33 protein-coding genes and 7 pseudogenes are annotated in these 49,160 nt (G+C 60.7%); 17 read left to right on the top strand and 23 right to left on the bottom strand.

Annotation, left to right across the window (positions count from 1 at the left end):
• Positions 1–1,565: beta strand repeat-containing protein (locus tag DFR48_RS22365; RefSeq protein WP_280956439.1), on the bottom strand; the 1,565-nt coding region annotated here is incomplete at its 3' end.
• Positions 1,566–2,370: 805 nt separating this feature from the next.
• Here DFR48_RS22365 and DFR48_RS19600 point away from each other — a divergent pair.
• Positions 2,371–2,582, top strand: a pseudogene (locus DFR48_RS19600) (IS3 family transposase); the annotation flags it as partial.
• A 303-nt stretch (positions 2,583–2,885) separates the two neighbouring features.
• On the opposite strand, the pseudogene DFR48_RS19590 reads toward DFR48_RS19600, so the two are convergent.
• Positions 2,886–3,873, bottom strand: a pseudogene (locus DFR48_RS19590) (IS3 family transposase).
• A gap of 79 nt (positions 3,874–3,952) precedes the next feature.
• A complete protein-coding gene (locus tag DFR48_RS19585; protein WP_114364907.1) occupies positions 3,953–4,975 on the bottom strand; it encodes a helix-turn-helix domain-containing protein in 1,023 nt (340 codons plus the stop codon).
• 322 nt (positions 4,976–5,297) lie between these two features.
• Here DFR48_RS19585 and DFR48_RS19580 point away from each other — a divergent pair, with 322 nt between their 5' ends.
• From DFR48_RS19580 to DFR48_RS19565, 4 genes and pseudogenes are all read left to right on the top strand, one after another.
• Positions 5,298–10,427, top strand: a complete 5,130-nt coding sequence (locus DFR48_RS19580) for a beta strand repeat-containing protein (protein WP_114364906.1) — start codon at positions 5,298–5,300, stop codon at positions 10,425–10,427.
• Between the two features lie 17 nt (positions 10,428–10,444).
• Positions 10,445–12,184 (top strand): ShlB/FhaC/HecB family hemolysin secretion/activation protein, encoded by a 1,740-nt coding sequence (locus DFR48_RS19575; protein ID WP_210206022.1) that lies wholly within the window; start codon positions 10,445–10,447, stop codon positions 12,182–12,184.
• Positions 12,185–12,286: 102 nt separating this feature from the next.
• Positions 12,287–12,883, top strand: a complete 597-nt coding sequence (locus tag DFR48_RS19570) for an invasion associated locus B family protein (RefSeq protein WP_114364905.1) — start codon at positions 12,287–12,289, stop codon at positions 12,881–12,883.
• Between the two features lie 164 nt (positions 12,884–13,047).
• Positions 13,048–13,800, top strand: a pseudogene (locus DFR48_RS19565) (IS6 family transposase).
• A 113-nt stretch (positions 13,801–13,913) separates the two neighbouring features.
• Here DFR48_RS19565 and DFR48_RS19560 read toward each other — a convergent pair.
• From DFR48_RS19560 to DFR48_RS19545, 4 genes are all read right to left on the bottom strand, one after another.
• Positions 13,914–14,759 carry a fumarylacetoacetate hydrolase family protein gene (locus tag DFR48_RS19560; protein ID WP_114364904.1) on the bottom strand — a complete coding sequence of 282 codons (846 nt, stop codon included), beginning with the start codon at positions 14,757–14,759 and terminating at the stop codon, positions 13,914–13,916.
• A gap of 94 nt (positions 14,760–14,853) precedes the next feature.
• A complete protein-coding gene (gene mhpA / locus DFR48_RS19555) occupies positions 14,854–16,431 on the bottom strand; it encodes a bifunctional 3-(3-hydroxy-phenyl)propionate/3-hydroxycinnamic acid hydroxylase MhpA (RefSeq protein WP_245415668.1) in 1,578 nt (525 codons plus the stop codon).
• A 37-nt stretch (positions 16,432–16,468) separates the two neighbouring features.
• Positions 16,469–17,362, bottom strand: a complete 894-nt coding sequence (locus tag DFR48_RS19550; protein WP_114364902.1) for a VOC family protein — start codon at positions 17,360–17,362, stop codon at positions 16,469–16,471.
• Positions 17,362–18,420: an amidohydrolase family protein gene (locus tag DFR48_RS19545; RefSeq protein ID WP_114364901.1), complete on the bottom strand. Its 1,059-nt coding sequence runs from the start codon at positions 18,418–18,420 to the stop codon at positions 17,362–17,364. Before DFR48_RS19545 ends, DFR48_RS19550 begins: the two co-directional genes overlap by 1 nt.
• 125 nt (positions 18,421–18,545) lie before the next feature.
• Between DFR48_RS19545 and DFR48_RS19540 the strand changes: the two genes are divergently transcribed.
• Positions 18,546–19,235, top strand: coding sequence for a GntR family transcriptional regulator (locus tag DFR48_RS19540; RefSeq protein ID WP_114364900.1), 690 nt, complete (start codon positions 18,546–18,548; stop codon positions 19,233–19,235).
• Positions 19,236–19,314: 79 nt separating this feature from the next.
• Here the strand turns inward: DFR48_RS19540 and DFR48_RS19535 are convergent.
• The 6 genes and pseudogenes from DFR48_RS19535 to DFR48_RS19510 form a co-directional block, all read right to left on the bottom strand.
• Positions 19,315–20,115 (bottom strand): annotated as a pseudogene (locus DFR48_RS19535) (aldehyde dehydrogenase family protein); the annotation flags it as partial.
• Positions 20,116–20,125: 10 nt separating this feature from the next.
• Complete coding sequence (locus DFR48_RS19530; RefSeq protein WP_114364898.1) at positions 20,126–20,560, bottom strand: GlcG/HbpS family heme-binding protein; 435 nt, start codon at positions 20,558–20,560, stop codon at positions 20,126–20,128.
• Positions 20,561–20,617: 57 nt separating this feature from the next.
• Positions 20,618–21,280 (bottom strand): glutathione S-transferase family protein, encoded by a 663-nt coding sequence (locus tag DFR48_RS19525; protein WP_114364897.1) that lies wholly within the window; start codon positions 21,278–21,280, stop codon positions 20,618–20,620.
• A gap of 179 nt (positions 21,281–21,459) precedes the next feature.
• The gene (locus DFR48_RS19520) at positions 21,460–22,947 is read right to left on the bottom strand and encodes a carotenoid oxygenase family protein (RefSeq protein ID WP_114364896.1); all 1,488 of its coding nucleotides are present in this window, start codon (positions 22,945–22,947) and stop codon (positions 21,460–21,462) included.
• 48 nt (positions 22,948–22,995) lie between these two features.
• On the bottom strand, positions 22,996–24,132 hold the full coding sequence (locus tag DFR48_RS19515; protein WP_210206021.1) for an MFS transporter: 1,137 nt from the start codon (positions 24,130–24,132) through the stop codon (positions 22,996–22,998).
• Positions 24,133–24,299: 167 nt separating this feature from the next.
• On the bottom strand, positions 24,300–25,391 hold the full coding sequence (locus DFR48_RS19510) for a hypothetical protein (protein ID WP_114364894.1): 1,092 nt from the start codon (positions 25,389–25,391) through the stop codon (positions 24,300–24,302).
• 179 nt (positions 25,392–25,570) lie between these two features.
• Here DFR48_RS19510 and DFR48_RS19505 point away from each other — a divergent pair, with 179 nt between their 5' ends.
• Both DFR48_RS19505 and DFR48_RS22290 read left to right on the top strand, forming a co-directional pair.
• Entirely contained in the window at positions 25,571–26,476 is a 906-nt protein-coding gene (locus DFR48_RS19505) for a LysR family transcriptional regulator (protein ID WP_114364893.1), read from the top strand.
• A 124-nt stretch (positions 26,477–26,600) separates the two neighbouring features.
• Positions 26,601–26,796 (top strand): annotated as a pseudogene (locus DFR48_RS22290) (IS110 family transposase); the annotation flags it as partial.
• Here DFR48_RS22290 and DFR48_RS19500 read toward each other — a convergent pair.
• Positions 26,793–27,321, bottom strand: a pseudogene (locus DFR48_RS19500) (ISAs1 family transposase); the annotation flags it as partial. The pseudogenes DFR48_RS22290 and DFR48_RS19500 overlap by 4 nt on opposite strands.
• Positions 27,322–27,510: 189 nt before the next feature.
• Here DFR48_RS19500 and DFR48_RS19495 point away from each other — a divergent pair.
• The 7 genes and pseudogenes from DFR48_RS19495 to DFR48_RS19465 all read left to right on the top strand — a co-directional run bounded on the left by DFR48_RS19495 (position 27,511) and on the right by DFR48_RS19465 (position 35,180).
• A complete protein-coding gene (locus DFR48_RS19495) occupies positions 27,511–28,467 on the top strand; it encodes an aldose epimerase family protein (RefSeq protein ID WP_210206020.1) in 957 nt (318 codons plus the stop codon).
• A 427-nt stretch (positions 28,468–28,894) separates the two neighbouring features.
• Positions 28,895–30,034, top strand: a complete 1,140-nt coding sequence (locus DFR48_RS19490; RefSeq protein WP_114364891.1) for an ROK family transcriptional regulator — start codon at positions 28,895–28,897, stop codon at positions 30,032–30,034.
• Positions 30,031–30,798, top strand: coding sequence for an ATP-binding cassette domain-containing protein (locus DFR48_RS19485; protein ID WP_114364890.1), 768 nt, complete (start codon positions 30,031–30,033; stop codon positions 30,796–30,798). Before DFR48_RS19490 ends, DFR48_RS19485 begins: the two co-directional genes overlap by 4 nt.
• A gap of 36 nt (positions 30,799–30,834) precedes the next feature.
• Positions 30,835–31,875, top strand: coding sequence for a sugar ABC transporter substrate-binding protein (locus DFR48_RS19480; protein WP_114364889.1), 1,041 nt, complete (start codon positions 30,835–30,837; stop codon positions 31,873–31,875).
• Positions 31,876–31,939: 64 nt separating this feature from the next.
• On the top strand, positions 31,940–32,935 hold the full coding sequence (locus DFR48_RS19475; RefSeq protein ID WP_114364888.1) for an ABC transporter permease: 996 nt from the start codon (positions 31,940–31,942) through the stop codon (positions 32,933–32,935).
• Positions 32,932–33,702 carry an SDR family oxidoreductase gene (locus tag DFR48_RS19470; protein ID WP_114364887.1) on the top strand — a complete coding sequence of 257 codons (771 nt, stop codon included), beginning with the start codon at positions 32,932–32,934 and terminating at the stop codon, positions 33,700–33,702. The genes DFR48_RS19475 and DFR48_RS19470 overlap by 4 nt, the downstream gene beginning before the upstream one ends.
• Before the next feature lie 273 nt (positions 33,703–33,975).
• Positions 33,976–35,180, top strand: a pseudogene (locus tag DFR48_RS19465) (IS256 family transposase).
• A gap of 68 nt (positions 35,181–35,248) precedes the next feature.
• Here the strand turns inward: DFR48_RS19465 and DFR48_RS19460 are convergent.
• The 7 genes from DFR48_RS19460 to DFR48_RS19430 form a co-directional block, all read right to left on the bottom strand.
• A complete protein-coding gene (locus tag DFR48_RS19460; protein WP_114364886.1) occupies positions 35,249–36,745 on the bottom strand; it encodes an amidase in 1,497 nt (498 codons plus the stop codon).
• A gap of 13 nt (positions 36,746–36,758) precedes the next feature.
• Positions 36,759–37,580 carry a sulfite exporter TauE/SafE family protein gene (locus DFR48_RS19455; protein ID WP_114364885.1) on the bottom strand — a complete coding sequence of 274 codons (822 nt, stop codon included), beginning with the start codon at positions 37,578–37,580 and terminating at the stop codon, positions 36,759–36,761.
• Positions 37,581–37,583: 3 nt separating this feature from the next.
• Positions 37,584–38,966 carry a M20 family metallopeptidase gene (locus tag DFR48_RS19450; RefSeq protein ID WP_114364917.1) on the bottom strand — a complete coding sequence of 461 codons (1,383 nt, stop codon included), beginning with the start codon at positions 38,964–38,966 and terminating at the stop codon, positions 37,584–37,586.
• Between the two features lie 9 nt (positions 38,967–38,975).
• A complete protein-coding gene (locus tag DFR48_RS19445) occupies positions 38,976–40,631 on the bottom strand; it encodes a dipeptide ABC transporter ATP-binding protein (RefSeq protein ID WP_114364884.1) in 1,656 nt (551 codons plus the stop codon).
• Positions 40,631–41,533 carry an ABC transporter permease gene (locus DFR48_RS19440; protein ID WP_114364883.1) on the bottom strand — a complete coding sequence of 301 codons (903 nt, stop codon included), beginning with the start codon at positions 41,531–41,533 and terminating at the stop codon, positions 40,631–40,633. Before DFR48_RS19440 ends, DFR48_RS19445 begins: the two co-directional genes overlap by 1 nt.
• A gap of 1 nt (position 41,534) precedes the next feature.
• Positions 41,535–42,452, bottom strand: coding sequence for an ABC transporter permease (locus DFR48_RS19435; protein ID WP_114364882.1), 918 nt, complete (start codon positions 42,450–42,452; stop codon positions 41,535–41,537).
• Between the two features lie 117 nt (positions 42,453–42,569).
• A complete protein-coding gene (locus tag DFR48_RS19430; RefSeq protein WP_114364881.1) occupies positions 42,570–44,087 on the bottom strand; it encodes an ABC transporter substrate-binding protein in 1,518 nt (505 codons plus the stop codon).
• 174 nt (positions 44,088–44,261) lie between these two features.
• Here DFR48_RS19430 and DFR48_RS19425 point away from each other — a divergent pair, with 174 nt between their 5' ends.
• Complete coding sequence (locus tag DFR48_RS19425; RefSeq protein WP_114364880.1) at positions 44,262–44,954, top strand: GntR family transcriptional regulator; 693 nt, start codon at positions 44,262–44,264, stop codon at positions 44,952–44,954.
• A 38-nt stretch (positions 44,955–44,992) separates the two neighbouring features.
• Here the strand turns inward: DFR48_RS19425 and DFR48_RS19420 are convergent, their stop codons facing one another.
• Together DFR48_RS19420 and DFR48_RS19415 are read right to left on the bottom strand one after the other, a co-directional pair.
• Positions 44,993–47,311, bottom strand: coding sequence for a transketolase-like TK C-terminal-containing protein (locus DFR48_RS19420; protein ID WP_114364916.1), 2,319 nt, complete (start codon positions 47,309–47,311; stop codon positions 44,993–44,995).
• Between the two features lie 200 nt (positions 47,312–47,511).
• Positions 47,512–48,525: a 1-aminocyclopropane-1-carboxylate deaminase gene (locus DFR48_RS19415; protein WP_114364879.1), complete on the bottom strand. Its 1,014-nt coding sequence runs from the start codon at positions 48,523–48,525 to the stop codon at positions 47,512–47,514.
• 159 nt (positions 48,526–48,684) lie between these two features.
• Here DFR48_RS19415 and DFR48_RS19410 point away from each other — a divergent pair, with 159 nt between their 5' ends.
• A complete protein-coding gene (locus DFR48_RS19410) occupies positions 48,685–49,149 on the top strand; it encodes an Lrp/AsnC family transcriptional regulator (RefSeq protein ID WP_114364878.1) in 465 nt (154 codons plus the stop codon).
• Positions 49,150–49,160 lie beyond the last annotated feature (11 nt).

Below are 49,160 nucleotides of genomic sequence, written 5' to 3'. Positions count from 1 at the left end.
GACCCGCTGACGAAGGTGTCGTCGTACTGCGTCCCCGCGATACGTTCGATGCTGATGTACGTGTCGCCGGCCGCATCACCGGTATAGACGCCCGTCTTCAGGTTGATCGTGACGGCCGCCGTGGCGGTCGAGTAGCTCGCAATGTCCCAGCCATCCCCACCGTCGAGAACGTCGGCTCCGGCACCGCCGATCAGCGTGTCATTGCCGTTGCCGCCCATAATGACGTTGTCGCCGGCATTGCCGGTCAATGTGGCACTAACCGTTCCGGTATATGTCAGGCGTTCGACGTTCGCGTAGTTCGCCATCGAATAGGTCGTAAGCGAGGTCCGGATCTCGTCATCGCCGCCACCCGCTGCTTCCGCGATCGTCGCGCCCTGGTTGCCGATGATGTAGACGTCGTCACCAGCCCCACCTTTAAGCCAGGTGCCGGTTGCCGAGGACGTGAGGGTATCGCCGTAATCCGAGCCGACGACGCGTTCGATCTGATAGAATCGATCCCCTTGTGCATCGCCACCCGTTCCGGTCCCCGTCACGAGGTTGACGTTCACAGCCGCCCCGGACGTCGAGTAATCGACAGTGTCCCCGCCCCCGCCACCGTCAAAAAGGACCGCCTCAGACCCGCTGACGAAGGTGTCGTCGTACTGCGTCCCCGCGATACGTTCGATGCTGATGTACGTGTCGCCGGCCGCATCACCGGTATAGACGCCCGTCTTCAGGTTGATCGTGACGGCCGCCGTGGCGTTCGAGTAGCTCGCAATGTCCCAGCCATCCCCACCGTCGAGAACATCAGCCCCGGCACCACCGATCAGCGTGTCATTGCCGGCGCCGCCCGTAATGACGTTGTTGCCGGCATTGCCGGTCAATGTGGCACTAACCGTTCCGGTATATGTCAGGCGTTCGACGTTCGCGTAGTTCGCCATCGAATAGGTGGCAAGCGAGGTCCGGATTTCGTCATCGCCGCCACCCGCTGCTTCCACGATCCTCACGCCCTGGTTGCCAATGACGTAGACATCGTCACCAGCCCCACCTTCAAGTGTGCCGGTTGCCGAGGACGTGAGAGTATCGCCGTAATCCGAGCCGACGACACCTTCGATCTGGTAGAATCGATCCCCTTGTGCATCGCCACCCGTTCCGGTCCCCGTCACGAGGTTGACGTTCACAGCCGCCCCGGACGTCGAGTAATCGACAGTGTCCCCGCCCCCGCCACCGTCAAAAAGGACCGCCTCAGACCCGCTGACGAAGGTGTCGTCGTACTGCGTCCCCGCGATACGTTCGATGCTGATGTACGTATCTCCGGCCGCATCGCCGGTATAGACGCCCGTCTTCAGGTTGATCGTGACGGCCGATGTGGCGTTCGAGTAGCTCGCAATGTCCCAGCCATCCCCACCGTCGAGAACGTCGGCTCCGGCACCGCCGATCAGCGTGTCATTGCCGGCGCCGCCATAAAGCTCATCGTTGCCGGCGCCACCGCTCAGACTGTCGTCCGCGCCAAGACCGTACAACTGGTCGGCGCCCGACGTCCCGGTCAAGGTGTCTGCAGCTGACGTTCCTGTAACGACTGCCATCGGATTCTCCTTCGATTGATGTCCAGAATTGAGAAAACACCTACTCGCTGCGAAACACTCATTGAGTGTGATCGCGGATCGGATTTGAAAAGCAAGACGTGACCGAGCACTGGCTCGCCGAAATCAACAACGATACCCTGCAGAAGCAGTTCTCGAGGTCTTCGTCGATTTTCGTGTCGGTCGAGATGCAGCGGGGTGCCTCGGTGGAATTCGGTAACGGATCGCATGAGAAGACTGGCAATCTCCAACGCAAAGCAGAAGCCAATGCAAACCCTCTCCGGTACCCAAGCGAATATGCCTTAAGGTTGTACCAACAAGATGCATGTGCGCAAGTACCAAAAGTCGCGGACGAGACTTTTTTCAACTTAATGGAGAACTAATATACGGAGGATCTGTATTGTGAAGGCAAGTCTCCCGCTGGAAACCGCTTCCGATCTTCGGCAGTAATCGACGGACAGGACCAGTACATTTCTGACGCGATTGAGGCAGAAGGGACGACTTTCGCCGAACAATGAGTCGCTCGGTGAACTGCTCGCCCTCTCGACAGGACAGGCGGGCTTTCTGCCTCTGACTTAGATCCCGAAGACAGTACGCCCGGGGAACAACCCGAATTTGGGGCGAAGGTCGCACCAACTCTACTTCCTCCGCAGACGAAATTGGGGGGCGCCGGGATCAACCCGAGGCTCTCACATCTGAGGAAAGACATCTAATTGCCATAGAAGGAGGAAGGGATCCTTCCTGCCTGGCGACCAAGACCCCCATCGGAGTTATTCGCCGGCCCTCTATCTCGCCGCCGCCGAGGTGAATATCCGTTCGCAAGCGGAAAGCGTGGCGACAGGCCGTGCGAATGCGTGCTCCTATCCTGGAGAAGGAGAAGGCACCGTGATCGCTGGATTTCGTCCACGATCAATTCGATTGTGGCGCACCCTTCCGCGTCCTTAATGCTGTGGACGATGCGACGCGCGAGTGCCTGGCCGCGATCCCGACACGTCGACCTCCGGACGCCGCGCTGCCCGCGCATAAGGTGGACGCATCATGGAACCGGTTCAGCATACGATATCGACCGTCGCACGGTATTGGCAGAAACGCTCTCCCGCTACCATCACTACAGTGTTAAGCGCTGCATGCGACTTCTTCTTCGGAAGGTCCAAAAGGTCCGCTATTGCTCCCTTCACGAAAAGCTCGACCTGACCTCGTTCTTCGCACGGGTGAACCTCGATTGAGGTCACCAGGGAGCGGATTTCGCAAGCCATCTGCATCGAGTCGTTCGATTGCAACCCGTGAACCGCGCCGGGTTTGCCGGAGGCTGTTTGGTTTAAGTTATGCAGCCATGGCTGGTTCGTCCAGCATGGCGTAATACTTCTCCTCGGCTTCGGCCGGCGGGATGTTGCCGATGGGCTCCAGAAGCCGTCGATGGTTGAACCAGTCGACCCATTCCAGGGTGGCGAATTCAACCGCTTCGAAGCTGCGCCACGGTCCGCGCCGATGGATGACCTCGGCCTTGTAAAGGCCGTTGATCGTTTCGGCGAGGGCGTTGTCGTAACTGTTGCCGACACTTCCGACGGACGGCTCGATGCCTGCCTCGGCCAGTCGCTCCGAATACTTGATCGACACGTATTGAACGCCCCTGTCCGAGTGGTGAATGAGGCCGTTGCCATGAGCGGGCCGCCGCTCATGAAGCGCCTGTTCCAAAGCATCTAGGACGAAGCCTACATGCGCCGTCCGGCTCACCCGCCAGCCGACAATCCGGCGCGCGAAGGCGTTGATGACGAAGGCTACGTAGACGAAGCCTTGCCAGGTGGCCACATAGGTGAAATCCGAAACCCAGAGCCTGTCCGGCGCAGGAGCCTTGAACTGGCGGTTCACCCGATCGAGCGGGCTCGCAGCCGTCTTGTCCGGGATCGTCGTGCGGATCGGCTTGCCCCGGATGATACCCCGAAGTCCCATCGATCGCATGAGCCGGGCGACGGTGCAGCGGGCTATATCGAAGCCCTCCCGCTTTAATTGCCGCCAGACCTTGCGCACGCCGTAGACGCGGAAGTTCGCTTCGAAGACGCGGCGTATCTCGATCTTCAATGCAATGTCGCTGCGGGCGCGGACCGACAACGCTTGGGAGCCCAGGCCGGGAACCATCGTCCACTTCCGCCTTCTTCACTCATTCATTGAGCGTCTGCGCCGTGCAGCCGATCTTGGCGGCGATCGAGGAAACCGCTGCCCATCGCGAGGAATATTCGCCTTGGTGATCCAAAACCATCCGCACCGCTCGGGCGCGGACTTCAGGTGAAAATTTGTTCGTTGTCTTGCTCATATCGGCCCCACTTTCTCAGAAGTTGGAGCCTCCGGCAAACCCGGCGCGGTTCTTAGAAATGCTTGTCTCTTGTGTCGCGTTATAAGGCCTCTGCCTTTGTTTTCCGTATTTCGGCGGGCGTCATTCCGGTCCAGTTCTGAAACGCCTTGAAAAAGGAGTTTGGCTCCCGGTATCCAAGCAGTATGGAGATTTCCTCGTTGCGCAATCCCTCACCCAAAAGGTAGTGCATTGCGAGCGACTTGCGGGTTTCTTGCAGAAGTGAGCTGAAGGTCTGGTTTTCCTCGCTCAGCCGCCGCTGAATGCTGCGCGTGCCGAGATTGAGACGCAAGGCCACATCCTCAATCGAGGTTTCTCCGTTTGGCAATATGTCCTGGAGTATCAGCTTTATCTGGGCGGAGAGCGACATATCCTTGACGCGTAATTGCAGGCGCTTCTGCAAATACGTTTCCATGGAAGCGAGAATATCGCTGTTTGCTGTCAATAGCAGATGGTCCAAATCAGCCTTGTCCAGAATGAGCGCGGCGACCTGCTCCTCCGTTGGCTCAACACCCACATGTTCGATTACTGCATCATTGATCAGCCGCTTTCCCCTGACTTGCATGGCAAGCGGAACGATGTGCCGATTGGAAAATCTGCGACAGCATTCAAGAAGCTGCAAAAGCGTGGTCAGCTCAACCCATTCATGCAATTCAAAGTCGCGAGCGGCATGTGTCAGATATAGTTCGCACCGGTCGCCTGACTGCTGAATACGCAGATGAGTGGGGCCGAGAAGAACGCCATAACGGGCAAAATTTGTAATGCCGGCGCCTACCGTTTTGCTGGCCGAAAACGCCAGCAAAACACCGGTCAGTGGTGTGGACGCCATCGCGCGGGCAATTATCAGCGGCAAGGTCTGCATGTCGCACAACTTTTCAAGTGTGTCGAAAAGCGCGCCATATTGCTCTGCCGTAAGAGTTGCGCCATCGCTCTGCAATGCTTCGAGGGAGAGCCCCGCCTGGCGCGCGATTTCGACAGAATCAATGCCAAATAACTCCCCCATCTGCAGCGCTGCCGCCTCGATAGGGAAGACCTGCTGTTCCTGTTTTCCGCCTAACATAATCATGACCCCCAAATATCGTCGCCGCCATATATGTGTGCAGTTCAAAATGGAAGAGGCGTTTTCATTTGTCGCGAATTAATAGACGATTGGCATGAACGGATTGTGTTTTTTTGATTGATTCTGTTGCATTTTTTAACAACGAAGGTGCGAATGTCCGATTCGGCGCGGCCTTCATGGTGCGGCGTTTTTTTTAAGATCGAGAGAGTTTTGGGGCAAGTGGCGCAGGCGCATCTGCGCCGACCGGTTTTGCAGAATGGGTGGGGTCTCGTCCGTTTGTATATTCCTGCTTTTGGAACTGTCTGCATTTTTTTAGGCGGGGCTTGTTATGTATTGCCATGAAAACGTTTGCGATTTTGCAAAACACAAAGCGCGCCTTGCAGGCGCTCTGCTTGCCTCGACGGCGTTGGCGGTCAATCCGCTTGCAGCCTTTGCCGGTGATGTTCTGCCAACGGGTGGGACGGTTGCAGCCGGTTCTGTGAATGCGTCCACGTCCGGCACCACGATGACGGTCACGCAAAGCTCGGACCAGGCGATTGTCAACTGGAACGGCTTTTCCATCGGGCAGGGCTATACGGTCAATTTCGTCCAGCCGGACAGTTCTTCCGCTATTCTCAATCGTGTGACCGGCTCCACGACCTCGACGATTGCCGGTTCGCTGACGGCGAACGGTCAGGTTTATCTCATCAACCCGAACGGCATTGCGATTACCTCAACGGGTTCGGTGAAAGTCGGTGGCGGCTTTGTCGCTTCCACGCTGGATATCTCGGATGAAGACTTCCTCAATGGCAATTTGAAGTTTCAGGGTGATGGCGCGTCCGCCGGTGTTTCCAACGAAGGCGTGATCACCATTGGTCGCGGCGGCTATGCAGCGCTTCTTGGCGGCACGGTGAAGAATTCCGGCACGATTGCAGTTCCCGTGGGCAAGGTCGGTCTTGGTTCGGGCGAACAGGCAACGCTTGATCTTTCCGGCGATGGCTTCCTGCAGGTGGCAGTTCCCACAGCCGATGGCGCGGAAAGCGATGGCGCTCTCGTTGAGAATTCCGGCTCGATCTCGGCAAGCGGCGGTCTGGTGGTGATGAAGGTGGCAACAGCCAAGTCAGCCGCCCGTCAGGCGATCAATATGTCTGGTGTTGTCGAAGCGGATTCCGTTTCCGGCTCGGATGGCGAGATCGTCATTGGCGGTGGCGACGGCGGTACGGTCAAGGTTTCCGGCAAGGTGACGGCCAAGTCATCGACGGGCAAAGGTGGCAAGATCAAGGTCACCGGCAAGGCAATCAAGCTTGCAAGTGCTGAAATTGATGCGTCGGGTGCAACAGGCGGCGGTTCGATCAATATCGGCGGCTTGAAGCACGGCGCGGACGGGTTGCAGACGGCGGAGACCGCGAGCCTTGACGCAAATACAGTCATTCGTGCGGATGCGACACAAAGCGGCAATGGCGGCAATGTCGTTGTCTGGTCTGATCTTCTGACGACCTATAACGGTACGATCTCGGCCGTTGGTGCTGGCACTGGCACAGGTGGAGATGCGGAAGTCTCGGGCAAGGCAACGCTTGTCTATACCGGTTACACCAATCTCTATGGTCCCGGTGGTTATGGCACGCTTTTGCTTGATCCATATAACATCACGATCTCCAGTGGCACGGCGTCGAACTCTTCGGGCACTACGGCCACGGGCAATGACAGCGTGATCAATGTCAGCACGCTGACGAACGCTCTTGCCAGCGCCAATGTGGAAATCACCACCAATTCCGGCGGCAGCCAGACGGGCAATATCACGGTAGCAAGCGATATCAGCTGGTCGGCGGGTACAACGCTGACGCTGACGGCGGCCAACAATATCTATGTGAATGCCAATATCACGGCGACAGGCGCAAGCGCGGGTCTGGTGCTGACCTATGGCGGGTCGGATTATTCCATCGCGTCGGGCTCTTCGATCACGCTTTCCGGCGCAAGCGCCTCGCTTGCCATCAATGGTCAGGCCTATACGCTCATTCATTCGATGATGGCGCTGGACGCAATCGATAACGGTCTTTCTGGCTATTACGCATTGGCGGAAGATCTGGATGTGACGGCGACCTATTACTCCGTCCTGGTTGGGACCGGCCCCGATCCCTTCACAGGCACATTTGCAGGCCTCGGCAACACGATTTCCAACCTGACGATCAGTGCATCCGGGACAAACAATGTCGGCCTGTTCGGCTCTTCCACAGGCACAATTCGTGACATTGGTCTGGTGAATGCGTCTATCACCGGGGCCTCGTATGTCGGCGCTCTGGTAGGATATAATAACTCCGGCACGATCAGCAATTCCTATGCCAGTGGTGGTGTGAGCGGTGTTGGCGCCGTCGGCGGTCTGGTAGGGTATAATAATTCCGGCACGATCAGCAATTCCTATGTGACCGGCAGCGTGACCGGCGCGGGCAGTAATATCGGCGGGCTCGCAGGAAGAAGTACAGGCACGATTAGCTATTCGTATTCTTCCGCCAACGTGACTGGCAATCAATACGAATATAACGACCCCGATCTGGGAGCTGTCACTCAGGGCAGCATGTATGTCGGCGGGCTGGTTGGGGATAATCGTGGAGTTCTTAGTTATTCCTATGCGACCGGTAGTGTGACGGCGAATGGCGGTACTGCAATCGGCGGATTGGCTGGACAAAATTTAGGCAATGCGATCAGCTATTCTTATGCGTCAGGCAGCGTGACGGGTACTAACACCGTTGGTGGACTGGTGGGGTATAATTACTTAGCCACAGTCAACTATTCCTATGCAACAGGCAGCGTGACGGGTACTGGCACCGTTGGCGGGCTTGTCGGCGGCACCTACGGTGCTATCAGTTATTCGTATGCCACAGGCAGCGTAAGCGGCAGCAGCAATTTCGGTGGTCTGATTGGTCTTTGGCAGGCAGGCACATTGACCGCGCTTTACTGGGATACTGATACGTCTGGCACGACGACGGGTATTGGTTTAGGCAGCACTACCGGTTACACGGGTTTGACATCCGCCCAGGCTCGCGTTGCCTCCAATTATTCCGGCTGGGATTTCTCGACCGTCTGGTATCAGACGGGCGATATGCGGCCGATCCTCAGATCGGAAGCAGCAACTGCGGTTAATGGCGTCATTACCGTTTCCAATCTGCATCAGCTGGCGCTGATGGGGACTGATCTGACGGCCAGCTACCAGCTGACGGCCGATCTCGACGCCAGCATCACCGCTTCCACCGCCACAAGCAGCGGCATATGGGGTGCCACAGGATGGCAGTCTGTTGGCGACAATAGCACCGCCTTTTCCGGAACGTTTGACGGCAACGGCCACACGATCACTGGCCTTACGATCAACGCATCATCGACCGATGATGTCGGCCTGTTCGGTGTTTCTTCTGGCACAATCACCAATATCGGGCTGGTGAATGTTGATGTAGCCGGGAGGAGCTATGTCGGCGGGCTGACGGGGGGGAATGCCGGCACGATCAGCAACGCCTATGTGACCGGCAGCGTGAGCGGTAGCGGCACCGGCGAATTTGTCGGCGGGCTGGTGGGGTATGGCAGTGGTCCCAGTACGGTGAGCACTTCCTATTCGACCGCGAATGTGAGCGGTGGCGCTGCTGTCGGCGGGCTGATGGGTCTCAATCGTGGTGGGATCAGTAATTCCTATTCGACCGGCAGCGTGACTGGCAGCGGCTTTGGTGTCGGTGGGCTGCTGGGGTATAGCGATGGCGGCACAATCAACAATTCCTATGCAACCGGCAGCGTGAACAGCAGCAACTTTTACGTCGGTGGTCTGGTGGGATACAGCATCGGCACAGTGAGCAATTCTTATGCGACAGGCAGTGTGAACGGTGGCAGCAATTATGTCGGCGGGCTGTTGGGATCTAGTATTGGCACGGTTAGCAATTCCTATGCAACCGGCAGTGTGAGCGGTAGCTATCAAGTTGGCGGCTTGATTGGATATAGTTCTGGCGGCACCATCAGTAATTCCTACGCGACCGGCAGCGTGACTGGCACCGGCAATACTGTTGGCGGGCTGCTGGGGTATAGCGATGGCAGCAGCATCAGCAATTCCTATGCGACTGGCAGTGTGCACGGTAGCTATCATGTTGGCGGCTTGGTTGGGTATAGTTCTAACGGCGTAATTGGCTATTCCTATGCAACTGGCAGCGTGAGCGGCATTTCCTATGTTGGTGGTCTGATTGGTAGCAATAACGGCACAGGTACGCTAACTGCACTTTACTGGGATACGGATAGGTCTGGCACAACAACAGGTGTTGGTTTGGGCAGTGCGACGGGCGTTACAGGCCTGACGACATCCCAGTTTCAGAATACGGACGGTTTTTATACGCTGGCTTCTGCCGCTGGCTGGGACTTTGAGAACGTTTGGGCGCCGCCAAGCGATGGCTATTATCCTGAGCTTTACGCAATGTCGACGGTCGCTTGGGTCAGCGATGTGGCGGCCTCCTCCACTTACGGTGACAGCACGGCGACAGTCGGCTCGGTGACATCTCATGGCGGTCCGTCGTCCTATGTTTGGGGGAGAGCTGGCGATAGCCTGACGCTGACGGGCGGCACCTATGCAGTCAGCTCCAACACATCTGCAGGCTCGCATAGCTCCAGGCTGACGACGTCGACCTCTTCCGCCACAAGCACCAATGGCCTCAGCTATCGGGTGATCTATTACGGCGGCGCCAATAATCTGACAGTCGCTCAGCGGGCGATCACCGTTGCGGCCAATGCTGCATCGAGCACCTATGGCAATACGGCAAGCCTGACCTATTCGGTAACCTCCGGCAGCCTCGTCAATGGCGACAGCCTGTCCGGTTCGCTGGCCAGCACGGGCGCATCGTCAACGGCCAATGTCGGGACCTATTCGGTCACGCAGGGCACATTGGACAACTCCAACTATGCGATCACCTATGTCGGGAATACTCTGACCGTTGGTCAGCGGGCGATCACCGTTGCGGCAGATAACGTAACGATCACTGATGGCGATAGGGCAAGCCTGACCTGGCAGCTCACTTCCGGCAGCCTCGTCAATGGCGACAGCCTGTCCGGTTCGCTGGCCAGTGACGGTACATCTGGCGGTGTCGGGACCTATTCGATCACGCAGGGCACGCTTGCCGCCAGCGGCAACTATGCCTTGACCTATGCGGCAGGCATTTTGACAGTGAACGCAGCCAGCGGTGGCGGCGGCACAACAATCGTTCCCTCGACACCTCTTGCAGGCACGTTCGGCCAGTCATCTTCCCCGTTCGGCTTCTCAGGTGCAGGCTCAACCGGTCTTGGCGGTACATCTGGCGTGGCGCAAATCGTCAGCTATAGCGGCGGTTCTCAGGGTAGCGCAGGTCAGTCCTCCGGCAGCGGGTCTTCCGGTTCGGTCATGACGGTGGAAGATCCGGAACTTTCCGGTGCTGTCTGCCAGCTTGGTGACGGTTCGGCTGTCGCCTGCAGCGTAAACTGAGTTTGAGGGAAACGATCATGCGTAAATTGTTGAACATCTCCGTTTCCGCTCTCACTCTGGGCCTTGCAATGTCTGCATCTTCCGGATTGGCTCACGCCCAGACGGCAAGCCAGCTGACCGAGAAGTCCTATGCGCCGCCCGTCATCAAGGCGGTCAAGGGCGGGCTTGCGCTTCCCGGCTCGACCGGCGTTGAAGCACCTGCCGGGGCCGAGCGGCTGCATGTCACGCCGTCCGGCCTTGTCGTCGACGGTAGTCTGCCAGGCATGGAGACTGATACTGCCGCCGTTGAAGGCACGATTGCTGGCAAGACGGTCACGGGTGCCGATCTCTTTAAAGCGGCAAGCGATCTGGAAGCCGCTTACGTGCGGGCGGGCTACCTGCTCGTGCGCGTGTCCTTGCCGCCGCAGACGTTGAAGAATGGCCAGCCGTTAAAGCTCGTCGTGACTGATGGCTATGTCGAGGCAATCGATGCATCAGCGCTTTCGGGCAAGGCGAGAACGCGTGTGGAAGCGGTTCTGGCCCCGCTTGCCGGCTCAAAAGGCCTGACGAAGCGTGAGCTTGAACGCCGTCTGCTGCTTGCAGGCGACACACCCGGCGTCATGCTCAAATCCACGTTGAAGGCCGGATCCAAACCGGGTGCGACGATCATCGTTGTCGATGGCCGCTATGATGCTGTCACTGTCAGTTCTTCGGTTGACAATTCGCTTTCCAGTTCCATGGGATCAATCGTGGCCAGCACGGGCTTCGACTTCAACAACCTGCTTGGTCTTGGCGAGGCATTTTATCTGCGCCTGAACGGCTATCCGGGCTTTGGTTCGGACAATATCGTCAGCGCCGATCCGCGCAACCGCCAGATCGTTGCAGGCCTGACCATGCCGATTGGTACGGACGGATTGTGGGCAGGCCTTGAGGCTGTGGACAGCCGCACGCATCCAACCTCCAGCCTTGGCTATACGATGGCTGACCATTATCAGCGCCTGTCTTCAAAGCTTGGCTATAACTGGGTGCGCTCGCGCGATTTCAACACGGCGTCCATCATCGCCTTCGATATTGCTGACGAGAAGCAGCAGATCGTCATGTCGGGCACGAAGACGGATTATAACGAAGACCGTCTGCGCGTCCTGCGGCTCACGCAATCAGCAGACTATTTCTACAGTTTCGGCGGTCATGTGTCGGGCGATATCACGGCTTCCTTCGGCATGAATGCACTTGGCGCGCGTACGGCAACGTCGGCGCTTCCGATGTCGCGTGATGGCGCAAGCCCGTCATTCAGCAAGCTGGAAGCAAGCCTGCGCTATACTCAGCCCTTTGCCGATGGCCGTGTGCAATGGTTGATTGCCGCACATGGGCAAACCTCGTTTGGTGATGCGCTGGCCGCGTCCGAGCAGATGGGGCTTGGCGGCATGAGCTGGTTGTCGGCCTTTGACAGCGGCGCTGTTCAGGGCGATGCCGGCTTTGCGGTTCGCTCCGAATTGTCCTTCCCGCAGATCTTCACGCCTTTTGCCTCGAAGGAAGATATCGGCGCGGTTGCCGCTCCTTATGTCTTTGGCGCAGCCGGTGTGGCCAAACTGGAAAATCCGACTTCGGTTGAAACAGCTGTTACACGCGCGATCTCCTTTGGTGCAGGTCTGCGTCTGGCGCTGTCTCAACAGGCCAGTTCAAATGCGGCCAACCTTACGCTTGAATATGCCCATGGCGCAGCCAACGGGATGAGCGCGAAGAACCGCATCAATGTGCGCTTCTCAGTCAGCTTCTGACTTTTGCTTCCATATACCCACCCGCCACAGCCTTGCAGCGGGTGGGCCTGTTTCAACAGCCTTGCCAAACCGGACCGGTGCGGCAACTTACCGGACCATAACATGACCCTGATTGCCCGCTCTTCTCTTTTCCGTGTCGCATTGCTTTCAGGCCTCGCACTTGGCGCGCCACTTGCGAGCCTTGCCGCTGACAGCAAACCCGCTGCTGTTCCGGCAGAACCGGCCGTCACCACGGCCTCATATGGCAACTGGGTCTTACGCTGCGTCAATCTTCCGGCTGGAAAAGACGGACAGGCCGCAGCAATACCGGTGACGAGCTGCGAAGTTTCCGAAACGGTTCAGGTTCAGGGGCAGGCCCAGCCGGTGGCCCAAATCGCTCTTGGCCGCATCCCCGGCGACAAGACACTCATTCTGACAGCCGTTCTGCCATCCAACATCGCCATTCCCGGCATGGTTCACATCTCCGGCAATGGCAAGACGGGCGCTGACGAAGAAGGCGCAATCGACATGAGCTGGAACCGCTGTGCGGGCGGGGCCTGCTTTGCCACCGCCAAGCCGGATGCCTCCGCCATCAAAACCTTGCGCTCCGGCAAGGATGGCCACATCCGCTTAACCGACGCATCCGGTCGCGTCATCTCTATCCCCCTCTCATGGAACGGCCTCGATCAGGCACTCACAGCGCTCGATAAGCAGGGGTGAGGAGTGCAACAGGGCCGACGCGGCGGCTCGCGTCTCGATGCCCACGAGGACTACATCGTCGGCATGTTCGAAGAGGCAAAGGGGGCTTGTCGCAAATTTTCGGGCTTAACGGCATGTTGATCATAGACATGGAATTTGCGCTCCGAAAGTTGCGGAGCGAGCCCATGATTCTGAATGCTATTGCCGAGAAGCTGAAGCGCCAATCAAAGGATGACTTCAAAGGCAGGCATTTTGAGGCTTGGCTGATTGTACAGGCGGTTGCCTGGTACTTGCGCTACCCGCTCAGTTATCGTGACCTGGAAGAGATGTTTCGCGAGCGGGGCTTTGAGGTCGATCATAGCACGGTCAACCGCTGGGTATTGGCTTAGGCGCCGATGATCGAAAGACGGTTGCGGCAGTTTCGGCGACCCCATTGCGGCTCAGTTCGGATCGATGAGACCTATGTCAAGATCCGCGGCAAATGGCGCTATCTGTACCGAGCCATCGATAAACACGGCAATCCGGTGGATTTCCTGTTGACCGCTAAGCGCGATCTCGACGCCGCCAAGCGGTTCTTCCGCAAGATGCTCAAAGACGACCCCTTGTTGTCTCCGAACAGGATCGGGACGGACGGGGCCAACACCTTCCCATCAACGATCAAAACGTCGGTTGATGATGGGCTTCTCCATCCGGACCCCGTCCACTATGTCACCAAGCACCTCCAGCAAGGCATCGAAAGTGACCACTTCCGGGTAAAGAACAACATGCCAAAGATCGGTGGCTTCCACTCCTTCAACACGGCGCGGCGAACCATCGCGGGTTTCGAGGCGATGCTTTGGCTACGGAAGGGGTTGGGCTTTTCCGGAGGCTGGACCATCGACGATCAAAACGATTTACTTGCGCGCCTCTTCGGACTGCAAAAGGTTAACAAAGCATGAAAATGAGGATGCACAGGAGATAATCGCGCACTGCGAAAATGTTTGCGACAAGCCCCTTGAAGTTCTCATCCGTCTTCGCGGACCGGCCGCTTGTGGCCAGCCGCATCTGCCGGTCAGGCCTCCTGGCCGATCGGGTTCCTCAGAATGCCGAGCTTGTCGATCTCGACCTCGACAATGTCTCCGGGCTTCATCCACAGCGGCGGATTGCGCTTGGCGCCGACCCCGCCGGGCGTGCCGGTGGCGATCACGTCGCCGGCTTCGAGCCGGGTGAAGGACGAGCAGTATTCGATAATGCGCGCCACGTCGAAGATCATCATGCCGAAGGTCGCGTCCTGGACGACCTCGCCGTTGAGGCGGGTCTGGATCCGCAGGGGATCGAGATCGCCGAGCTCGTCCGGCGTCATCATCCAGGGACCGAAGGCACCGGTGTCGGGGAAATTCTTGCCCGGCGTGAACTGATGGGTATGGCGCTGAAAATCCCGGACGCTGCCATCATTGTAAATCGAATAGCCGGCCACGTGCTCCAGCGCGTTGTCACGGCTGATATAGCGGCCGGGCTTGGAAATGATGACCGCCAGTTCGCCTTCGTAATCGAGATCGCTCGACACCTTCGGCCGAACGATCGGCGCGAGATGGCCGGTCTGGCTGTTGGCATAACGGGCGAAGATCGTCGGATTCTCAACGACGCTACGGCCTGTCTCCTGCCGGTGCATCTCATAGTTCAGGCCGACGCAGAGGATCTTGTCCGGGTTCGGAATGACGGCCAGCCACTCGACCTCGGAAATCGGAAAGATCGCCGCACCGGCCTTCGCCTCGGCGACACCCGCGAAACCGGCGGCAACAGCCTGTTTGAGGTCCGGATAGGTTGCCTTCATGGCCGCGCCGACATCGTGGAATGTCTCGCCTTCGACGATGCCCCAGGTTACGCGTCCCGCGATCTTGACGGTGGAAAGTTTCATGCTCTGTCTCTCCTTGCATGCGGGCCGTCTTTCAAGCCCGCGGTCCTGTTCCTGTCGCGAAGCCGCGGGTCGCGGCTTCGGCGCCTAATTTTCCTCAGCCGAGCTTGCGCTTCAGCTCTCCAAGCTCGGCCGCCAGCTCCGCTTGTGTGCGGGCGGTGGCGAAGACGTAATGGTCCGGCCGCACCAGTGCGGCGCGCGTCTCGTTGCGATCAAACCATCGGGCAAGCACATCGTCCTTTTCGGTTAGTGCGTCGGGCGACATGCCGTCAGAGCCGGGTGGAACGATGGTCGCAACGCTGATGCCGATTTCCGCTGCCGACGCCGAGACATCCTGCACCTCGATGTCGCTCCTGCCGTCGACGATCAGCCGCCAGCCGGCGCCGGTCAGCTTGTCCAGGAGCTGGTCTCCCTCCGCCTGTCGAATTTCGGGCTGGGGAAACAAAGTGCCCCGGGCCGGGCAGGCCGCGTTGGCAAGCAGCCCCTCGTGCAGCGGTGGAACGATCTCCTGCCGGGTGATCGTTGGTGGAGTGCCTCCTCCCTCGGCCAGAATGCGCGCGTCGCGCGCGTCCGCCTCGGCAGGGTCACGGATACAGATCATCTCGCCGATCGCCTTGATCTTGCCGGTCAGTTCGATCACGTGGCGCTTGCGCTCGACGCCGTAGGTGTCGAGCAACGCATCGGACGACGTGCCATTGATCACGCGGTCAAGTTTCCAGACAAGGTTGGTGACATCGCGCAGGCCCTGGCACATGCCCTGGCCGATGAACGGCGGCTGCTGGTGCGCGGCATCGCCGGCGATGAAGACTCGTCCGTCGCGCCATTTTTCGGCGACGAGGGCATGGAAACGGTAGGCCGCGGCGCGCCAGAGCGAGCCGTCCTCCGGCGTCAGCCAGGGAGACAGAAGCGCCCAGACATTTTCCGGCTTCTCCATCTCACGCGGGTTTTCACCCGGCAGCAGCATGATCTCCCAACGGCGGTGGTTCTTCGGCCCCATCACGAAGCTGGTCGGCCGCGACGGATCGCAGAACTGCGCCGAGGTCTGCGGCAGCTTGGCAAGGCCAGCGTCATTCACCTTGACGTCGATGACCAGCCAGGGCTCGTCAAAGATCAGGTCCTCCAGGCGGATACCGACGATCTGGCGAACCGTGCTGGAAGCTCCGTCGCAACCGACGAGATAATCGGCCGTGACCGACCGGACGCGGCCATCGGCCGACTTGAGTTCGGCCGAAACGCCGTCGGCATCGTGCGTCAGGCCGATAAGCTCCACGCCGAGATCGACATCGACGCAATCCAACCCTTCGGCATGGCGCCGCATCGCTGCTTCGACCGGCGGCTGGGTGAAAACCATGCTCGGCGTGTAACCAAGAGGATAAGGCGCCGGCACCATGTCGATGCGCCGGATCAGCTGACCCCTGGCGCCAAAGTGCTGCGAGGCGGTGAACGGCGCGACATGGGGCATGACCTCTTCAGCGATGCCCATATTGTCCAGATGGCGCAGGATTTCGTGGTCGAGAGCGATCGCACGCGGCTTGTCGTAGATGTCGGCAAGCCGGTCGATGACCAGCGTGCGGTGGCCAAGCTTGCCCAGAAGGCCTGCTGCAACGGCGCCGGCGGGACCGAAGCCCACAACCAGGACTGTGTAATGATCGCTATTTGCTTTGTCGTTCGTCACGGAAAACTGCCTGCTCAAAACTGTCGTGGTGATTGGTTCATGGACCGGCGAAAGAGACGGATACCTGCGCCTTCTTGCAGGCATCGCTCTTTGGCGGCGCGATGCCCCAGTGATCGGTGCGTCCGGGCGGCCAGACCCATTCGGACGGCCCGCGGAAACGGTAATTCTCGTCGACCTGCAGGACCTCGGCGGTGTATTCGATGACGACGCCGGTCGGATCGACAAAATAGGCAAAGACATTGTCGCCCGGACCATGCCGGCCAACGCCCCAGCCGATCGGATAACCGGCATCCTTCACGTGGCCCGAGCCGCGCATGACGGATTCGAGGTCCGGCATCTGGAAGGCGATATGGTTCAGGCCGTTGACGTCGGCTTCGGCAAGCACGATCGAATGGTGGTCGCTGTTGCAGCAGAGAAAGGCCATCATCTTCGACCGGTCGGTCAGGCGGAAGCCGAGAGCGGAGCGGTAAAGGGCGGTCAGCACTTCGATATCGCTGGAATTGATGTTCACATGCGCCAGCCGCAGCGGGACGTTGGGGACGATCCGTTCCGCTTTCGTTTTGTCGCCGAAGACAAATTCGAGCGTCGAGCCCTGCGGTTCACGGACCACGAAACGCTCGCCGCCGGCCGGGGAATCGGCGGGGCCAAGGGTGCGCAGCAACGTACAGCCGGCGGCCACCAGAGCCTTTTCCAGCGCGGTGAGTGCCTCACGCGACCGGGCGCGAAAGGTGATCTTGCGCAAGAGGGGCGCGTCGCCCGGCTTCAGTTCCAGCACGTGGTGATCGCTGCCGGTGGCTGCCAGAAAGACCTTGCCCTGCTCCCGGGCGACCTCTTCAAGGCCCCAGACGCGGGTGTAGAAATCGACGGATCCTTCCAGATCCGGCGTGGACAGTTCCACGCTTCTCAGTCCGGCGAGTGGAAAGTCGGACATCACGCGGCCTCCTCAATGTTCAGAAATGCAGCGGCGTTGGCAAAGGCCAGCCGATCACGTGAGCCCGCATCCTCGAATGCGGCCTCGATGCGGGCAAGCGGCGCACGCTCATGAAAGTTGAACGGATAATCCGTGCCGATCAAAATCCGGTCATCGCCGAAGATCGTCGAAAGATGGCGCAGGGTCGGCTCGTCATAGACCAGTGAATCGACATAAAGCCGTCGGGCCTGATCATAGGGATCCGCCTGCAGGGCGTCAGCCAGAGCCGGGAAGATCTTCCAGCCTTCCCTGAGACGCGGCAGGAGGCTCGCCAGCGTTCCGCCGCCATGGCTGAAGGCGATGCGCAGCTTCGGCAGCTTCAACAGCAGATTGGACGTGATGCAGGACGCCGCCGCAAGTCCGATATCCGTCGGATAGGCAAGCACCTGTTGCAGCTGTCCGGGGCCGACGAGGCGATCCATGCCGGCCGGTCGCACCGCGTGCACGAAGACGGCCGCGCCAAGCCTTTCTGCTTCCTCGAAGAAGGGCAGGAAACGCGGGTCGCCGATCGGCACGCCATTGACGTTGCTGCCGATCTCGACGCCGGCGAAGCCGAGCGTTTCCATGGCCCGCCGGAGCTCGGCGATGGCGAGGTCGAGTGACTGGAGGGGAACCGCCGCCAGGCCCGCAAAGCGGCCCCTGCCCTCATCCACCATGCCGGCGATTACGTCATTGATATAGCGAAGCAGATCATCGGCCGGCTGAGGATCCATCCAGTAGCTGAACAGTTCCGGCATCGGCGAAAGCGCCTGCACACCGATGCCGGCCGTATCCATGTCGGCAATCCGGCGCTTGACCGACCAGCAGGCGTCACTGACGGTCCGGTAATTCTTTCCGTCAACGATCATGGTGCGATGGCAGCCATCGGCCGGCTGCATGGAGGGCCATGACTTCGGGACGGCGTCTCCGGCGAAGCGGGGAAAGTCATGAGGAACGACATGCGCATGAACGTCAACGCCGCAGCACGCGCAGCTGCGACCGAAGGCAAATTTCCTGTTTTGACGCGCATTGCCAGCCACAGCGGTTCCTCCCTTGGCACGCCTGGAATAAAATACAAAATAAGCTCTGTAAATATGAAATTTATAAATTTTCTAATTCTGGCGATTGATGTATATGAAATCGGAGTCAACCGCACGAGACGGACATGCACCAGGATACGATAGAGAAATCCGCAGAAACCCCGGCTACCCGGGCAACAGGCATCTATGAACGCCTCAGGGCCGACATCCTGTCTGCGGAACTCGAGCCCGGCCGCAAGCTGCAGCTGCGCTTCCTGACGGAGCATTATGGCTCCGGCCAGACGCCGATCCGCGAGGCACTGAACCGCTTGGCGAGCGAGGAGTTGGTGATCGGCAAGGAGCAGCGCGGCTTCTTCGTCAAGCCGATCAGCCTGGACGAATTGCAGGAACTGACGAAGACGCGTTGCTGGGTCGAGGGCATCGCACTGAGTGAGTCCATACAACGGGCGACAGCGGACTGGGAAGAAGCACTGCTGATCGCCCATCACCGCCTAGACCGGACGCCGCGCTCACTCGATCCGGAAACATTCAAGGACAATCCCGAATGGGAGCGACATCACCGCCGCTTTCACGCGCTGCTCATCGGCAATTGCGGTTCGAAGCCGTTGATCGGATTTTGCGAGCAGCTGGCGGACCGGCTCTACCGCTACCGGGCTCTGTCGATCCGCAAGGCATTCCGGGTCCGTAAGGTCAGTGACGAACATGCCCAGATTTTCAAGGCCGCCATCGAGAGGCGGACGGAAGACGCGGTCGCCCTCCTGCAGAACCACTATCGCCGGACGGCCGACATCATCCGCGCCGACCTCGGCGAATAAGGCCGGCGGGGTTAGCCGCCGGCCCTGTCGATCAGAACGGGTAGTGCTGCCCGGAATCCTCGATCGTCACCCAGCGCAGGTCGGTGAATTCCGCAATGCCCGCCTTGCCGCCGAGTTCGAGCAGCGACGGCTTCAGGTGCTCGCCGGCGAGCCGGCCGATAATCCGTCCGACGCGCGAGGAACCGGTGAATTTTACATGGTGCACGCGCGGATCGGCGATCAGCGCTTCGACGATCTCCGCCGCCTCTTCCGGCCTGTTGCTGACGACGTTGAGAACGCCTTCAGGCATGCCGGCCTCGGCGAAGCATTCGCCGATCAGCCGATGCGTCGCCGGGCACAGTTCCGAAGCCTTGAGGACGACCGTGTTGCCGCAGGCGATCGGCACGGCTACGGCGCGGGTTCCTAGAATGACCGGCGCGTTCCACGGCGCGATCCCGAGGCACACGCCCTTCGGCTTCAGCACGCCCATGGCCAGCGTGTTCGGCTTGTCGGACGGTATGATCTCGCCGCCAATCTGGGTGACGAGCGACGCCGCCTCGCGGATCATGCCGGCGGCGAGCTTGACGTTGAAGCCGGCCCAAAGGCCAGTTGCTCCCGTCTCGGAAATCATGGCGGCGATAAAGTCACCGACCTTTGCCTCCATGATGTCGGCGGCCTTCATCAAGAGCGTGCGTCGTTCCCCCGGCCCCGTCTTGGACCAGGCCTCGAAGGCCTTCGCGGCCGAGGCGACTGCGCGGCCGACATCGGCAACGCTCGCCGCCGCCGCCGTGGTCTCCACCTCGCCCGTGACTGGATCCAGACGGTCATAGCTCCGTCCGCTCTCGGCGGGCGTGTCCTTGCCGTTGATCAGCAATTCGATCTTCGTGTCACAATCCTCCATCCTTTTATCGTTATTTCGGAACGCCGGTCGCCGCCGCAAAGCCTGCCGCCTCGATGCCGGCAACGGCGCAGATTTCGTCATTGCCGCCGATGTCGCCGGATATCCCGACAGCACCGACAACGGTGCAGCTGTCATCCTGTATCAGCACGCCGCCCGGTGAAGGCACCATCCGCCCGCCGCTGACGGTGGACAGAACCCCGATGAATGTCGGGTTCTTCTCCGCCCGCTCCGTCAGTTCGCGCGACCCGAAACCCATGCCGAGCGATCCCCAGGCCTTGCCGTAGGCGATATCGAAACGGACGATGCCGGCCCCATCCTCGCGTTTGTAGGCAACCAGATGGCCGCCGGCGTCGAGGACCGCGACGGCCAATGGCGCGAAATTTTCCGCCCGCGCCTTTTCAAGCGCAGCGTCGATGATTGTGGTGGCTTTGGATAGGGACAACATGATTTTTTCAAACTCCATGAACGGAAATGGACATTCGACCGGCGCAAGCAAGCGGGGTCAGAGAAACATTGCGAAGATATCCCGCGAACTTGGTGGCCTCGGAACACGGAACCGGACGCTGGCGAGGTCGATCGCGCCGGGCCGCGCAAGGCAGCTCTCCAGCCAGCGTTTCATCGCCGGCCAGGGGGAAATGTCGATGCCGGCGATTGGGATGAAGTGCATGACGGCGGCGACATTGATGTCGGCCACCGTCAAACGGTCGCCGAGGATGAATTCGCGGTCTTTGAGATGCCCATCCAGAACCGACCAGGGCCGGGCCAGCTTCTTCATGGTGATCGCCTCTTCCTCCCCGTCCGGTGTGCATGGATCGAAAAGATATCGGACCGCCGACGTCAACAGAAGCGGCTTTTCGACCTCGGTCGCCACCCACAGCGACCACTGCGTCATCAGGGCGTCTTCCTGGGGCGTTTGCGGTCCGAGCAGGCCGCCATACCGGCGCGCCAGATAGAGATTGATGGCCAGCGATTCGAACAGCACGAAGTCGCCATCGATGAGCGTCGGACATTTGCCGTTCGGATTGAGGGCGAGGAATTCCGGGGGTTTGGCATCGCCCGGCCGGAAGGCGAGCGGCTCGCGCCCATGCTCGATGCCGATTTCGTTGAGCATCCAGCTACAGCGGTTGGCGCGGGTTTTCGTCACGTCGCCGTAAAGCGTGATCATGTCGGTCGTTCCTTTGGAGTGGCTTGCGGGGATTGGGCAATGTTCCGCCCATCACGGTCGTCTTTTTCGACAGAAGGCGCCGGCCGGGGTCCGGAGGTCGGGCCCGACCTCAGCCGACGCACGTGCCGCGGGAGGAGGAAAAGTCGCTGCCTGCGGCAACGCCGCAGAACGTTTGTCGACTAGAGGCCGCGGTCTGATCCCAGCGCGCTGCCCGGCACCCAGATGCCGTGGAAGCCCTCATGCACACGGCAGGGGAACTTCACCACCGCCACAGGCCCTTGCGACAGCCTGCGGGCGTCGAGGATGACGAGATCGGTGCGGTTTTCCTTTCGTCGACCGACCATGGTCATCAAGAAGCCGTCGCCCTCCTCCGCATCCGGACTGCGCGGTACGAAGCACGGCTCTTCCGGCGAGGCATCGGGGCCGGCATAGAAGAGTTCGATCTTGCCTGTCTGTTCGTCGAAATGGCCAAGGCAGGTGAAGGGCGGGCCCTTCGGTCCCGGTTCCAGCATCGGCCAGCTTGCCGGATGGTTGGTGCCGAACCAGTGATGGCGCGTGCGTCGCATCGAGAAGCGGTTGTCGACCACCGGCATTTCGCCGATGTGATCGATGAAGCGCTCGATCTTGACCTCGCTGCCCTGGCTGGAAAGGTCGACGATCCAGCGCTCTCCGAACGGCGGCAGCTCGTGGGCATTGGGATTGTGAATATCGGGGAACTGACTGAGCCAGCCCGATTCCGTCACGAAATGGTCGAGTACCAGACGGCTGCCGTCGTCCCAGGCGTTGAAGGTATGGGTCTGCATGGCGATCTTTGGGGCCGTGAACCAGCGGATGGCCTTTACCCCCTGGTCGCGCGGAATAACGGCGATGTAGGTGCTCTTGTGATTGTCCCAGTGCCAATACGCCTCGCCCTTTTCCACCCGGTCCCATTCACAGACCATCGGGCAGATGACGAAGGCGATGTAGTTGCGCGAGACCATGAAGTCGTGGACCATTGAGCAGTAGGGCGCCTTGAAGCGCTCCGTGCGGGTAAACTGGCCCTCCTTGTCGATGGAGTAGACTTCGATTTCGTCGCTAGCGACGCCTTCGCAGTTGTAGGCGAAAGCCACACATTCGCCGGTCACGGGGTCGATCTTGGGATGGGCGGTGAAGGTACGGCTTTTCAGCTGGCCGCCGAAATCCGTCTCGCCTCGGGTCGTCAGATCATTCGGATCAAGCTCGTAGGGACGCCCTGCTTCCTTCAAGGCATAGAGCTTACCGTGATGCCAGAGCACCGAAGTATTGGCTGTATTGGAATCCTCGCCGGCGACTTCCGGGCTGTCGGTGAAGGGATTGCGGTAAGCGCCGAACAATGCGCGGCGCGCCGAGCGTTCGAGCTCGAACTTGCGAGTGCGAACATATTTCATCGTCAGGTCCGCATGGCCGTTCTGGAAGCGGACCATGTGGACCATGCCGTCGCCATTGAGGAAGATATCCTTGCCGTGCAACGGCGGATAGGCGTGGTCGGCGCTGTTGCGGATATAGATGCCTTCAAGTTCGGACGGTATACGGCCGATCACCTCGAGGTCATGCACTTCGCCTTCGATGCGGACCGGGGCCGCATAGCCGTTGAAGACGATGTCGTTCGGAAACTGCAGGCCGGGCCTTAGATTCGTGTGCTGGTTCATGTGAAGCTCCAATATTTGACATTTCTCAAGTTTTGGGAGGATTTGAAATCAGGTGGCGACCACGGCCACTTGTTCGGGCCGACGCGCAATGTCGCGGCGAGTCAACAGCATGAAAGTCACGGCCACGATGGCGAAACCGGTGACGGCCCAGCCGAGACCTGGATACCCGACAGCGGCGACGATAAAACCGCCGAGAGCTGGCCCGGCGGCGGAGCCGATCATCATCATGGCAGGCGTTGCAGCGACGGCGCGTCCGGTCTCATCCACACTGCTCAGAAGACCGAACATGAAGGTATGGCTGAAGATCACCAGCGCGACGTAGAGCGTCGCCGGAACGGCGAAGAAGGCGAAAGTTGTGGCGCCCGTGACCGAGAGAGCGAACACCGCCTGGAGGATCGGGCCGACAATGCCGACATTGACCGGGGCAAACTTCTTCTGCAGCAGGGCAGCCAGAATGCCCGGCAGCAGGTTGACGAAACCGGTGACGATCAGGACGCTCTGAACGGCATTTTCGCCAAAATTGCGCATGTCACCGATCCGCTCCACGAAGGCAAAAACCATGGCCTGATTGAGCGCGATGCAGACGATAGTGCCGATCGTCAGCCAGGCGGCTTTAGGGAGTGGCTTCTTTACGATCACCACCCGCTTGCCCGACACCAACACTTCAGCCCGCGGCACATCGGGGAAGAACAGAAGCGCCATGATGGCACCAAACGTCATGGTGATGGCAAAAGCTCGGAAGATTGTCTGTCCGCCGTAGGCAGCAATGATGCCCGGCAGAACCGCAAACATGATGACGGCCAGAACGCCCATCGCCACATTGGCAATACCAAACAGGCGATGCGGGTTGGCCGACCGCCCCATGGCCCCGTGGGTCACCGAAAGAGCCGCGCCAACGCCGAGGCCGGCGACGGCATGCAGAAGCATGAAGCCGGCGAGACTGTCCGGTGACACCGGCAGCCAGGAAGCGGCAAGGAATGCACAAGCGGCGACGCAATAGCCAAGACAGGCGAAGATGCGATGCTTCAGCCGCGTGAACATCGGCGCGAACATGATGCTCGAGACGACCACTGCGGCGAGGAAGGCGGTGACCGTCAGCCCGGCCTGCGGCGCTGCAAGTCCGTAGAATTTCATCAGGCTGCCGATCCAAAGCGGCAAGGCCGCCAGATCGATCATGCCAGCCATGTGTCCGATGCTCAGGGTCGCTTGTCCGCCCCAGCTGTTCAGTTTCGTCATTGGTTCCTCCCGGAACGCTCATCGTTCCCGTTGTCATCGCGCCGTCTCCAGTTCCCACGGCGCGGATGCCTGCATTGGTGGCCGCGGCTCCAGGGACCCGCGGCCGTGTCGAACCGTCAGAAGCTCATCGTCAGAGTGCCGACGATGGCCTGGTTCCAGCGGTCTCCTTCCAGCCCCTGGTGGCGTGTGTAGGAAACCTCGAACCGGTTGCCGCGGCCGAAAGTCTTGGAAATGCCGGCACCGAAAACGGCATAGGTCGGATCATCGACGACGCCGTCGAGATCGTTGACGAATTCCTGCTCGATGCCGAGAAGGAGATTGGGCGACCAGCCGCCGGGCGGAACTTCCTTTTCCAGCCGCAGATGCGCCCAGACGGTGCCGTAGTCCTCGGTTGGACCGACCACGCCGGACGACACCACTCCAAAGCTGTTGGCGGTCGACTCGAGGAAGGCGCGCTGAAACTCAACCCCGAGTACCGGATGGAAAACCCAGCCTTCCGGTATGATCGCGATGTCGTCGCTGCGATACTGGCCGATCAGCTCTGCCTGTGTGTAGAGATGATCGTCGCCCTGCTTGTGCTCCATGACCAGGCCGGGGCCGACATTGACCTTCACGTCGGTCTCACCCCAGGAATATTCGGCACGCGCAGCGATACCCCAGTGTTCGCTGAACTCATTGAGGAAGTCGGCGCGGATGCCGCCTGCGGGTCGCTTGATCGATCCAGAACCCTCGATGTCGAGATCGGTGTATTCGAAAAAGCCTCCCAAGGCCCACATGGTGTCGGGATTGGGAAAACGCAGATACCGCAGATCGACACGGCCCGTGCCGCCATCGAGCTCGACGGGATAATTGGCGCCGTTCGAAAACGTGCCCGTCGCACGGAGATGGATTGCGGACTGGCCGTCCGGAAGCCCGAAAATGAAGCTCAACGGAATGACCGTGTCCGTTGTGCCGTCCTTGTAGTGACTGTTCGGCAGCCCGGACGCCTCTGCGGCGCCGATCGTGACACGGGCCTGGCCGGTGCGCCACTGGACGGTGCCGAACTGGTCACTCTCGAAATACGACCGCAGCAGACCCGCTTTTCCCAGATTGGTCAGCGCTTGAACCGATACCGGCGGCTGGAAGCCTCCCTCGACGGCATCCGCGCCCAATGCATCTGTTGCGACAAACGAAACGGCGGCAGCAGCCGCCCAGTGCGAAATTCTCATATCCCCTCCCAATTATTGATCTCGGAGAGCCGGTCGGCGGGTCTTCGAGATGTCACGGCACGCTCCTCCAGTGCCGGTGACGACAGGGAAAAATTAGCGTCTGTCAAAAAAATGAAAATCAGATAGTATTCATCCGATGTATCGATGCCATCAATATATGGTCCGGGAGGTAGGTGCGGATGCGTCTGGATCGGTTTGACTTAAATCTTCTGGTCGCTCTGGATGCTCTTTTGGAGGAGCGCAGCGTGACGCGCGCCAGCCAACGCCTGTGCATCGGTCAATCGGCGACCAGTGCGGCATTGGCCCGCCTCAGGGACTACTTCGGCGATCCGCTTCTGGTGCAGGTTGGTCGGCGTATGGAGCTGACGCCCCTGGCGCAAAGTCTGATCGGCCCCATAAGAGACGCCCTGATGCGGGCTCGTGCTGCCATCTCAATTCGGCCGGCCTTCGAACCTGCGTCAATTTCGAGGACTTTCTCGATTGCCGCCTCAGACTACATGATCCATGTCTTGCTGGCCGACGCCGTTCGGCGATTGGCGGCAAGTGCGCCCGGAATGCGACTCGACATCCGGCGGACGCCCTTCGATGTGCTTGAGGCTTTCGAGCGGGGAACGATCGACGTGCTGATTATGCCAGAGCAGTACGCCAGCCGCTTGGCGCATCCGCAGGTCGAGTTGTTGCGCGACGAGCATGTCTGCATGATGTGTGCTGAAAGCGCCCGCGGCATCACCGAGCTCACAATGGAGGAATATCTGAGCCGGGGTCATGTCTCCGTGCGGCTGGGAAACGAGGCGAGCCTGTCTTTCGAAGAGTGGTTCTTGCCGCGTTATGGAAAGCAGAGGCGTTTGGAATGCACCATAGACCAATTCAGCATCGGACCGCTCATGGTCATCGGCACGGAGAGAATCCTCACCACGCATCGCCGTCTCGCCGAGAAGATGGCAAAGCGCTTTCCCGTCACTCTCTTTCCGGCGCCCTTTGAGATGAAACCGCTTTGCGAAGTGATGGTCTGGCCGCGCTATTTGGATGACGACCCCGCACACCGATGGCTAAGGGAAGCCATCCAGTCAGCCGCGTCTGTCTGAAAGCGGGTTAATTGGAGAATACGGGCTTGAGGCGGAAAGGGCTTGATGAGGTGGACGGCCTCCTGCCCCGGCGCGTGAAGTGCCATGATGCGGTTGTGAGGAGCCGCGATTAGGAGAGCCGTCCATGACGGAAATTATCACAGTCGGAATCGACATAGCCAAGAACGTTTTTTCAGGTTCACGGCGTTGGCGCACAATGTGACATGGTGTTACGCCGGAAGCTTCGCCGCTGCGAGGTCTCAGAGCTCTTCGAACGTCTGCCACCGTGTCTGATTGGTATCGAAGCCTGCGCGATAGCGCATCATTGGGCACGTCATCTGAGCTGGCAGCCGACGGCATCGCTGGTGACGAGCGCGCCTTTGAGTTCCAGCCTCTCCAACAGCAGAGGGATGGCCTTGATCTCCCCACCCTTGCTGCCGATGGGCTCCTGGCCGAGCACGAGGCACTGGCGGCTGGCCCAAGCGGAGACCAGATGCAGCGGATGGGCATCCCCAGACCGCGCCCGCCGCGAGGTCTTGCCGTCGATGGCGACGATCTCCGGATCGCCATCACGAAGGCCCTCCACCCAGGCCGTGAAGCAGGCGCCGAAGAGGTCGGCCGGCAGCGCATTCATGATATCGTTGAGCGTGTCATGCGACGGCACACCGCGCGCGAAGGGCATGAAACGCCTCAGGAAATCGATCTTCTCTTGCGCCCACCCCTCGGATCTCGACGAAGTCCCCGGCTCCCGCCAGCGTGCCGCACAGCACGATCAGCAGCACCTCCGCGAGCGGGTAGATCACCTTCCAGGACTGACGCGGATCCCGAAGGGCGGAGAAGTGGTCAAGCAGGGAGATAGTGGCCATGGAAACCTCGCGATTCGAGGTCTCCTATGAATCACGGAAAACACCGTGCCGGAATCCCGACGAGCTTCAAGTGATTGCCCTGGGGTGCGAAGCAGTTCTATTGCAGAACCAGAAATCGTCAGGCATAAGGCGACGGAACGTCCGGCGATGGGACGGATCACCACATCAATTGAAAGCGGAATGCACGCAATGACAAATGGCGCGACGCTGGTGCTCGAAGGGTCCGAAGGCCTGCGAGCGGAATTTTCCCGCTGCGGCGCGCGCCTTCTGCGCCTCGATATTCCCGTCCGCGACGGAGGCAGCGCGCAAGTGGTGATCGGCAGCGCCCTGGACGCCTCCCAGCCTGACGGCGACACCTGGGGCGGCACGATCTGCGGCCGCTTCGCCAACCGCATTGCCGACGCCTCCTTCGAGCTCGACGGCGTTCGCTACAGCCTGCCAGCCAACCACGGGACGAGTTCTTTGCACGGTGGACCCAAGGCATTTGGCCTGCGGGACTGGAACGTGGAAGCCACCGGCGAGACGCTGACCTTTTCGCTTACGTCAGCGGACGGCGAAATGGGTTATCCGGGCACAATGGAGGTTGTCGCGGTATACGGGCTTTCCGGGACAACGCTGTGGCTTGAGATGACGGCCACGACCGACAAGCCGACCGTTGTCAACCTCACCCAGCACGCCTATTGGAACCTCAAAGGCGAAGGCAATGTTCTGTCTCACGAGCTTGAAATTCCAGCCTCGCGCTACTCCGCCGTCGATGACCGCCTGATCCCGCTCGGCGCGCCTGACGATGTGACGGGCACGGTTTTCGACTTCCGTTCGATGCGCACGATCGGCCAGATCTACGACCACAGTTTCTGCCTGGACGCCGGGCGCGGCGCGCTCCATCTCGGCGCCAAAGTGCGCGAACCGGAAACCGGGCGCACCATGGAGGTCTGGACCACGGAACCTGCCATCCAGCTCTATACGGCCAACCATTTTTCCGAAGCGATGGTCGCGCCCTTCTCGAAAATGGTGCTCAACGGCGCCATCGCGCTTGAGCCACAGACCTACCCCAACGCGCCGAATGAACCGAGCTATCCCAGCGCGGTCCTGCGGCCCGGCGAAACCTATCGCCACAGGATCGAGTGGCGCTTTTCGGGCTTCTGACCCTCGACCTCCGATCCGGAATTTTGATGCCGCCATCGCCGGTGTTCGACAAGTCTCCCGGATCCGACAGAATCCCGACACCGGCCCGGTAAAACGCCGGCGCTGATCCTTGCCGCGTGCCGCACATACAACTTCCGATCGCGCAAGGGATCCGAAGGCGGCCGGGGAAACCCTCGGGTCTCATCCACAGTCCCCTGATCGCAGCGACTGCCGTCCCACTCATTCACGAAGTGAAACCGATCCCTGCGGAGGGCAGTCATTGCCGCGCGCACTTCGCTCACTGGTTGCGAATGGCAAGACGCACGTCTTTGCCCGACCAGCCCAGGCGTAACCGCACCACCCTCTTTGCGTTCGAGATTCTTTTTTGAAAACCATTTGACTAAATAATATTCCGCTGTCACTCTTTTGTCATTCGGAGGCTTTCGGCATGACTTTACGGGGAACCAATCAGGAAACGGGAAGGCCGTATAATCGGCGGATCGTGCTGGAATCGATCCGTCTGCACGGCCCCACGACCCGTGGCGAGATCGCGCGGAGCGTCGGCCTGACCGTGCAGACCGTCTCGACGATCGTTCGGGAGCTTGAGGAGCAGGGACTGATCCTGTCGGTTCAGAAGGCGCCCGAGGGCCGCGGCATTCCGCCTTCGACACTGACGATCAATCCGGAGGGAGGGCACGCCGTTGGCATCCACGTCACCCCGCTCGGGATCGAGGCGGCGCTGGTCAATCTTCGTGGCGATGTGGTGGAAAGCCTGCGTCGCCCCGTCGTCAACGCCATGCCGGATGCTGCCTTCGCCTTCATCAAGGAAATGGTCGCCACGCTGAAGGCCAGCCCCCGCTGCGGCCGTCTGTTCGGCGCAGGCCTGGCGCTGCCTGGCCCCTTCGACGTGGAATCGATGAGCTTCGTGGGCTCCACCACCATGGCCGGCTGGAAGAATGTCGACATCAGGCAGCATCTGGCCGACGCGACCGGCCTGCCGGCCTTCATTGAGAACGACATGGCCGCTGCCGCTTTGGGCGAGCAGCTCTATGGCCTCGGCCAGCAGATTTCGAACTACTATTACCTGTTTTTCAGCGTCGGTCTGGGCGGCGCCATGATGCATGACGGCTCAGTCATGGGTGGGGCCTGGGGCAATGCCGGCGAAATCGGCCATATTCCCGCAGTCCCCAATGGCGAGCCATGCCCCTGCGGCAACCACGGCTGCCTTGAGCGCTATCTATCGCTTGAGGCTTTCGAGCGCCGTGGTCTGCCCGAGGCGGAGTGGGTCGCGGAGATTGCTCCTTTCTTCCGCAATGTGGTGCGGACGATCGAAAACCTGTTCGACCCGGAAACGATCGTGCTTGGCGGCCTGGCCCCCCAACCTCTGGTTCGCGAACTGGCGACCCTTGTCGACGGCCTCGACACATCGATTTCAGCCCGCGCCAACCGCGCCCTGCCGCGCGTCGTCGTGGCAAGTGATTGCCAGCACTCGGCGCTGCGGGGAGCAGCAGCGCTCGCTGTTTTCGGCGTGCTGTCTCCGCGTTTCGGGCAAATGTTTGAAACATCAGAAAAGGGGAACTCCGAATGAACGAGAAACTACTCGTCCTGGACAATATTCGCATGAACTACGGCGCGATCGAAGCCCTCAAGGGCATCAGCTTTTCGATCGGAAAGGGTGAGGTCGTCGCTCTTCTCGGCGATAACGGTGCCGGAAAATCGACCTTGGTGAAAATCATCTCGGGAGGCCAGCAGGCAACCTCCGGGCGCATGATATTCGAGGGCAAGGAATACCAGGCCAAGACTCCCGCCGAAGCCAAGGCTCACGGCATCGAGACGGTCTACCAAGACCTGTCGCTCTGCACCAATGTCGATGTCGTCGGCAATTTCTTTATGGGCCGCGAGCTCACCCGCAAGATCGCGGGCATCCCGTTTCTCAACGAACGCGCGATGGAAGAGATTACCAGCAAGGCGCTGGCGAGCGCCGGCACCCGCATTCCCTCCATGCGCGGCAAGGTCGAGCATCTGTCCGGCGGCCAGCGCCAGGCCATCGAGCTCAATCGTTTCGTCCACTGGGGTGGCAAGCTGGTCCTGCTCGATGAACCCTTTGCCGCGCTCGGCGTCGAACAGACGCGGCGCGGCCTGGACATGATCCGCCATGTCGCCAGCCAGGGCATCGGTGTCGTCATCATTACACACATCATGCAGCAGGCCTTCCAGGTCGCTGATCGCATTGTCGTCATCCGCCACGGCGTTGTTGCCGGGGATGTCGAGTGCAGCAAGACCAGCCCGGATGCAGTGATCGAGATGATCACAGGGCAGACACTCGCCGGCGCCGGACCGGCGAGCGAATAACAAAGTAGGGGTCCGGCCCAAACTGGAGAGACCAACATGAAACGAATTGTCGTGATGCTGCTGAGCGTGCTGATGCTCGGCCTATCCATGATCACCACCGCGGCCGCGGAAACGAAGGGCAAGGTCTATTATCTCGTACCCACCCTGCTGGACGAATTCCAGACGGGTTCGGTCAACGCCCTGGAGATGTTTCTCAAGCAGGTCGGCTATGAAATGCAGACGCTGAACGCCGATAACAAGACGGACGTACAGCAATCCCAGATGAACGATGTCATCGCCTTGAAGCCCGCCGCCATCATCCTGGCTGCTGTGGACTTCAACGCCTTGAAACCCTCGATCGAGGCGGCGCGCGCCGCCGGTATTCCGGTGGTGGAATTCGACCGCCAGATCACCGCCACGCCCTCGGACTTTACTTCTGTTGCCGGCACGGTCGAGATCGGCCATATCGCGGCCAATCAGGCCGAGGCGATGCTGAAGTCCAGGAAGGGCGATGTGAAGGGCAAGATCCTTCAGGTGCTTGGCGACCCCGGTGATCCTTACACCCTCGATATCCAGAAGGGTTTTGAGGAAAAGATGAAGGCCTTCCCCGGCGTCACCATTATCTCGGTACCCGCCATGCAGTGGGAAGCTAGCAATGCCGGAACGATCGTTTCCGACCAGATACTTGCCAATCCAGATATCGACCTGATCTTCCTGCATGCGGCGCATCTGTCAGTCGCGGCTGTCGCCTCGCTCGAGGCCGCCGGCAAAAAGCCCGGCGATATCATGATGATGAGCTCGAACGGCGCTCCCGTCGGTCTCGACCTGATCCGCAAGGGTTGGCTCAACGCCGAAGTCGAGCAGCCGCTCTACGCCCAAGCCGCCGCCGTTACCATGTTCATGGACAAGATCGTCGCCAAACAGGAAATCAAGCCAGGTGAGTATGACGTTCTCGGCCTGAAGGGCGTCGTGACGAATGAAGCCTGGGGACCGAACATCAAGATTCCGGGTTCGGCAATCACCAAGGAAAATGTCGACAATCCGGCCTTCTGGGGCAACCTGAAGCCGCCGACAGGCACTGTCCAATCCGTCAAGTGACGGCTCTTCCACCCGGGGTCTTTTGGATCCCGGGGCTCCACCTCCTCAAACCTGGATTGGCCGTATGACTCCTCGTACACGCAATATTCTAGAATTCGCCCTGGACAATCTCGTCTGGTTCATGCTCATCGTGGTTCTCGCGCTGTTCTCGGCCCTGATCCCGAACTATTTCCAGGTCGGCATCTTCACCAACATCATCGAAGCATCCAGCGTGCTCGGTGTGATGTCGATCGGTCTGGCACTGGTGATCATCACCGGACATATGGACCTTTCTGTCGAATCCGTCGCAGCCCTGTCGGCAATGGCGGTCGGCATTCTCTTCTGCTCGGCCGGCATCGGACTTGGCATCAAGCTCACCCCCGCATGGCTGGTGATCCCGGCGTCGCTGCTGGTGGCCTGCGCCATCGGCGCCCTGATCGGCCTTATCAACGGCTTTCTTGTGGTCAAGCTGAAGATGAACGCTTTCATCATCACGCTCGCCTCCTTCATCTGGGTGCGCGGCATCGTGCTTGCCGTCTCCGGCGGCCGCTCCGCACAGGATCTCGACCCGACCATCCGCTGGTTCGCCATTGAGCGTTTCGCCGGCATCCCGTTGTCGGCCTGGATCGCGATTGCCTGCTTCCTCATCTTCTCGGTCATGATGGCCAAGACGCCGTTCGGCCGTCATCTTGTCATGATCGGCGGCAATGAAACGGCGACCTTCCGCGCCGGCATTCGCGTGACCCGCAACCTGATCATCGCCTTCATCATGGCCGGCGCCATCGCCGGTCTCGCCGGCTGGCTTCTGGCTATCCGCACGTCGGGCGCAACCGCCAATCTCGGCACCGGGCTGTTGTTCAACGCGTTTGCGGCCGTCGTCATCGGCGGTGTCAGCCTGAAGGGCGGGGTCGGCGCTCTGCCGGGGGTCTATGCCGGCGTGCTTCTGCTCTCCTCCATCAACACGGCGATCAACCTGATGGGCCTGCCTGCGAACTATACGCAGGTCATCCATGGCTTCCTGGTGCTTGCAGCCGTTCTTCTCGATACGTTCAAACAAAGGCTCCGTCAGAGGCTCGCATGACAGACAGATTGAAAGACAAGATAGCGCTGGTTATCGGCGCATCGCGCGGTATCGGCAAGGCGGTCGCCCTGCGCTTCAAGGAGGAAGGAGCCAGGATCGTCATAGCCGATTTCGACGCCAACGAGGGCCAACGGGCCGCCGATGAGATCGGCGCCGACTTCATCCGCACCGATATTTCCAGGATGGATGATGCGGTGGCGGCCGTCGCCTTCGCGGTGGAGCGCCATGGCAGGCTCGACGTCATCGTCCAGAATGCCGGCATCTATCCGTGGCAGCTGATCGAGAACACCGAACCGGAGGACTGGGACCAGGTCATGGCCATCAACCTTCGCGGATGTTTCAATGCGGCGCGCGCGGCCCTTACGCCGATGAAGAGGCAGGGCTCCGGCCGCATTCTCTTCACCTCGTCGATTACCGGCCCGCATGTCACCAGCCCCGGCCACGGCCATTATGCGGCAAGCAAGGCCGGCATCAATGGCTTCATCCGTTCCGCGGCGCTGGAATTTTCCGCCTATGGCATCAATGTCAACGGTGTCGAGCCGGGAAATATCCTTACCGAAGCAATCCAGTTGCATCGTAGCGCCGCGTTCATCCAGAACATGGAGGACGCCATTCCGCTCGCCCGCCTCGGCTCGCCCCGCGACGTCGCCAATGCCTTCCTGTTCCTGGCCTCCGATGACGCCAGCTATGTCACCGGAACAACCATTGTCGTCGATGGCGGGCAGCTTCTGCCGGAAGGCGCCGATTTTCGTCTTCAGCCCACCTGAGCACGACCCTAGCGCAGCCTGGTTAAAGTGAAGCGACGCGGCGATTTCGCCGCGTCGTCGTTCTATCTCATCCATACGCAGATCAGCGCTGGGCCGGGGTTCTTGCCGACGGTGAATTCCCGGAAGATGCGCCGGATGTTGTTGGCCTCCTCGGAATGAGCATTGCAGAGCCGGATCGTGTCCCAAGGCGTGGTGTAGCAGGGTAGCGGTGATCACCAGTGTTTTTCCGGTAGGGTCGGGTTGTTCAAGACCAGCCTTATGGAAAGATCACCGATGACCGACGACATGATGAACCTGCGCTCACTCGTTGAGAAGAGCGCCGACGCTGATTTGCTGCGGGATATGATCGGCTTTGCTGCCGAGAAGCGGATGGCGCTGGAGGTCGGCACGAAGACCGGCGCGGGCTATGGCGAGAAGAACGCGTTCCGGCTTGCCCAGCGCAACGGCTATCGCGACAGGGACTGAGGGACTGGGAGACACGGGCGGGCACCGTCGAGCTGCGCATTCCGAAGTTGCGCACAGGCAGCTATTTCCCGAGCTTTCTTGAGCCACGCCGGATGGCCGAGAAGGCCCTGACGGCGGTGATCCAGGAAGCCTATATCCAGGGCGTTTCGACCCGCTCGGTCGATGATCTGGTCAAGGCCATGGGCATGAGCGGCATCTCCAAGAGCCAGGTGTCCCGGCTCTGCGAAGAGATCGACGAGAAGGTGAAAGCCTTTCTCGACAGGCCCATCGAGGGGGAATGGCCCTACCTCTGGATCGACGCGACCTATCTCAAGGTCCGGCGCGGTGGCCGTGTCGTCTCTGTCGCGGTCATCATTGCGGTGGGCGTGAACACCGACGGTCGACGCGAGGTGCTTGGCATGGAAATCGGCACATCAGAGGCCGAAGCGATCTGGACTGAGTTTCTTCGAAAGCTGACCAGACGGGGACTGCGCTGCGTCAAGCTCGTCGTCTCCGATGCGCATGAGGGCATCAAGGCAGCCGTGTCGAAGGTGCTCTCCGCCACCTGGCAGAGGTGCCGTGTCCACTTTATGCGCAGTGCGCTGGCCCATGCTGGAAAGAGCGGACGCCGGGCTGTCTCCGCCTTCATCGCCACGGCCTTTGCCCAGGATACACCGGAGGCTGCAAGCACCCAATGGCGCAATGTCGCCGACCAGATCAGGCCGAAGGTGCCGAAGCTCGCCAGTCTCATGGACAGCGCCGAGCAAGACGTGCTCGCCTACATGACCTTTCCCAGACAGCATTGGGCAAAACTTCACAGCACCAATCCAATCGAGCGTCTCAACGGCGAAATCAAGCGGCGCACAGAGGTCGTCGGCATCTTTCCCAACGACGACGCTATCGTCAGACTGGTTGGTGCACTGCTGCTCGAACAGAATGACGAGTAGGCCGTCCAACGATCCCGCTACATGACACTGGAAACCATCAACCAAATGAGCGATGAACCGCTCATCAGTCTGCCAGCGGCAAGCTGATCCATTCCCGGCTCTGTCCGGAAGGCACGGCGATTGCCGAAGCTACACCACGCAATGGGACACGGTCGTTAAAAGCCCATGAAGCCTTCGCAGTCGGCCAGTCTCGGAGCCGTCTTCAGCGTCTCCAAATCAATCATGGGAACCCCAAGAACAGGGTCGCCCGCAAAGATCTCCTCGATCACGGTCGCCACCTGCAGCACGCCGGCGTCATCATGCCGGCGGCCGACGATCTGCAGCCCGAAGGGCATGCCGAGCGCGTCTCGGCCGACGGGGATGGTGATCGACGGATGGCCGGCCAGCGTCGAGGCATAGGCCATGGCCAGCCAGTGATAGTAGTTTTTCGTCGGTTGCCCGTCGATCTCGGTCGGATAAAGCTCGTGCCAGTCGCGCGGGCTGATGGTCACGGCCGGGCAAAGGACGTAGTCATGGCCTTCGAAAAATCGTTGCCAGTCGCGATAGAACCGGCCCTGTTTCACCAGCGCATCGGCGATATCGAGCGGGCCATAGCTTAGACCCTCCTCGACATTGGCGCGGACGTTCGGGCCGATCTTGTCGGGGTGGGTTTGCAGCAGCGTGTGGTGCAGGCCGAGAAACATCACGCCGCGAAGTACGGAAAAGATGCGATCGGCATCGGTGCAAGCGGGATGGGTCTGCTCGACCCTGCCGAGATGGTCGGACAGCCGCGCCACCACCCGGCCAAAAGCCTCGCGGATCACCCTTGATGTCGGCGCAAAGCCAAAATCCTCGGTCACCGCGATCCGCAGAGTTGCCAGATCCGGGCGCCGGCCCTGGCCGAAGCGATCGGCCTGCCACGGCGTCTGCCCGTCTATGACCACGGTATAGGGGTCGAGGCGATCCGGCCGCGCCATGACCGACAGCATCAGCGCCACATCGGCGACGCTGCGCCCCATCGGCCCGCTGGTCGAAAGATGCATCAACGCCATGGCGCGCGTATCGCCGGGAACAACACCGGGCGACGGGCGGAAGCCGACGACACCGCAGAAAGCCGCCGGGTTGCGCAGGCTGCCGCCCGTATCCGAACCGGTGGCCAAGGGTGCCATGCGGGCCGCCAGAAGGGCTGCCGAACCGCCCGACGAGCCGGCTGCGCTTTTCGTCGTGTCATGGGGATTGGCCGTAACGCCATAGACGGCGTTGCGGGTATTGCCGCCGGCGCTCCAGTCCGGATTGTTGGTCTTGCCAATGGGAATGGCGCCGGCCCGACGCATAGCGGCAACAATGGCATCGTCCTTTACCGCGATATTGTCGCGAAAGATCTCCGAGCCGAACGTGGTCGGCAGACCCTGGACGTCGATCATGTCCTTGACCCCGAAGGGCAGGCCATGCAGCGGACCGAGCGCCTCATGGCGCATCACGCTCTGCTCGGCCTGGCGCGCCTCGGCGAGGACCCGGTCGAAATCCTGCGCCACCACGGCATTGACCGCAGGATTGAGCTGCGTCACGCGCTCGATACAGGCCTCGGCCAGTTCGACCGGCGACAGGCGGCGCAGCCCGATCAGCCGGCGTGCGTCCATCGCATCGAGATCGGCAGGATGGGTCTTGCTCATGGCGATACCTTTTTCACGTCGAGAGAGCGCCAAGCCCCTTGATCAGCATATTGAGAGCCATCAGTAAGATGAACACGGCGAAAATCCGCTTGAGCATTGCGGCTGGAAGGTAATGCGCCAGCCGGACCCCGAGCGAGACCGTGGTCATCGAGATGGCGACGATGGCGACCAAAGCCGGCAGATTGACGAAACCGATCGTGTAGGGCGGAAGACCGGGAAGCCCCCAGCCGGCAATCAGAAAACCTATAAAGGACGGCACCGAGATCAGCAGCCCGAGGCCCGAGGACGTGGCCACCGCCTTCTGCACCGGCATGCCGTAGAGCGTCATTGCCGGCACACCGAAGGAGCCGCCGCCGATGCCCATCATCGCCGAGAAAAAGCCGATGACCAGACCGTAGATGCTGGCCAGCATCCGGCCCGGCAGGGTGTCAGACAGTTTCCAATAGGTTCGGCTGATCAGCATGTAGAGCCCGAGCAGCAAGCCGATCACCCCGAAGATCACCGAGAGATTGGCCGAGCGCAGCGAAGCGGCACCGGCCACTCCGGCCAGCGCGCCGATAGAAATTGCCGGCCCCCAGCGCTTCAGCACGGACCAGTCGACCGCGCCGCGGCGATGATGCATCAGAACCGAGCGTGCCGAATTGAAGATGATGGTGCCGCTGGAGGTTGCGACACAGACCTGCATCAGGCGGTCGCTCTCATAGCCGAGGAACTCGAAGACATAATAGAGGGCCGGTACCAGGACGACTCCACCGCCGATCCCGAGCAGGCCGGCGACCAGGCCGGACAAGGCGCCCGTTGCGGCCAGGAAGACGAAGAGCAGAACGAAATCCATCGATCAGGCAATCTGCTTCAGGCTTTTGGCATTCTCGGCGATATCGAGGAACAGCGCCGTCATGATTTGCATGCCTTCACGGGCAATCGGCACCAGCGCATGCTCGTTGGGGCCGTGCTGGCCGCATTCGGCATGGGAGTGCGGAATCCAGATCGTCGGCAGACCAAGGATGTCGGTAAAGGCATCGTTGGGCAGCGAACCAGCCAGATTGGGCAAGACATGCGGCCGCCTTCCCGCCGTCCGCGTGAGCGAGTTTTCGACAAAACGCACCCAGGGATGATCCGGTGAAAAACGGGTGGCCCGGAAGGCTTCGCCGCGAGCGGGGCTTACCTCGACCATGGGAAAACCATGGGCATCGAGATGACGGCGCAGGGCGGGAATGATGTCGTTGATGTCGGTGCCGACGACGAAGCGCAACTGGCAGGTGGCCCGCGCCGAGCCCGAAATGGCATTCTGCGGCGCATCGATATTGCCGCACGACATGGCGAGCACGGCAAAGGAATTCCAGCCGAAGACGCGCTCGCTCGGCGTCAGGTCGCTCTCGCCCCATTCGGCATCGTGACGGCACGGCGGCAGATCACTGAGCGTGGCGCGGATATCGGGCGTCAGGCTGGTCGGGCGCCATTCGGGAATTTGTATCTGGCCGCGCGCATCGGTGATCGTCGAGATTGCCTGGGCCAGGATGATGGCGGGATCGGCCAGCAGTCCGCCGAAATTGCCGGAATGGTGATCGCCGTCCCGCAGATCGACCATCAGGTTGATCGACATGCCGCCGCGCGACCCCATGAACATGGTCGGCGTGTCGACCGCCAGACGCGGGCCGTCCGAGGCGATCAGCACATCGGCCACCAGCCGCTCCCGGTTGGCCGTGAAGAATTCGCGCAGCCCGAAGGAACCGGTCTCCTCGGCCATTTCAAGAACGATCCTGGCATTGAAACCGAGCCGGCCCTTTTCGCGGATCAGCAGTTCCAGCGCCTTGATGTTGATGAGATGCTGGATCTTGTTGTCGGCCGTGCCGCGGCCATAGAGCTTGTCGCCCTCCCGGATCAGGGTGAAGGGCTCGAGGCCCTCCCGCCAGCGATGGGCCTCTCCGTTGCAGACATCGCCATGCCCATAGACCAGAATCGTCGGCAGGCTCTCCTCCTCGATGCGGCTGGCGATCAGCAGCGGAGCGCCACCCTCGCGGGGATTGTCGAAAATCTCGACGGCAAAGCCCATGGCCGACAGCAGTGGCTGCATGTCCTCCTGCAGATAGGCGTAGAGATCCTCCCGCCGCCCTTCCGACTGGCTGACGGAGCGGCGCGCCACGAGGGCGGCCAGATCCGCGACCAGCCCTCCGTCATCGACATAGTGGGCGGCGGCTTCGATCAATTGTGTTCTGTCCATGGAATGCATTTACCTCGCTGCGTCGGCAGGCCCAAGCGCTGCCATATCTGGCGCCTCCCAGCCGCGGCCAGGCATGGCGGCGAGCAGTTGGCGCGTATAGGAATGTTGCGGATTGCCGAAAACGTCGTCGACCGTGCCATATTCCACCACCTCGCCTTTCGACATGACGAGGATATGGTCGGAAATCTCGGCCGCCACACGCAGATCGTGGGTGATGAAAATCACCGTCAGGCCAACGGCCTTGCGAATGTCATCGAGCAGCTTCAGCACGTCCTTCTGCACGGATACGTCGAGCGCCGACACGGCCTCGTCGGCGATCAGGATTTTCGGCTCGACCATCAGGGCGCGGGCAATCGAGATGCGCTGACGCTGGCCGCCGGAAAACTGTGCCGGATACCGGTCGAGCGCATCCTCCTCCAGCCGGACGATCTTCAGAAGTGCTCGGGCCTTTTCCATGGCTTGGCTTCGCGGCACGCTGAAATTGACTGGCCCCTCGACCAGCAGGTCGCCAATCTTGCGGCGCGGATTGAGCGAGCCATAAGGATCCTGAAAGACGATCTGGATATGTTTCCTGAAATCGCGGCGACCCGCGGCCGTGGTCGTATCCAGCCTCGAACTGCCGATCCAGACGGACCCTTCGTCAGGCTCCACAAGCCCCATCAGGCACCGCACCAGCGTCGTCTTGCCGGAGCCGGATTCCCCGACGATGCCCAGCGTCTGGCCTTCCAGAACGGTAAAGTCCGTCGGCTTGACGGCATGCACCTTGCGGGCCGACTTGAACATGGTCCGGGCGGTCGAATAGGTCTTTTCGATGCCGGCGACCCTAAGCGCGATTGGCCCGGACATATCAGGATTGCCCTTGATGCCATGACGTTTCGGCACCGCATCGATCAGCATGCGCGTATAGGGATGGCTTGGGTTGTTGAGCACCTGTTCGGCGGTGCCCTGCTCCACGACCACGCCCTTCTGCATGACCAGGACGCGATCGGCGAGTTCCGCCACCACGTCGAAATCATGGGTGACGAACAGGATGCCCGCCTTGCGGCTTTCCTTCAGCGCCTTGAACATGTCGAGGATCTGCGCCTGCGTCGTCACGTCGAGCGCCGTCGTCGGTTCGTCGGCGATCAGCAGGCGCGGCTCCATGGCGAGCGCAATGGCAATGACGATGCGCTGGCGCTGACCGCCCGACAATTGATGCGGATAGGCATGGTAGAGGCGTTCGGGATCGGGAAGACGCACTTCCTTGAGAAGCGCCAATGTGCGGGCCCGACGCTCGGCCCTGGACATTTGCGCATGCGCCTCGAAGACCTCCTCGATCTGGTTGCCGACCGTGTAGCACGGGTTGAGCGCGCTCATCGGCTCCTGGAAGATCATGCCCATGCGGCTGCCGCGCAAACCGGCATGCTCGGCCTCGGACAGCTTCAGCACGTCGCGGCCTTCAAAGAGGATTTCGCCCGCCGACGGTTTCAGGACTTTCGGCAGAAGGCCCATGGCGGCAAAGGACGTGATCGACTTTCCGGAACCGGATTCCCCGACGATGCAGAGGATTTCCTTCTCGTGGATGTCGAGCGACAGGTTGCTGACGGCATGCGGGCGATCGCCGCCCTTCGGCAAGTCTATCGTCAGGTTGCGGATCGACAGGACGGGTGTGGCTGTGTGGGTCATCAGTTCCTGCCCTCCGGCGCGGTCACGTCGCGAATGCCGTCGCCCAGCATGTTGATGGAAAAGACCAGGATGAACAGAGCGATACCGGGAATGGTGATCAGCCAGCTTTCAAACAGCAGCATTTCCTTGCCTTCGGAAATCATCAGCCCCCAGGACGGTGTGGGCGGCTGCACGCCAAGCCCGAGGAAGGACAGTGCCGACTCCAGGATGATGGCATGGGCCATTTCGAGCGTGACGATGACGATCAGCTGGTTCATCACATTCGGCAGCACATCCTTGAGCAGGATACGCGGCAGGCTGGCGCCCAAAACTTCGGCTGCGGCGATATAGTCCATCTGCCGCACCTGCATCGTGGCGCTGCGCAGCACGACCGCGAAACGGTCCCAAAGCAGCAGTCCAAGCACAGACACGACGACGGTCAGCGATCCGCCGAACAGCGCCACCACGGCCAGCGCCACCAGCGTCGCCGGCAAGGCCAGCCGGACCGAGACGATGAACATGACCACCGCATCGACCTTGCCGCCGAAATAGCCGCCGAGAATACCGAGCGTCGTGCCGATCACGGCGGAAATCAGGGCCGCGGTAAAGCCGATCAGCAGGGAGACGCGGGCCCCATAGATCAGCCGCGACAGGTAGTCCCGGCCCAGCGCATCGGTGCCGAGCAGGTGCTTCCAGTCGCCGCCCAGGAACACCGGCGGAGCAAGCCGCGCCAGCAGATCCTGCTTGTAGGGATCGTATGGGGCGATCAGCGGCGCGAAAAGGGCGGTAAGGCCAACAAACAGCAGGATCAGGAAGCCGACCATGAAGCCGCGATGTTTCAGCGCCTTGCGGGCCAGCAGACGGGATGGAGTCGGCGATGCCGCGCGAAGTCCGGGGTTGATGGTGAGGGACGTGTTGTTCATGTCAGGCAGTCCTCAAGCGGGGATCGAGCCATGCGTTCAAGACATCGGCGAGGAACGTGAAAGCGATGTAGAACATCGCGAAGATCAGGATGAGCGCCTGCATCGTCGGCAGATCATTACGGGAGATCGATTCCCAGGCGAGGTAACCGGCACCATGCAGCGCGAAGATGGTTTCCACCACGACCGACCCGCCGAACATAAAGCCGAGCTGCACCGCCGCCAGGCTGACCACCGGGATGATGGCATTGCGCAGCGCGTGCTTGAACAGAACCCGGCGTGGCTTGATGCCCTTGGCTCTTGCCGTGCGGATGTAGTCCGCCGACAGCACTTCCAGCATGCCCGCCCGTGTAAGCCGCATGATAGCCGGCGTCGCGAAGTAGCCGAGCACGATCATCGGCAGGATATAGCCGGTCCATTGCCGCGTTCCCGAGGCCGGCACCCATCCCAGATTGACCGAGAAGACAACGATCAGGATAAGGCCGAACCAGAAGCTCGGGATCGCCTGTCCGACGACGGCTACGCCGAGCGCCAGCCGGTCGATCAACGTGTTGGGAAAGGCGGCGGCCACAACCCCCATGGGAATGGCGAGCAGCAGGGCGAAGCTCATGCCGAGAAAGCCGATGGTCATGGTGACAGGCAGCCGTTCGGCGATCATGCCCGAGACCGGGGTCTTGAAATAGTAGCTCATGCCGAAATCACCGGAGAGCGCGCGCATCAGCCAGTCGGCATACTGAACGAGCAATGGCCGGTCGAAACCGTATTGGCTGCGGATCGCCGCGACCACCTCTCCTGAAGCCCCCTCGCCGGCAATGGCGATCGCCGGATCGCCGGCCATGAACAGAAGAATGAAACTGATGAAGGACACCGTCAGCGCAACCAGCGCCGCCATGCCAATCTTGGTCAGGACAAATTTCAACATCTGAAACCCTCAAGCAGGCGGCCTTGCGGCTCCGCGATCTCGACATGCCTCTAAAACAAGAAGCTCGAATCCGGGCCGGGCGCCGCTGAACAGCCTCCCGGCCCAGGGATACAGATGTTACTTCCAGCCGATTTCGTAGAAGCGGACCAACTCATCCGGGGTCGGGGTGAAGGCGATTTCGCCGCTCATGACGTAGTTGGTGGAGTAGTTCCACAACGGCACCCAATAGGCCTTGTCGGCGATCACCGACAGCGCCTGGGTATAGAGCGTCTTGCGCTCGGCCGGATCGATCGAGGAATCGGCCTTTTCCAGCAGATCGGACAGGCTCTTGTCGCGGGCGTCATCTTCGCCGCCCATGGTGAAGAACTCGCTGGTAATGGCCGAGACATCGGCAATCGAGTTGGAACCCCAGGTCAAGAAGGAGATCGGCACGCCTTCCTTGATGCGTTTTTCGCGCAGCGCCGCGTATTGCATGTAGTTGAGGTTGGCCTTGACGCCGATCTCGGCCAGCATGCCGATCATCGCTTCGGCCAGCGGTCGGTCGCGATAGGCATAGAGTTCAATCTCGAAACCGTCGGGATAGCCGGCTTCCGCCAGCAGCGCCTTGGCCTTCGCCGGATCGTAGGCATAGGTCGTAACAGCCTTGTCGCAGCCGAACTGGCTGGGCGAGCAGGCGCTGTTGATCACTTCCGTCGTGCCCTTCATCAGCGCTTCGACGATACCGTCGCGGTTGATCGCATGGTAGATCGCCTGCCGGACCTTGAGATTCGTCATCGGGTTCTTGTCGCCCGAGCGACCGGCCGCATCGAGCGAGAGATAGCCGACGCGCATGGTCGGGGCATTGATCACCTGGAAGCCGTCCCGGCCCGCCATCTTGCCGGCCTGGTCGGAGGGCACCTGCCAGACCAGATCGATCGTGCCGTTGAAAAGCTCGGCCATCTGCGTGTTGATGTCCGGGATGGTGCGAATATCGATAGTGCCGACCTTGGCCTTCGGCTTGGCGGCGGCGAAATAGTCCTCGTTGCGCTTCAGCACGAAATGCTTGCCGGGTTCGACGCTCTCGAATTTGTAGGGACCCGTGCCGATCGGCTTGGTGGCGACGCCGGCCGGGCCGACGGCTTTGTAGTATTCATCTGGATGGATGATGACCGGGCCGGCCAGATATTCGAGGGCGGCCGGGAATGGCCCGTTGGTGAGGATGCGCACCTTGAACTGGTCGATTTTTACGGCCTGCTTGATCCATCCCGTCGCCACCTTGTTCTTGGCGCCGTTCTTGGGGTCGATGGTGAAGTTCAGCGTGTAGACGACATCATCGGCGTCGAAGGCCTCGCCGTTGTGGAACTTGACGCCTTCTCGCAGCGTGAGCTCCAGCGTTGTGGAATCCACCCATGTCCAGCTGGTCGCCAGATTGCCGACATACTCTCCGGTTGCCGGATTGCGACAGAGAAGGCCGTCCCAGGCGGCATTTCCGAGCAGGATGCCCTCGCGCGCGGTGTTGAAATAGGGATCGACATGCTCGAGTTCCTTCGCGAACGCGATGGAGACCGTATCGTCCGCCTTGCCGGCCCAGGCCGCGGTGGCAAACAGGAATGCGGGCAGAAGAGCGACTGTAGCCGCCGTCATTGTCAGTTTCATTCTCGTTCCCTCTGATTTTGCCTATTATTTAGGCTTTCTTGACAGCTATTTATACTGTACTCCATTCTTATTCTTTGTATACAATATTATTAGATTGCACACACATCACGATTATTGCATACGTCCGCTTGTCAAATCCCCCGGATCACACGACAATGCGTGTGGAGGAGCGATATGAATTCACCCGCATCAAAAACGCCGACCGCCGACGTGCTTTACGAGCGCATCGAGACGATGATCGCCGAGGGGCATTTCAAGGATGGCGAGCGCCTCGACGAAATGCGCCTCGCCCGGGATTTCGGCGTATCGCGCACGCCCCTTCGTGAGGCGCTGCGTCTTCTGTCGGCCACCGGACTGGTCGAGCTCATTCCCAACCGCGGCGCCTTCGTGCGCCAACCCGATTTCACCCGTCTTGTGGAAATGTTCGAAGTGATGGCGGAGGTCGAAGCCTGGTGCGCGCGGCTGGCGGCCGGCCGCATCACCAAGGCACAACTGCTGCTTCTGCGCAAAGCCGCCTCCGCCTGCGAGGCGGCGCTTCAGGCGCAGGACTACAAGCGCTATTATGCCGAGAACGCTACGTTTCACACCATGATCTACGAGGCATCCGGCAACGGCTTCCTGGCTGAGGAGGCCGCCAACCTGCACCGGCGCCTCAAGCCCTTCCGGCAGGCGCAGCTCTCCTTCGGCGACCGCCTGTCTCGGTCGATGATGGAACATCGCGAAATCCTGCTGGCCCTTGAAGCCGGCGATGCGGCGCGCGCCGATGCCGTGATGCGCGACCATATCCGTGTCCAGGGCAGTATCTATGAGGAATACCGCCAATCGATGAGCGGAGAGCGCGAGATCGCCGACCGGCAAGCCTCGTGAAACCTGCCGCCGATTTCGGGCAGCCGCCTCGCCGAACCTCATGGGCATAGCAGAAGCTCGGAAACCGCAGCCCCTCGCGTCAACCCCGACACCGTCCTGACGATACCCGCCTTGTCGATGCCATAGTGCCGATAGAGGTCCTGCACCGTGCCGGTCTGGCCGAAATGCTCCACCCCGAGCGGTATCGTCCGGTGGCCGCGAACGGCACCCAGCCAGGCAAGCGCCGCTGGGTGTCCATCGGTGACGATGACCAGGGTGCAATGGGACGGAAGGCCGGCGAGCAAGGTCTCGACATGGCCGGACGCCCGACTGACGCCGCGGCGCCGCGCCCGCTGGGCCGCGGTCCAGCCGGCGTTCAGGCGATCCGCGGATGTCACAGCCAGCACGCCGATATCCCGTCGGCTCTCGCCGAGCAGCCCGGCGGCCGCGATCACTTCCGGCGCGATGCAACCCTGATAGACCAGCACGACATCGGCATTCGGCCCCGGCGGCTTCAGCCAATAGCCGCCATCGATGACGCCTTGGCGGAAAGCCGGACCGCCACGCGGCGCCGGCTGTTCGAGCGGTCGTGTCGTCAGCCGCAGATAGACCGAACCGCCCGTCTCGTCGCGCAGCCAGGTGCGCTCGTCCGGCTGACCGTCGCCATCGCGCTGCATATAGTCGAACGACCAGTCCATGATGATCGCGAGTTCGTCGAGGAAGGCCGGCTCGAAACTCGCCAGCCCGTCCTGGCTGATGCCGATCAGCGGTGTGGCGATCGACTGATGCGCGCCGCCCTCCGGCGAAAGCGTGATGCCGGACGGCGTGCCGACGATCATGAAACGGGCATCCTGATAGCAGGCATAGTTCAGTGCATCGAGACCGCGGCAGATGAAGGGATCATAGACCGTGCCGATCGGCAGCAGGCGCTCGCCGAACAGCGAATGCGAAAGGCCGGCGGCGGCCAGCAGCAGGAAGAGATTCATCTCGGCAATGCCGAGTTCGATATGCTGCCCCTCCGGCGAAAAATGCCATTTTTGCGCGGACGGCACCCGCTCGTCGCGAAAGGTATCGGCCCGCGCGTCGCGCGCAAACAGGCCACGCCGGTTGACCCAGGGGCCGAGATTGGTCGAGACGGTGACATCCGGGGCGGTGGTCACGATGCGGTCGGCGAGTGCCGTGTCGGTCTTGGCCAAAGCGTCGAGGATCTTGCCGAAGCCGGCCTGGGTGGACAGAACGCGGTCCTCCAGCAGGACCGGCCCCTCTGTCGCAATGCGCTCCGCCTTGAAGCGTCGCGGCCCCGGCTCGAAGAACGGCACGCGGGAAAGGAAGGCCCTTGCATCGCTGCTGTCGGCCATGGTTGAAAACAGGTCCCATTCCGTTCCGGGCGCAACCTGCATTGCCGACTGGAACTCGGCCATCTGGTTCGTGGTCATCAGGCCGGCATGATTGTCCTTGTGACCGGCAAGCGGCGTGCCCCAGCCCTTGATCGTATAAGCCAGGAAGACCGTCGGCCGGTCGTGGTCGATACTGTCGAACACATCGGTCAGCGCCTCCAGGCAATGGCCGCCGAGATTGTTCATGAGTTCGGCCAGTTCGGCGTCGGATCGGCGCTCAATCAGCGCGGTGACATCGCCCTGGTCGCCGATCTCGTCGAGCAGCCGACGCCGCCACGCGGCCCCACCCTGAAAGGTCAGCGCTGCATAAAGCTGGTTCGGGCAGGCGTCGATCCAGTCCTTCAGGCGCGCTCCACCCGGCTCGGCGAACGCGGCGTTCTGCAGCGCGCCGTATTTGACGATGACGACATCCCAGCCGAAGGCCTTGAAAATGGCCTCGATGCGCTGCCACAGACCTTCGCGCACCACGCCGTCGAGGCTCTGGCGATTGTAATCGATGACCCACCAGGCATTGCGCAGATCATGCTTCCAGCCTTCCTGCAGGCACTCGTAGACATTGCCTTCATCCAGTTCGGCATCACCGACCAGGGCGATCATCCGCCCGAGTGGACGCTTCTGCGCCCAGGGTCTGGCGGCGATATAGTCCTGCACCATCGAGGCAAAGGCGGTGACGGCGACGCCGAGGCCGACCGAACCGGTGGAGAAATCGACATCGTCGATATCCTTGGTGCGGCTCGGATAGGACTGCGCGCCACCGAAGCCACGGAAATTCTCGAGCTTCTCGCGCGTCTGGTTGCCCATCAGATACTGGATGGCATGAAACACCGGCGAGGCATGCGGCTTGACCGCAACGCGATCTTCCGGGCGCAGCGCATGAAAATAGAGCGCCGTCAGGATCGAGGCCATCGAGGCCGAGGAGGCCTGATGCCCGCCGACCTTGACCTCGCCCTTCTCGCGCAGGTGATTGGCGTTGTGGATCATCCAGCAGGCGAGCCACAGGACCTGCTTCTCGATGGACTTCAGAATTGCGATATCGGTGCTTGTCACGGTCGACTCCCAGTCACGCGTTCACGCCTGATGAGGATCCGCCGGCGGCTTTTCGCCTTGCTCTGCTCGGATCCCGTTCCCATGTCTGCGCCGTTCGGCGGAACGATCATCCCGCCGAACGGCGTGGCTAGTGTTCAACCGTTGCGGAACGTGTAGGCATAGCCATTAATGGCCGGGGCGCCGCCGAGATGGGCGTAGAGTACCTTGGAGCCTTCCGGGAAGTAGCCCTTCTTGACCAGGTCGATCATGCCCTGCATCGACTTGCCCTCATAGACCGGGTCGGTGATCATCCCTTCGAGCCGGGCGCAGAGGCGGATGGCCTCCTTGGTCTCGTCGGACGGCACGCCGTAGACCGGATAGGCATAATCCTCGATCAGGATGATGTCGTCCGCCGTCAGATCCCGGCCGAGTTCGACGAGTTCGGCAGTGCGCCGGGCGATCTCCAGCACCTGGGCCCTGGTCTGAGCCGGCGTGAAGGAGGCGTCGATACCGATGACATTGCGTTCGCGGCCATCCTTGGCAAAGCCGACCGTCATGCCGGCATGGGTCGATCCGGTCACCGTGCAGACGACGATATAGTCGAACTTGAAGCCGAGTTCGGCCTCCTGCGCGCGCACTTCCTCGGCAAAGCCGACATAACCGAGGCCACCATATTTGTGCACGGATGCCCCGGCCGGTATCGGATAGGGCTTCCCGCCCTTGGCCTTGACGTCCTCGATCGCCTCCTCCCAGCTCTGGCGAATGCCGATGTCGAAGCCCTCGTCCACCATCTGCACATCCGCTCCCATGATCCGGCTCAGCAGAATATTGCCGACGCGGTCATAGACGGCGTCCTCGTGCGGCACCCAGCTTTCCTGCACCAGCCGGCACTTGAAGCCGATCTTGGCGGCGACGGCGGCGATCATGCGGGTATGGTTGGACTGTACGCCGCCGATCGAGACCAGCGTATCGGCATTGGAAGCGATCGCGTCGGGAATGATATATTCCAGCTTGCGCAGCTTGTTGCCGCCAAAGGCCAGACCGGAATTGCAGTCCTCACGCTTGGCATAGAGCTCGACCTTGCCGCCGAGATGCTCGGACAGCCGCTCCAGCTTCTCGATATGGGTCTGACCAAATGTGAGCGGATAGCGCTCGAATTTCTCCAGCATGGGATCCCCTTCTGCTTGCTGTGACACGGGGGAAACGCTACCATCGCATGGATGAAAGGTGCTCTCTAATTTGAACCGGATATTTCGTGATATCCTTTCATGGATCAGAAAGAATATACATAACTTTCATCTATATCGTTATTTTCGGAAGAATCTTTCATGACATCGGAACTGGACCGCATCGACCTGAAAATGCTCCGACTGCTGCAAAACAACGGGCGGCTCAGCAATGCCGAACTGGCGAAACTGGTCGATGTCAGTGCCGCGACCTGCCATCGCCGCACCCAGCGGCTATTTGAGGAGGGTTACATTAAGTCGGTCAGAGCCATGGTCGAGCCGCAGAAGGTCGACCGCGGTGCGCTGGTCATGGTCGGCGTGGTGCTGGATCGCTCGACGCCGGAAAGCTTCGGCACCTTTGAAAAGGCGGTCGCCAAGCTGAATTTCGTACTGGACTGCAATCTGGTTGCGGGCGATTTTGATTATTTCCTGAAGATCCGTGTGCGTGACATGGCAGATTTCAACCGCATCCATGGCACACAGCTGATCGCGCTACCCGGCGTGCGTCAGACCCGCACCTTTTTCGTGATGAAGGAAGTGGTCGACAATGCGCCGCTGAACTTTTGACAACTGCCTTC

The organism is Ciceribacter lividus, from assembly GCF_003337715.1.
Classification (GTDB): Bacteria; Pseudomonadota; Alphaproteobacteria; order Rhizobiales; family Rhizobiaceae; genus Allorhizobium; species Allorhizobium lividum.
The sequence above is the reverse complement of the archived record's forward strand: the minus strand, read 5'-3'. Positions and strand labels throughout refer to the sequence as shown.

Coding starts and splice junctions, on each gene's coding strand:
- DFR48_RS19415 (WP_114364879.1), bottom strand. CDS start 48,525: ATGCTGGAGAAATTCGAGCGCTATCCGCTCACATTTGGTCAGACCCAT.
- DFR48_RS19420 (WP_114364916.1), bottom strand. CDS start 47,311: ATGATCCACAACGCCAATCACCTGCGCGAGAAGGGCGAGGTCAAGGTC.
- DFR48_RS19510 (WP_114364894.1), bottom strand. CDS start 25,391: ATGAGAATTTCGCACTGGGCGGCTGCTGCCGCCGTTTCGTTTGTCGCA.
- DFR48_RS19435 (WP_114364882.1), bottom strand. CDS start 42,452: ATGTTGAAATTTGTCCTGACCAAGATTGGCATGGCGGCGCTGGTTGCG.
- DFR48_RS19580 (WP_114364906.1), top strand. CDS start 5,298: ATGTATTGCCATGAAAACGTTTGCGATTTTGCAAAACACAAAGCGCGC.
- DFR48_RS19445 (WP_114364884.1), bottom strand. CDS start 40,631: ATGACCCACACAGCCACACCCGTCCTGTCGATCCGCAACCTGACGATA.
- DFR48_RS19530 (WP_114364898.1), bottom strand. CDS start 20,560: ATGTTGTCCCTATCCAAAGCCACCACAATCATCGACGCTGCGCTTGAA.
- DFR48_RS19425 (WP_114364880.1), top strand. CDS start 44,262: ATGAATTCACCCGCATCAAAAACGCCGACCGCCGACGTGCTTTACGAG.
- DFR48_RS19515 (WP_210206021.1), bottom strand. CDS start 24,132: ATGGCTGGCATGATCGATCTGGCGGCCTTGCCGCTTTGGATCGGCAGC.
- DFR48_RS19560 (WP_114364904.1), bottom strand. CDS start 14,759: ATGAAACTTTCCACCGTCAAGATCGCGGGACGCGTAACCTGGGGCATC.
- DFR48_RS19440 (WP_114364883.1), bottom strand. CDS start 41,533: ATGAACAACACGTCCCTCACCATCAACCCCGGACTTCGCGCGGCATCG.
- DFR48_RS19550 (WP_114364902.1), bottom strand. CDS start 17,362: ATGTCCGACTTTCCACTCGCCGGACTGAGAAGCGTGGAACTGTCCACG.
- DFR48_RS19475 (WP_114364888.1), top strand. CDS start 31,940: ATGACTCCTCGTACACGCAATATTCTAGAATTCGCCCTGGACAATCTC.
- DFR48_RS19455 (WP_114364885.1), bottom strand. CDS start 37,580: ATGGATTTCGTTCTGCTCTTCGTCTTCCTGGCCGCAACGGGCGCCTTG.
- DFR48_RS19485 (WP_114364890.1), top strand. CDS start 30,031: ATGAACGAGAAACTACTCGTCCTGGACAATATTCGCATGAACTACGGC.
- DFR48_RS19460 (WP_114364886.1), bottom strand. CDS start 36,745: ATGAGCAAGACCCATCCTGCCGATCTCGATGCGATGGACGCACGCCGG.
- DFR48_RS19575 (WP_210206022.1), top strand. CDS start 10,445: ATGCGTAAATTGTTGAACATCTCCGTTTCCGCTCTCACTCTGGGCCTT.
- DFR48_RS19450 (WP_114364917.1), bottom strand. CDS start 38,966: ATGGACAGAACACAATTGATCGAAGCCGCCGCCCACTATGTCGATGAC.
- DFR48_RS19470 (WP_114364887.1), top strand. CDS start 32,932: ATGACAGACAGATTGAAAGACAAGATAGCGCTGGTTATCGGCGCATCG.
- DFR48_RS19585 (WP_114364907.1), bottom strand. CDS start 4,975: ATGATTATGTTAGGCGGAAAACAGGAACAGCAGGTCTTCCCTATCGAG.
- DFR48_RS19520 (WP_114364896.1), bottom strand. CDS start 22,947: ATGAACCAGCACACGAATCTAAGGCCCGGCCTGCAGTTTCCGAACGAC.
- DFR48_RS19410 (WP_114364878.1), top strand. CDS start 48,685: ATGACATCGGAACTGGACCGCATCGACCTGAAAATGCTCCGACTGCTG.
- DFR48_RS19430 (WP_114364881.1), bottom strand. CDS start 44,087: ATGAAACTGACAATGACGGCGGCTACAGTCGCTCTTCTGCCCGCATTC.
- DFR48_RS19525 (WP_114364897.1), bottom strand. CDS start 21,280: ATGATCACGCTTTACGGCGACGTGACGAAAACCCGCGCCAACCGCTGT.
- DFR48_RS19505 (WP_114364893.1), top strand. CDS start 25,571: ATGCGTCTGGATCGGTTTGACTTAAATCTTCTGGTCGCTCTGGATGCT.
- DFR48_RS19570 (WP_114364905.1), top strand. CDS start 12,287: ATGACCCTGATTGCCCGCTCTTCTCTTTTCCGTGTCGCATTGCTTTCA.
- DFR48_RS19495 (WP_210206020.1), top strand. CDS start 27,511: ATGACAAATGGCGCGACGCTGGTGCTCGAAGGGTCCGAAGGCCTGCGA.
- DFR48_RS19480 (WP_114364889.1), top strand. CDS start 30,835: ATGAAACGAATTGTCGTGATGCTGCTGAGCGTGCTGATGCTCGGCCTA.
- DFR48_RS19540 (WP_114364900.1), top strand. CDS start 18,546: ATGCACCAGGATACGATAGAGAAATCCGCAGAAACCCCGGCTACCCGG.
- DFR48_RS19490 (WP_114364891.1), top strand. CDS start 28,895: ATGACTTTACGGGGAACCAATCAGGAAACGGGAAGGCCGTATAATCGG.